This window comes from Azoarcus sp. PA01, from assembly GCA_001274695.2.
In the GTDB taxonomy this organism is placed as follows: domain Bacteria; phylum Pseudomonadota; class Gammaproteobacteria; order Burkholderiales; family Rhodocyclaceae; genus Aromatoleum.
The window spans coordinates 1-56,973 of record LARU01000001.1 but is presented as its reverse complement, the minus strand read 5'-3'; the positions used below and the strand labels follow the sequence as shown (position 1 = coordinate 56,973).

General features: G+C 61.6%; 56 protein-coding genes, 7 pseudogenes, 1 CRISPR repeat array and 1 other annotated feature. Of the genes and pseudogenes, 27 read left to right on the top strand and 36 right to left on the bottom strand.

Translation table 11 applies throughout. The features are described from left to right. The first annotated feature begins 430 nt into the window (after positions 1 to 430). Positions 431 to 1,390: a DNA-binding protein gene (locus PA01_00285; GenBank protein ID KON82523.1), complete on the top strand. Its 960-nt coding sequence runs from the start codon at positions 431 to 433 to the stop codon at positions 1,388 to 1,390. 156 nt (positions 1,391 to 1,546) lie between these two features. Here PA01_00285 and PA01_00280 read toward each other — a convergent pair whose 3' ends face one another. The 10 genes and pseudogenes from PA01_00280 to PA01_00240 form a co-directional block, all read right to left on the bottom strand. Further along, a complete protein-coding gene (locus tag PA01_00280; GenBank protein ID KON82522.1) occupies positions 1,547 to 1,927 on the bottom strand; it encodes a hypothetical protein in 381 nt (126 codons plus the stop codon). 188 nt (positions 1,928 to 2,115) lie between these two features. Continuing rightward, a pseudogene (locus PA01_00275) lies at positions 2,116 to 4,928 on the bottom strand (aconitate hydratase). A gap of 45 nt (positions 4,929 to 4,973) precedes the next feature. Further along, a complete protein-coding gene (locus PA01_00270) occupies positions 4,974 to 5,312 on the bottom strand; it encodes a hypothetical protein (GenBank protein ID KON82521.2) in 339 nt (112 codons plus the stop codon). A gap of 93 nt (positions 5,313 to 5,405) precedes the next feature. Further along, positions 5,406 to 5,729, bottom strand: coding sequence for an FAD-dependent oxidoreductase (locus PA01_00265; GenBank protein ID KAI5913740.1), 324 nt, complete (start codon positions 5,727 to 5,729; stop codon positions 5,406 to 5,408). Further along, positions 5,689 to 6,771: an IS630 family transposase gene (locus PA01_00260; GenBank protein KON82520.1), complete on the bottom strand. Its 1,083-nt coding sequence runs from the start codon at positions 6,769 to 6,771 to the stop codon at positions 5,689 to 5,691. Before PA01_00260 ends, PA01_00265 begins: the two co-directional genes overlap by 41 nt. 67 nt (positions 6,772 to 6,838) lie before the next feature. After that, positions 6,839 to 7,279, bottom strand: coding sequence for an FAD-dependent oxidoreductase (locus PA01_00255; protein ID KAI5913739.1), 441 nt, complete (start codon positions 7,277 to 7,279; stop codon positions 6,839 to 6,841). Continuing rightward, positions 7,251 to 7,487 (bottom strand): hypothetical protein, encoded by a 237-nt coding sequence (locus PA01_18315; protein KAI5913738.1) that lies wholly within the window; start codon positions 7,485 to 7,487, stop codon positions 7,251 to 7,253. The genes PA01_00255 and PA01_18315 overlap by 29 nt, the downstream gene beginning before the upstream one ends. 44 nt (positions 7,488 to 7,531) lie before the next feature. Beyond that, complete coding sequence (locus PA01_00250; GenBank protein ID KON82519.1) at positions 7,532 to 7,888, bottom strand: DUF488 family protein; 357 nt, start codon at positions 7,886 to 7,888, stop codon at positions 7,532 to 7,534. 78 nt (positions 7,889 to 7,966) lie between these two features. Continuing rightward, entirely contained in the window at positions 7,967 to 8,545 is a 579-nt protein-coding gene (locus PA01_00245; protein KON82656.2) for a plastocyanin/azurin family copper-binding protein, read from the bottom strand. A gap of 27 nt (positions 8,546 to 8,572) precedes the next feature. Next, a complete protein-coding gene (locus tag PA01_00240) occupies positions 8,573 to 9,028 on the bottom strand; it encodes a hypothetical protein (protein KON82655.2) in 456 nt (151 codons plus the stop codon). A gap of 500 nt (positions 9,029 to 9,528) precedes the next feature. On the opposite strand from PA01_00240, the gene PA01_00235 reads away from it, so the two are divergent. Together PA01_00235 and PA01_00230 are read left to right on the top strand one after the other, a co-directional pair. After that, positions 9,529 to 9,876 carry a carboxymuconolactone decarboxylase family protein gene (locus PA01_00235; GenBank protein KON82518.1) on the top strand — a complete coding sequence of 116 codons (348 nt, stop codon included), beginning with the start codon at positions 9,529 to 9,531 and terminating at the stop codon, positions 9,874 to 9,876. Positions 9,877 to 9,931: 55 nt separating this feature from the next. Then, entirely contained in the window at positions 9,932 to 10,711 is a 780-nt protein-coding gene (locus tag PA01_00230) for a 3-hydroxybutyrate dehydrogenase (GenBank protein ID KON82517.1), read from the top strand. On the opposite strand, the gene PA01_00225 is transcribed toward PA01_00230, so the two are convergent. Genes PA01_00225 through PA01_00215 form a run of 3 tightly spaced genes read right to left on the bottom strand, consistent with a single transcriptional unit; the run spans position 10,701 to position 13,528 of the window. Then, positions 10,701 to 11,837: a patatin-like phospholipase family protein gene (locus PA01_00225; protein ID KON82516.1), complete on the bottom strand. Its 1,137-nt coding sequence runs from the start codon at positions 11,835 to 11,837 to the stop codon at positions 10,701 to 10,703. The genes PA01_00230 and PA01_00225 overlap by 11 nt on opposite strands. Before the next feature lie 49 nt (positions 11,838 to 11,886). Continuing rightward, positions 11,887 to 12,528, bottom strand: a complete 642-nt coding sequence (locus PA01_00220; GenBank protein ID KON82654.2) for a response regulator transcription factor — start codon at positions 12,526 to 12,528, stop codon at positions 11,887 to 11,889. Beyond that, the gene (locus PA01_00215; protein KAI5913737.1) at positions 12,503 to 13,528 is read right to left on the bottom strand and encodes a sensor histidine kinase; all 1,026 of its coding nucleotides are present in this window, start codon (positions 13,526 to 13,528) and stop codon (positions 12,503 to 12,505) included. Before PA01_00215 ends, PA01_00220 begins: the two co-directional genes overlap by 26 nt. Positions 13,529 to 14,370: 842 nt before the next feature. Between PA01_00215 and PA01_00210 the strand changes: the two genes are divergently transcribed. The 7 genes from PA01_00210 to PA01_00185 all read left to right on the top strand — a co-directional run bounded on the left by PA01_00210 (position 14,371) and on the right by PA01_00185 (position 18,136). Next, positions 14,371 to 14,691, top strand: a complete 321-nt coding sequence (locus PA01_00210) for a transcriptional regulator KorA (GenBank protein KON82653.2) — start codon at positions 14,371 to 14,373, stop codon at positions 14,689 to 14,691. Further along, positions 14,688 to 15,455: a ParA family protein gene (locus PA01_00205; GenBank protein ID KON82515.1), complete on the top strand. Its 768-nt coding sequence runs from the start codon at positions 14,688 to 14,690 to the stop codon at positions 15,453 to 15,455. Before PA01_00210 ends, PA01_00205 begins: the two co-directional genes overlap by 4 nt. After that, a complete protein-coding gene (locus tag PA01_00200; protein KON82514.1) occupies positions 15,455 to 16,489 on the top strand; it encodes a ParB/RepB/Spo0J family partition protein in 1,035 nt (344 codons plus the stop codon). Before PA01_00205 ends, PA01_00200 begins: the two co-directional genes overlap by 1 nt. A 4-nt stretch (positions 16,490 to 16,493) precedes the next feature. Continuing rightward, positions 16,494 to 16,712, top strand: coding sequence for a hypothetical protein (locus tag PA01_18310; GenBank protein ID KAI5913736.1), 219 nt, complete (start codon positions 16,494 to 16,496; stop codon positions 16,710 to 16,712). 238 nt (positions 16,713 to 16,950) lie between these two features. Beyond that, a complete protein-coding gene (locus PA01_18305; protein ID KAI5913735.1) occupies positions 16,951 to 17,127 on the top strand; it encodes a hypothetical protein in 177 nt (58 codons plus the stop codon). 283 nt (positions 17,128 to 17,410) lie between these two features. After that, positions 17,411 to 17,758 (top strand): conjugal transfer protein TraO, encoded by a 348-nt coding sequence (locus PA01_00190; GenBank protein ID KON82513.1) that lies wholly within the window; start codon positions 17,411 to 17,413, stop codon positions 17,756 to 17,758. Positions 17,759 to 17,944: 186 nt separating this feature from the next. After that, positions 17,945 to 18,136 carry a hypothetical protein gene (locus tag PA01_00185; GenBank protein KON82512.2) on the top strand — a complete coding sequence of 64 codons (192 nt, stop codon included), beginning with the start codon at positions 17,945 to 17,947 and terminating at the stop codon, positions 18,134 to 18,136. A 421-nt stretch (positions 18,137 to 18,557) separates the two neighbouring features. On the opposite strand, the gene PA01_00180 is transcribed toward PA01_00185, so the two are convergent. After that, entirely contained in the window at positions 18,558 to 19,823 is a 1,266-nt protein-coding gene (locus PA01_00180) for an IS256 family transposase (protein ID KON82511.1), read from the bottom strand. A gap of 138 nt (positions 19,824 to 19,961) precedes the next feature. Between PA01_00180 and PA01_18300 the strand changes: the two are divergent. The 6 genes and pseudogenes from PA01_18300 (at position 19,962) to istB (ending at position 24,724) form a co-directional block, all read left to right on the top strand. Beyond that, positions 19,962 to 20,827, top strand: a pseudogene (locus PA01_18300) (IS5 family transposase). A gap of 106 nt (positions 20,828 to 20,933) precedes the next feature. After that, on the top strand, positions 20,934 to 21,650 hold the full coding sequence (locus PA01_18295; protein KAI5913734.1) for a hypothetical protein: 717 nt from the start codon (positions 20,934 to 20,936) through the stop codon (positions 21,648 to 21,650). Positions 21,651 to 21,737: 87 nt separating this feature from the next. Then, positions 21,738 to 21,845, top strand: a pseudogene (locus PA01_18290) (IS630 family transposase). Beyond that, positions 21,846 to 22,010 (top strand): annotated as a pseudogene (locus tag PA01_18285) (ATP-binding protein). 360 nt (positions 22,011 to 22,370) lie between these two features. Continuing rightward, complete coding sequence (gene istA, locus PA01_00160; GenBank protein ID KON82508.1) at positions 22,371 to 23,897, top strand: IS21 family transposase; 1,527 nt, start codon at positions 22,371 to 22,373, stop codon at positions 23,895 to 23,897. 38 nt (positions 23,898 to 23,935) lie between these two features. Then, the gene (gene istB / locus PA01_00155) at positions 23,936 to 24,724 is read left to right on the top strand and encodes an IS21-like element helper ATPase IstB (GenBank protein KON82507.1); all 789 of its coding nucleotides are present in this window, start codon (positions 23,936 to 23,938) and stop codon (positions 24,722 to 24,724) included. Between the two features lie 75 nt (positions 24,725 to 24,799). Here the strand turns inward: istB and PA01_00150 are convergent. Continuing rightward, a protein-coding gene (locus PA01_00150) for an IS3 family transposase (GenBank protein ID KON82506.2) occupies positions 24,800 to 25,935 on the bottom strand; the annotation gives its coding sequence in 2 pieces (ribosomal slippage) (positions 24,800 to 25,653 and positions 25,653 to 25,935; 1,137 coding nt in all). After that, positions 25,541 to 25,657 (bottom strand) — a sequence feature (AL1L pseudoknot). (Overlaps the previous gene by 117 nt.) A gap of 129 nt (positions 25,936 to 26,064) precedes the next feature. On the opposite strand from PA01_00150, the gene PA01_18280 reads away from it, so the two are divergent. The 4 genes from PA01_18280 (at position 26,065) to PA01_00130 (ending at position 30,754) form a co-directional block, all read left to right on the top strand. After that, entirely contained in the window at positions 26,065 to 27,198 is a 1,134-nt protein-coding gene (locus tag PA01_18280) for a hypothetical protein (protein KON82505.2), read from the top strand. Between the two features lie 243 nt (positions 27,199 to 27,441). Next, positions 27,442 to 29,124 carry a hypothetical protein gene (locus tag PA01_00135; GenBank protein KON82504.1) on the top strand — a complete coding sequence of 561 codons (1,683 nt, stop codon included), beginning with the start codon at positions 27,442 to 27,444 and terminating at the stop codon, positions 29,122 to 29,124. Positions 29,125 to 29,254: 130 nt separating this feature from the next. Continuing rightward, on the top strand, positions 29,255 to 30,409 hold the full coding sequence (locus tag PA01_18275) for an alpha-amylase family glycosyl hydrolase (GenBank protein ID KAI5913733.1): 1,155 nt from the start codon (positions 29,255 to 29,257) through the stop codon (positions 30,407 to 30,409). A 24-nt stretch (positions 30,410 to 30,433) separates the two neighbouring features. Then, positions 30,434 to 30,754 (top strand): hypothetical protein, encoded by a 321-nt coding sequence (locus PA01_00130; protein KON82503.2) that lies wholly within the window; start codon positions 30,434 to 30,436, stop codon positions 30,752 to 30,754. A 50-nt stretch (positions 30,755 to 30,804) separates the two neighbouring features. Here PA01_00130 and PA01_00125 read toward each other — a convergent pair. From PA01_00125 to csm6, 12 genes and pseudogenes are all read right to left on the bottom strand, one after another. After that, a pseudogene (locus PA01_00125) lies at positions 30,805 to 31,029 on the bottom strand (transposase). Between the two features lie 121 nt (positions 31,030 to 31,150). Next, positions 31,151 to 31,769 (bottom strand): annotated as a pseudogene (locus tag PA01_00120) (IS5 family transposase). Between the two features lie 64 nt (positions 31,770 to 31,833). Continuing rightward, on the bottom strand, positions 31,834 to 32,862 hold the full coding sequence (locus PA01_00115; protein ID KON82501.1) for an RES family NAD+ phosphorylase: 1,029 nt from the start codon (positions 32,860 to 32,862) through the stop codon (positions 31,834 to 31,836). A 487-nt stretch (positions 32,863 to 33,349) separates the two neighbouring features. Beyond that, positions 33,350 to 33,895, bottom strand: a complete 546-nt coding sequence (csx16, locus tag PA01_18270) for a CRISPR-associated protein Csx16 (GenBank protein ID KON82651.2) — start codon at positions 33,893 to 33,895, stop codon at positions 33,350 to 33,352. Positions 33,896 to 34,187: 292 nt separating this feature from the next. After that, positions 34,188 to 36,377 (bottom strand): TIGR03986 family CRISPR-associated RAMP protein, encoded by a 2,190-nt coding sequence (locus PA01_00105; protein ID KON82500.1) that lies wholly within the window; start codon positions 36,375 to 36,377, stop codon positions 34,188 to 34,190. Continuing rightward, complete coding sequence (locus tag PA01_00100) at positions 36,374 to 36,856, bottom strand: hypothetical protein (GenBank protein KON82499.1); 483 nt, start codon at positions 36,854 to 36,856, stop codon at positions 36,374 to 36,376. Before PA01_00100 ends, PA01_00105 begins: the two co-directional genes overlap by 4 nt. Beyond that, a complete protein-coding gene (locus tag PA01_00095; GenBank protein ID KON82498.1) occupies positions 36,853 to 38,262 on the bottom strand; it encodes an RAMP superfamily CRISPR-associated protein in 1,410 nt (469 codons plus the stop codon). Before PA01_00095 ends, PA01_00100 begins: the two co-directional genes overlap by 4 nt. Further along, positions 38,259 to 39,152, bottom strand: a complete 894-nt coding sequence (locus PA01_00090) for a hypothetical protein (protein ID KON82497.1) — start codon at positions 39,150 to 39,152, stop codon at positions 38,259 to 38,261. The genes PA01_00095 and PA01_00090 overlap by 4 nt, the downstream gene beginning before the upstream one ends. Further along, positions 39,146 to 39,868 carry a hypothetical protein gene (locus PA01_00085; GenBank protein ID KON82496.1) on the bottom strand — a complete coding sequence of 241 codons (723 nt, stop codon included), beginning with the start codon at positions 39,866 to 39,868 and terminating at the stop codon, positions 39,146 to 39,148. The genes PA01_00090 and PA01_00085 overlap by 7 nt, the downstream gene beginning before the upstream one ends. Positions 39,869 to 39,870: 2 nt before the next feature. Beyond that, positions 39,871 to 40,569 (bottom strand): RAMP superfamily CRISPR-associated protein, encoded by a 699-nt coding sequence (locus tag PA01_00080; protein ID KON82650.2) that lies wholly within the window; start codon positions 40,567 to 40,569, stop codon positions 39,871 to 39,873. After that, on the bottom strand, positions 40,566 to 42,212 hold the full coding sequence (locus tag PA01_00075; protein KON82495.1) for a hypothetical protein: 1,647 nt from the start codon (positions 42,210 to 42,212) through the stop codon (positions 40,566 to 40,568). The genes PA01_00080 and PA01_00075 overlap by 4 nt, the downstream gene beginning before the upstream one ends. A 139-nt stretch (positions 42,213 to 42,351) precedes the next feature. Beyond that, on the bottom strand, positions 42,352 to 43,608 hold the full coding sequence (csm6, locus tag PA01_00070; GenBank protein KON82494.2) for a CRISPR-associated ring nuclease Csm6: 1,257 nt from the start codon (positions 43,606 to 43,608) through the stop codon (positions 42,352 to 42,354). Positions 43,609 to 43,637: 29 nt separating this feature from the next. On the opposite strand from csm6, the gene PA01_00065 reads away from it, so the two are divergent. The 7 genes from PA01_00065 to cas6 all read left to right on the top strand — a co-directional run bounded on the left by PA01_00065 (position 43,638) and on the right by cas6 (position 50,452). After that, positions 43,638 to 43,922, top strand: coding sequence for a CRISPR-associated endonuclease Cas2 (locus PA01_00065; GenBank protein KON82493.1), 285 nt, complete (start codon positions 43,638 to 43,640; stop codon positions 43,920 to 43,922). Positions 43,923 to 43,931: 9 nt separating this feature from the next. After that, complete coding sequence (cas1, locus tag PA01_00060) at positions 43,932 to 44,915, top strand: CRISPR-associated endonuclease Cas1 (GenBank protein ID KON82492.2); 984 nt, start codon at positions 43,932 to 43,934, stop codon at positions 44,913 to 44,915. Between the two features lie 35 nt (positions 44,916 to 44,950). Beyond that, complete coding sequence (locus tag PA01_00055) at positions 44,951 to 45,121, top strand: hypothetical protein (GenBank protein ID KON82491.2); 171 nt, start codon at positions 44,951 to 44,953, stop codon at positions 45,119 to 45,121. After that, the gene (gene cas2 / locus PA01_00050) at positions 45,112 to 45,441 is read left to right on the top strand and encodes a CRISPR-associated endonuclease Cas2 (GenBank protein KON82490.1); all 330 of its coding nucleotides are present in this window, start codon (positions 45,112 to 45,114) and stop codon (positions 45,439 to 45,441) included. The genes PA01_00055 and cas2 overlap by 10 nt, the downstream gene beginning before the upstream one ends. 118 nt (positions 45,442 to 45,559) lie before the next feature. Further along, a CRISPR array of direct repeats spans positions 45,560 to 47,143; the repeat unit is 37 nt; unit sequence GTCCGAATACAGGCCCTGAATACAAAGGGATTAAGAC. 667 nt (positions 47,144 to 47,810) lie between these two features. Continuing rightward, positions 47,811 to 48,215: a PcfJ domain-containing protein gene (locus PA01_18265; protein ID KAI5913732.1), complete on the top strand. Its 405-nt coding sequence runs from the start codon at positions 47,811 to 47,813 to the stop codon at positions 48,213 to 48,215. Positions 48,216 to 48,368: 153 nt separating this feature from the next. After that, positions 48,369 to 49,499, top strand: coding sequence for a DUF1887 family CARF protein (locus PA01_00045; GenBank protein ID KON82489.1), 1,131 nt, complete (start codon positions 48,369 to 48,371; stop codon positions 49,497 to 49,499). After that, positions 49,496 to 50,452 carry a CRISPR system precrRNA processing endoribonuclease RAMP protein Cas6 gene (gene cas6, locus PA01_00040; GenBank protein ID KON82649.2) on the top strand — a complete coding sequence of 319 codons (957 nt, stop codon included), beginning with the start codon at positions 49,496 to 49,498 and terminating at the stop codon, positions 50,450 to 50,452. Before PA01_00045 ends, cas6 begins: the two co-directional genes overlap by 4 nt. Before the next feature lie 57 nt (positions 50,453 to 50,509). Here the strand turns inward: cas6 and PA01_00035 are convergent. From PA01_00035 to PA01_18245, 9 genes and pseudogenes are all read right to left on the bottom strand, one after another. Continuing rightward, positions 50,510 to 51,681 (bottom strand): IS3 family transposase gene (locus PA01_00035; protein KON82648.2). Its coding sequence is split into 2 segments (ribosomal slippage): positions 50,510 to 51,414 and positions 51,414 to 51,681, totalling 1,173 coding nucleotides; the frame shifts between segments, so codons are not numbered across the junction. Positions 51,682 to 51,750: 69 nt separating this feature from the next. Then, positions 51,751 to 52,194 carry a DUF488 domain-containing protein gene (locus tag PA01_00025; protein KON82487.1) on the bottom strand — a complete coding sequence of 148 codons (444 nt, stop codon included), beginning with the start codon at positions 52,192 to 52,194 and terminating at the stop codon, positions 51,751 to 51,753. Next, positions 52,191 to 52,787: a DUF488 domain-containing protein gene (locus tag PA01_00020; GenBank protein ID KON82486.1), complete on the bottom strand. Its 597-nt coding sequence runs from the start codon at positions 52,785 to 52,787 to the stop codon at positions 52,191 to 52,193. Before PA01_00020 ends, PA01_00025 begins: the two co-directional genes overlap by 4 nt. Positions 52,788 to 52,790: 3 nt before the next feature. After that, positions 52,791 to 53,246: a hypothetical protein gene (locus PA01_00015; GenBank protein ID KON82485.2), complete on the bottom strand. Its 456-nt coding sequence runs from the start codon at positions 53,244 to 53,246 to the stop codon at positions 52,791 to 52,793. Between the two features lie 493 nt (positions 53,247 to 53,739). Continuing rightward, entirely contained in the window at positions 53,740 to 53,913 is a 174-nt protein-coding gene (locus tag PA01_18260; GenBank protein KAI5913758.1) for a VOC family protein, read from the bottom strand. A gap of 122 nt (positions 53,914 to 54,035) precedes the next feature. Beyond that, entirely contained in the window at positions 54,036 to 54,599 is a 564-nt protein-coding gene (locus PA01_18255; GenBank protein KAI5913731.1) for a cytochrome P450, read from the bottom strand. Further along, complete coding sequence (locus tag PA01_18250; protein KAI5913730.1) at positions 54,599 to 54,793, bottom strand: hypothetical protein; 195 nt, start codon at positions 54,791 to 54,793, stop codon at positions 54,599 to 54,601. The genes PA01_18255 and PA01_18250 overlap by 1 nt, the downstream gene beginning before the upstream one ends. 473 nt (positions 54,794 to 55,266) lie before the next feature. Beyond that, a pseudogene (locus tag PA01_00005) lies at positions 55,267 to 56,785 on the bottom strand (dihydroxy-acid dehydratase). After that, a partial coding sequence (locus PA01_18245; GenBank protein KAI5913729.1) for a dihydroxy-acid dehydratase occupies positions 56,742 to 56,973 on the bottom strand: 232 nt, incomplete at its 5' end. The gene PA01_18245 and the pseudogene PA01_00005, both read right to left, overlap by 44 nt.

Here is a 56,973-nt window from a genome sequence, read left to right as displayed (position 1 = left end):
CTCCTTTCTAGGGACGCGTGGAACAACGAAGAAAGAAAAAACACCTCCCCTTGGAGCGGCTCAATGTCCAGCAACGGTGCGGTTTTTATGCGCCCACCAACTTGATTTCTCCGTGGAACATTTAGGGTATTCGAAGGGTGTTTTGAGTTCGCCAGCGGAGGTTAACAGAAACTGGTCATAATGAGAATAAAGACCAGAATTAAAAGTAAAACGACTCATATAGAACGCTATACGTGCGTATTAGAACGCATCTCTGTATATTTGCCACGCCCCATCGTATTGGACGTTCAGATCCCGGAGGCGACGCGCTCCCGGCAAGATTCAATACCCACCTGAGCGCAGCCGTTGCAGTGGGCCGCGGCGTACCGCGAGATGGGGGATATTGAGACTGCCCGAGAACTTGAAGTACAGATCGAACAGGAAACCGAGAATGGTCCGCGTCACTGAAGTCCAATACGACCAGGTTGAGAAGGCGTGCACGGAACTGTTTCGAGCGGGTGAAACCGTGTCCTTTGCAAAGGTCTATTCTGCTATCGGCAATCGGGGGGGGCAGCAGGTAGTCAGCGACATGATCCGGCGCTGGCGCCAGGAAACCGCCGCGGCCATCACAGCAAAGCGCGAAAACACCGCCCTGCCAGAAGAACTGGTAGCCGAATCCGACAACCTGGTGGCAGCCGTCTGGAAGCTGGCACTGGCCGGGGCCGAGGAAAGCTACCAGCAGAAGCTTGGCGACCTGGCAATGAAAGAGGCTGAGTGGCAGGTGCGACTCGCAGCGGCCGATGAGAAGGTGGCTGCGGTCGAACGTGAGAACCTCATCGTGAATGGAGAGCTCAAGGAGGCAAAGGCAACGCTAAAGGCTCGAGAACACAGCCTGGCCAAACTGGAAACACGCCTTCGGGAGCAGCAGGCTGCCCTCGCCGCCCGCGACCACCAGATAACGGCATTGCGGGAAGACCTGGCAAGGGCGATGACGACGCTCGAGTCCGAGCGCACCCGCCACGACGAGGTGCTCCGGGCTGCACGGCATCAACACGATGAGTCCATGCGCCAGGAGCGAGAGCGTCATGCGGCAGAACTTGCCCAGGTGCATAGCCAGGCCGAGGCCGACCGCCGGCACTTCATGCAGCAGACCGACGACCTGCGCCAGGCGCATAAGCTGCAGGCGGAGCCTTTGCGGGAGCAACTCGAGGGACAGAAAGTGGCAGCGGAGTCTTATCGGAAGCAGGCCTACACGGCCCGGGATGAGGCAGCACGCTGGCAGGGACGCGCGGAGGTCGCCCAGGAGGAACTGGCCGCAGTGAAGAAGATCTTGGCCAAGGTACAACGGCATCGAGAGAAGCATGTGGCATCACCGATCACGCCACCCGGAGCCCGCGGAGACGCGCCATGAGTCTCCTGATCCTCGACGGAGGTGGGTCGGCAAGCGTGGAGCCCAAGCGTTCTAGCCACCCTCTGCTGGGTGTAGTACTGCTGCCGGAAGGAAGCGGGTGACAGGTCGCCCAGTCGAGCCTGCTTTCGCTGATGGTTGTAGAAGGGGCCCGCTTACTTAGATTGCGTAACCGTACCTGAGCGAAGCCAGAGCTTTGAACCGCTGGACGTAACGTGCGAACAGCGCTTTCGCCGTCTGCTCGACGGCCTCGGGCACCATAAGGGGCGTGCCGCACCCGCCACCGCTGCGGCCCGTCTCCGAATACCTGGCGAGTGCACTCGAGGCGCGAGACTTCCCAAATACCGCCTTTTGCCACGCACACCCGTGCTCTCTGCCGTGCCGTTGCGGGCCAAGGATGGCTTTGGTAAGTGCGGCGATCACGAACCCGCTCCCGCGCTTCATAAGCCCGCCCAACTCCGTGAGCAAGGCATCGACGCCAACGATTACCAGGCGCGAACGTGCAACGTCTCCTATGCTGCTGACCAGCTTCGTATTCATGACCCGTACTTCTCCTATTCAGGGCAAATCCTATTAAATTGCTTGCGTCTTCGGCAAGGAGACCCCGACCGCCGCGCAGGATGCACTGGCTGCGAGGGACTGCAGGCATGCCCGAAGAGTGCGATCGCATGCGCGACGCGGTGAAGCCACGGCAGCCCGGGCTGGGAACGGGTTCCCGGCCCTGCCCCCTACCGCAGCAGGTTGCGCAGCACGTACTGCATGATTCCGCCGTGGCGATAGTAGTCCGCCTCGCTGGGCGTTTCGATGCGGACGATTGCGTCGAATTCGACGTCTCCGGCTTTCACTTTCACCGTTGCCGGGGTGCGGTCCTCGTTAAGTGCCGTGATGCCGACGATGTCGAAGGTTTCCTCTCCGGTCAGGCCGAGCGACGCCGCGTTCTCGCCCTCGGGGAACTGCAGCGGCATAACGCCCATGCCGAGCAGATTCGAGCGATGGATGCGCTCGTAGGACTCGGCGATCACCGCGTGCACGCCCAGCAGCAACGTGCCCTTGGCGGCCCAGTCGCGCGAGGATCCGGAACCGTATTCCTTGCCGGCCAGGATGACCAGCGGGGTGCCGGCGGCGATATAGGATCGCGAGGCGTCGAAGATGGTGGTGACCGGCGCATCGCTCTTCGTGAAGTCGCACGTGTAGCCGCCCTCGGTGCCTGGCGCGAGTTGGTTGCGCAGGCGCACGTTGGCGAAGGTGCCGCGGATCATCACCTCGTGATTGCCTCGGCGTGAACCGTAGGAGTTGAAGTCGTGTTGCGCCACGCCGTGAGAGAGCAGGTAGACCGCGGCCGGGGAATTCTTCGCGATGGAGCCGGCGGGGCTGATGTGGTCGGTGGTCACCGAGTCGCCCAGAAGAGCCAGCACCCGGGCACCGATGATGTCGGCGACCGGCAATGGCGTGCGGGGCATGTTCTCGAAATACGGCGGCTTGCGGACGTAGGTCGAGGCCGCATTCCAGGCGAAGAGGTCGCCGTGCGGCGTGGGCAGCGACTTCCAGCGCTCGTCGCCCTCGAACACGTCAGCGTAGCCGGTCTTGAACATCTCCGAGACGATGGACGTGTCGACCACCGCCTCGACCTCACTCGCGGACGGCCAGACGTCTTTCAGGAACACGTCCTGGCCGTCGCGGCCTTTGCCGAGAGGCTCTCGGAACAGGTCGATGTCCATGGTGCCCGCCAGGGCGTACGCGACCACCAGCGGCGGCGACATCAGGTAATTCATCTTGACTTCGGGGTGGATCCGGCCCTCGAAGTTGCGGTTGCCGGAGAGCACCGACACGACGGACAGGTCGTGCTCCCTGACCGCCTCGCTCACCTCCGGAATCAGCGGTCCCGAGTTGCCGATGCAGGTCATGCAGCCGTAGCCGACGAGGTTGAAGCCGAGCGCATCGAGGTAGCGAGTGAGGCCGGCACGCTCGTAGTAGTCCGTGACGACCCTGGAGCCGGGCGCGAGGCTGGTCTTCACCCACGGCTTGCGGGTCAGCCCCTTCTCGATCGCCTTCTTTGCCAGCAGCGCGGCGGCGAGCATCACCGTGGGATTCGAGGTGTTGGTGCAGGAGGTGATCGCGGCGATGACCACCGACCCGTGATCGATCTCGCACCCGGTGCCGTCGGCCAGCGCGACCGGCACGGGGTCGCGCAAGCGATAGCCTCCGGCGGGCGCCTCGGCGAGATGATCGCTCGGGGACGGAGAGTGGACCGTCGAGCTTTTATAGGCCGGCGGATCCGAAGCCGGAAACGATTCGGCGACCGCGTTATCGTATCCCCGCTGCTTCTGCTCGGGCTTGTGGATGAATGTCGCCAGCGCGCCGTGGAACGCTTCCTTCGCTTGCAAGAGGGGGACGCGATCCTGCGGCCGTTTGGGACCGGCGATCGAGGGAACCACAGTGGAGAGATCGAGTTCGAGCACCTCGGAGTAGCGCGGCTCGGCCTGCGGATCGTGCCAGAGCCCTTGCGCCTTGGCGTAGGCCTGCACGAGATCGATCTGCTCGGATGAGCGCCCGGTCAGCTCGAGATAGCGCAGGGTTTCGTCGTCGATCGGAAAGATCGAGATCGTGGAGCCGTACTCGGGACTCATGTTGCCGATCGTCGCGCGATTGGCCAGCGGGACGGCGCTTACGCCGGGGCCGTAGAACTCGACGAACTTGCCGACCACGCGGTGGCGGCGAAGCATCTCGGTAATGGTGAGCACCAAGTCGGTAGCGGTGGAGCCTTCGGGCAGTTTGCCGGTCAGCTTGAAGCCGAGCACCTGCGGAATCAGCATCGACACCGGCTGGCCGAGCATCGCGGCCTCCGCCTCGATGCCGCCCACGCCCCACGCCACGACCCCGAGTCCGTTGACCATCGGCGTGTGAGAGTCGGTTCCGACGCAGGTGTCGGGATAGGCGACGGCGGCCCGTTCTCCTCGCGCGTGAAAACCACCCGGGCGAGGTGCTCGAGGTTCACCTGGTGGACGATGCCGGTGTCGGGGGGCACGACCTTGAAGTCGTTAAAGGCGTCCTGCCCCCAGCGCAGGAACTGATACCGCTCCAGGTTGCGCTGGTACTCGATCTCGACGTTGCGCTCGAATGCCTCCGGCTTGCCGAATACATCGACGATCACCGAGTGGTCGATGACGAGCTCGACCGGTGCAAGCGGATTGATCAACGTCGGGTCGCCGCCGAGCGAGCCCATGGCTTCCCGCATCGCAGCCAGATCGACGACGGCGGGCACGCCGGTGAAGTCCTGCAGGATCACCCGGGCGGGTGTGAACGCGATCTCCCGGTCGGGCCTGGCGCCCGGATCCCACGCGGCTAGCGCCCCGATGTCGTCGGCGGTGACGTCGCCCTCGTTCTCGGTGCGCAGCAGGTTCTCGAGCAGGATCTTCAGCGCGTATGGAAGGCTTGCGACGTCGGCCCCCTCGCCGGTTACCGCGTCGAGCCGGTAGATTTCGTAGGCCTTCGCCCCGACCTCCAAGGTTCCACGGGCTCCGAAGCTGTTCTTGCTTGCCATGACGCGATCTCCTCCCGATAGGGTTGTGCCGGCCCTGCCTGATGTTTACACCGTACGGTTGACGAGCATCTGCTTGATCTCGGCGATTGCCTTGGCAGGATTCAGGCTCTTCGGGCAGGTGTTGGTGCAGTTCATGATGGTGTGACAGCGGTACAGGCGGAACGGATCGTGGAGATAATCCAGTCGCTCGCCGGTGGCTTCGTCGCGCGAATTCTTCTCCCAATCGCCGTAACGTATCGGATCGAGGTCGTCGCCCTCGGGCGTGGGTCGCTCGCGACGTTTGGAGTCGGGCGGGTTAATGTGCGCTGGCGCTGGCGCTGGCGGCGGAGCAGGTGCAGGTGCAGATCGATCGGCGGGTTGTTCGGGTGTCGGATCGGAGCGCATGCACTTCATCGCATCATCGCCGATCGGCTGCCCGATACGCGACGCGGATAAGCATTTCCGGACTTGCGCGAGGTCATCACACACCTGGCGCAATCAATAACCGGTAAATTCTTCCGTGCGGATATTGTCCTCGCTGACATCGAGACTCACCAGCAGTGCCCGCATGGCCTTGACCATGCTGTCCGGACCGGACAGGTAGTAAATGGGCCTATGCAAATCCGGTACGTATTTCCTCACCATCGCGGCATCGACGCGCCCGTGCTCTCCGGGCCACTCGTCGGGTGCCTCGGTGACGGTCGGGACATAACGGAAATTCGGATTCTCCTTGGCCAGTTGCTCGAAGTCACTTTTCAGCGGCAGATCGGCCGGCGTGCGGCTAGTGTGCTGAGTTAGAAATTCGCATACAAAATCGTTCAAGGCTGGCGAGGATGTCGTCAGTTGATTTGGTCCATGCGAAGGGTTTGGGATCATCGTTGTAGCGAGCAAGGTAGTCGCGGATGGCCTGCTCGAGTTGGCGGGTGGAACGGTGGGTGCCGCGACGAATCTGTTTTTCGGTGAGCTCGGCAAACCAGCGTTCGACCTGGTTGATCCAGGAGGCCGAGGTCGGGGTGAAATGGACGTGGAAACGCGGATGACGGGCAAACCAACTCCTGACCTTTGGCGTCTTGTGCGTGCCGTAGTTGTCCATCACCAGATGGATGTCCAGACCGGCTGGGACGTTGGCTTCGATGGTGCGCAGAAAGGCCAGAAACTCGCGGCTGCGGTGGCGTCGGTGCAGTTCCCCGATGACTTCTCCGGTGGCGACATCGAGCGCCGCAAACAAAGTCGTTGTGCCGTGGCGCATATAGTCATGCGTTCGCCGTTCGGGAAGTCCCGGCGCCAGCGGCAGGATCGGCTGGGTGCGGTCGAGCGCCTGGATCTGGCTCTTCTCATCGACGCACAACACCATCGCCTTGACCGGGGGATCCAGATACAACCCGACGATGTCGCGGACCTTGTCGACGAACAGCGGATCGGTCGAGAGCTTGAATGTTTCCTGCCGGTGCGGTTGCAGGCCGAAGGCGCGCCAGATGCGGCTGACCGCCGTCTGCGACATCCCCATCTCGCGCGCCATGCTGCGCGTACTCCAATGGGTGGCATTCTTCGGCACCGTTTCGAGCGTCTTGGCAATCACCGCATCGACACGGGTATCGTCGATCGTACGCGGCGCCCCCGAGCGCGGGGCATCGAGCAGGCCATCGAGCCGATTCGCGTCAAAGCGGTTGCGCCATTTCGATACCATCTGCTGCGACACCGACAAGCGTTGCGCGACAACCTTGCTGTCGACACCCGTCGCACACTCGAGAACGATCCGCGAGCGCAATGCGAGCGCCTGCGCGGTCTTACGCCGACGCGTCCAGGCTTCAAGCTGCTCGCGCTCGCTCTCGTTCAGCACGATCTCCACCTTCGGTCTGCCCATCGCTGCCTCCTGTCGCCAATCGTACGGCATGAGAGACCAGCGGATGAGCTAGTTGTTCAACAAATTTTTAACTCAGGACACTAGCGTGCAGCAAGGTGATCTGATGCGTGGTCCTGTCATGAGTGGCCTGGGCAATCATGCTGCGCACCGGGGTGACGCCGATGCCGCCGATGATGAAAACTGCCGGAGTGGATTCGGTCTTATGCAGCGTGAAGTCACCGTACGGCGCATCGAGCTTGACCTCGGTGCCGATCGGCAGATTCTTCAGCACCCGCTTGAAGGCGGTATCGCGCATGCGGGTCGCGGCGACCAGATCCGGCTCGTAGGGTGCCTGCATCAGTGAAAACCCGCGGGTATTGCCTTCGTCGTCGGTCTCGGGCGGGTCGATTAGCGTGAAGTCGGCAAATTGTCCGGCGCGAAACTCGAATCCTTCCGGCTTGGCGAAGTGAAATGCCATGGTGCCGTCAGCAATCATCTCTTTACGAATCAGTTTGACGTTGGTCTGCATGATGCAAAACCTCCTTCAGGCTTGTTGCACACTGTCCTGGTTGCCGCCAGCGAAAACCCAGGAGAAGACCGTATATCGCAACGCCATCGAGTTCGATCGGCGTGGCGGCATTGATGAACACTTCCACCAGTGCGAGCAGTGCTGCGACCGCCGCACGATCTTGCTCGCCGGATAACGGACCTTCGTATGCTTCCATATTGGTCGACATGCCGCTCGGCGGCCACGCTGTGGCACGCGATGGTCGACTTCCACTTACACGCCTTGGCCGAGCTTCTCGTTGAGATAGTCGCGCAATACCACCGCGTTGTTGTGCTCGGTATCGTGCGAGCTGTACAGAAGAACGACGTCGCCCGCGCGAGCCGCCTCGACGATCGAGGCCCACGCCTCGGGATGCGTGTCGAGCTCGATCCTGTAGCGGCGCTGGAACTCCGGCCATTTGGTCACGTCGTGCTGGAACCAGCGACGCAATGCGCCGCTCGGCGCAGCCTCCTTGAGCCAGTCGCTGAATTGCAGGGATTCCTTCCTGATTCCGCGTGGCCAGAGCCGCTCCACCAGGAACCGGGTTCCGTGGGCGTTGTGATGCTCGTAGACTCGCTGAAGCTCGATCATGGACGGACCTCCGGCCGCGGCGCAGCGAGCCGATCATCCGACCGCTCCGCTCGGTCTGCTTTATTGTCAATCGGTATGTCATTGCAACGCGGCGGCACCCGCCCCGCGCACCGTCCCTTTCTGCAGAATCTCGTCGATCGGGGGAAACGCGGCGCGCGCGACTTCCGGAACCGGCTTCCAGCGCTCGCCCGGTGCATAGCCGACAGGTTTCGTCCCCGGGCCGTCGCCGGGAGCGCCGACCACGATGCGTCCGACCATGCCGGCCATTTCATGCGGCTTGCAAAAATAATCGTAGACGCCTTGCACGGTGAATACGTGCTCGAATGCCGCGGCGCGCTTGGGATTCTCGGCGAGCAGAACTCCGGAATCCCACGCCTTGGCCGATACGGGAATCCGCAGCTCATGATTGTCGTTGCTCGGATGGTAGGCGGCGATCGAATGGAACCCGCTGAGCTGCACCCACCGAACCGTGTCGCCGGGGGCGATGTGAACGCCGGCCGGATCGAAATACGTGTCGCCCGCCGGCGTCTGCACCAGCTTGACTTCCACTGTCGCGGCGGTCGCGGGCGCCGCTTCGCCGAGTGCTGCGGCGACCGTAAGGCACGCCACCAGGAGAGCTTTGCGGCCAGCCGCTGCCTTCATTCGCCTCAGTTTCATGTCCAAGCGCCTCTGCACGATCGATATTTACTTCATCTGTGCCTGGACGTCGGCAGGGCTGATCAGCCATTGAACGATGTGGTAGTGCGGCTCTTCCACGCCGGGATGCCCCGGGTTGTACTGAATGTCAGTATGGTTGAGCTTGATGCCCGCGGCGACCTCGCCCAGCGTCTCGAAATTCTTGTGAGCGTCGAGGTCCTTGAGCGGAACCATGTACGTGATGTTGACCAGCTTGCCCTGGTGGTTGTAGCCGAGGAACGGCCCGATCGGCAACGTCGCCGGATCGACATACAGCGTTCCCAATCCCGGCACGAAGTCCGGCAGCTTGACCAGCGAGCTGACTTTCTTGAAGCTCGTAGGCGGCGACGTCGTGATGTCCGCGGCGGGGGCGGGCGACGCGACCATTGCCAAGGGCAGCGCCAGTGCGAGTCCGGCAATCGTGCCGCGGCACCGCACAAAAAGGGAGTTGCCGTTTCTCATCATGTCGAATCTCCTCGAGTAAGAAAGACGTTCAATAAGGATCGAAACGCCGTCGATGCGCAGAGTCTCCGTTTTGGCAAGTCGCGGCTTCGATTTGTGCGTGGCGATGATGCTTTGACACTAGCGCGGGCTTGAAGGCGCGAATGTAGGCGGATCTTGACGCTTCGCGTGCGGATTTCTCGATGCCGGACGGGTCGGTGCAGCGCCCCTCTCGGATGATCCAAATCTCCCTACACAAATCATCAAGCATTCCTGATGGTCGTTCGCGTCGAACCCAGACACAGTTCGTTCAACCGGAGTTGCACAAGAAATGTCGTGATGTCGGCTTGAGGGAGGCAACGCTGAAGTCATTCGGCGGCATGCCCGCTGATCCGCGGTGTGCACAATGTCGAATACCGGCAGCGGCACCGAAGAAGCTGCGTATCGAGCTGCCGGCGTGAGGATCAGGTAATCCCCCGGCAACTCAGGATGGGGAGCGTAGTTCCTTGAATGGAGCGTTCAAAATGGAACAGCAGATGTATCCGAATGCCACGCAAAATCTAGCGCAAAAGCGAAGGGAACTGGCGCCGGAGATCCACACCGCGTTTCGCGAATTCGGGAAGCGGGTTTTTTCCGACGGCGCCTTGCCGGAGAAGACCAAGCAGCTCATCGCGGTGGCGGTCGCGCATGTCACGCAGTGCCCCTACTGCATCCGCGGCCACACAGAGCTCGCAATGCAAAAAGGCGCGACCGAGCAGGAACTCATGGAAGCGATATGGGTTGCCGCCGAGATGCGTGCCGGGGCAGCGTACGCACACTCGGTTATCGCCATCGACGCGATGCATAAAGGGGAAGCCAAGGCAAGTGCGTGAACGATGTCTATCGTGCAATACGTCCCGTTGATGCTTATGGCTGGAAGGACTACCGATGAAACTCGAAGGCAAAATCGCGATCGTCACCGGGGCAGCAAGCGGCATCGGCAAGGCCATCGCGCAGCGCTACGCCCGTGAAGGCGCGAAGGTCGCCATCGCCGACCTCGATCTCGATGCCGCGCAGGCGGCCGCCACGGAGATCAAGAGCGCTGGCGGGGAAGCATCCGGCGTGGCGATGGACGTGACCTGCGAAGACGCGGTCAATGACGGCGTGGCAGCGGTGGCCGCCGTCTATGGCGGGATTGACATCCTGGTCAGCAACGCCGGCATCCAAATCGTCCACCCGGTCGAGGAGTTCAGCTACGCCGACTGGAGAAAGCTGATCGCCATCCACGTCGATGGCGCGTTCCTCACCACCCGTGCGTGCTTGCCCCACATGTACCGTGCTGGTCGCGGAAGTGTCATCTACATGGGCTCGGTACACTCCAAGGAAGGTTCAGTACTGAAGGCGCCTTACGTTACCGCAAAACACGGGCTGATCGGACTCGCCAAGGTGGTCGCGAAGGAAGGCGCCGCCCACGGAGTTCGCGCGAACGTCATTTGTCCCGGTTTCGTGCGCACCCCGCTTGTGGATCGTCAAATTCCCGAACAAGCCCAGGAACTCGGTATTTCCGAGGATGACGTCATCAAGAAGGTCATGTTGAAGGAAACGGTCGACGGCGAATTCACCACTGTCGACGATGTCGCCGAGGTAGCGCTCCTGTTCGCCGCGTTCCCCAGCAAGGCACTCACTGGGCAATCGCTGGTGGTGAGTCACGGATGGTTCATGCAGTGAGGGTCGGCATCCGGTGCACGACCACGCCGACCAGCGGATCGACCGGATCCATCCACGCCGCCCGATCCAGCACCCTCGTCGCGTCGGCGTAGCCGAGTTGCCAGCGCTCGTCGATGGCGGTGCGGGAGAAATCGATGTCCTTGCTCGCGAGCTCCCAGCCCCGGTCCCGGTTGCCCAGATGCACGATGTCCATGGTCGTGTGGCACCCCCGTTCCGCGAGCTTTCGCATTTTCGGATCCTTGCGCTTTGCCTCCGACAACTGGCCATAAAGCTCGCGAATCACTCGACGCAGATTGTGCATCGCCTCGTAAGTCTCTACGTTGCGGTCGGAACGACTCGCGTACATGATGTCCTTCTGTCGGTCCAGGGTCTGGCTGATCGAATGAGGCTCGTGACCGCACGCGCTCCACAGGTCAACCATGAAGCACAGCGTATTGACTCGCGGATAATCGTCGAGCACCACATCGAGCGGCGTGTTTGAGTAGACCCCGCCGTCCCAGTACAGCTCGCCATCGACCAGTACGGGAGGAAAGGCCGGGGGTAACGCGCTGCTGGCCAGGATGTGCTCGATGCCGATGCGCTGGAGTGAATTATCGAAATAGCGTAGTCGGCCGCTCGCGACATGCACCGCTCCGAGGCTGAAACGTATGGATCCGTTGTTCAGATACTCGAAATCGAGGCTCTCCAGCAAGGATTCACGCAACGGACCGGTATCGTAGAAGCTTGCGGTATCTGCCGATCCTGCATTGCCGACGCCGAACGGCAGGAATGGGTGAGGTGAGAAGAAATGCGGTCTTCCGCCGATCATGGAGGCTATCGCCGTCCAGTAGCTGTAGGTCTGGCGCACGACGTCTGGCAGTCTGCGCAAGTCGACTGGATCCTCATGCACCACGGCATTCCAGAAACGCTTCAGAGATTCGAGGCGTTGGCCAGGGGGGTTGCCGGCGATGATCGCCCCGTTGATCGCGCCGATCGACGTGCCGCCCACCCAATCCGGTGTGAATCCATGCTCGTCGAGCGCCTGAAACACCCCCACCTGGTATGCACCCAAGGCGCCGCCTCCTTGTAACACCAGGGCGACGCGCCGGGTACCGGGCCGCACCGGAAAATCGAGACTCCCTGCCACGGCGTTGCTCCTTCTTGTGCTTCCACCGATTTGAATGGGCAACTCGCGCTCAGTCGAGTTGCGTGATCCCGTGCTGGATCGCGAATTTGACGAGATTGGGAAGATCGCTGATACCCAGCTTGTGCATCATTCGACTGCGATAGGTATCGATCGTCTTCGGCGACAGAAAAAGCATGGTTCCAACCTCGGCACTCGTTTTCCCCTCCACAATCAGCTGCAGAATTTGCCGTTCGCGACGACTCAGGCTGTCCAGTGGGCTCGTCCGGTGGCGCTCGGCAATGTAGTCGTCAATCACGGTCGCGGCGATCTTCTGACTGAGATAGCGCCGCCCTGCGTGGACGACACGCACCGCCTCGACCACCTCGACTCCAGCAGAGTCCTTCAGCAGGTACCCGCGCGCACCCGCCCGAAGGGCCCGGAAAATATGTTCCGTCGTTGAATGCATGGACAGAATCAGGATCTGCGTTGATGGACAAGCATCTTGCATTTGCAGCGTCGCCTCGATTCCATTCAGGTCGGGCATCGCAATGTCCATGATCGCCACATCCGGCTGAAGTCTTTGCGCTTCGCGCACAGCCTCGCGTCCATTCGCGACGTCCCCGACCACGTCGATTCCAGGCTGCGCTTCGAGCAAGGCACGCAGGCCGTCACGCACCACGGCGTGATCATCCGCGAGCAGGACTTTGATCACGTGCATCCCCATTTATTGTCACGATAACTCTGGTTCCATGCCCCGGCGCCGAGTCGACCTTCAAGTGCGCGCCGACCGCAGCCGCGCGCTCGCGCATGATCATCAAGCCCCAGCCGTGGTCACGGGCCGGTTGATGAACTGTCGTCGGATCAAAGCCGTCGCCGTTGTCGGCGACGGTCATGCAGATCGACTGAGGCGTCGTGCGAAGGGTCAGCACAGCCTTGTCCGCCCGTGCGTGCTTGGCCACGTTCGCGAGCGCGTTCTGGGCCATGCGAAAGAGCGCGTGCTCCGCCGTTGGCGTCAACCGACGAACTCGTCCCTCTTCAACAACTGAGGTCGCCACTCCGGTTCGCTTGGTGAACTCCTCTGCGTACCAGCGCAAAACGGGTGCGAGTCCGAAGTCGTCGAGGACAGCCGGCCTCAGTTCGGCCATGACGTCTCGAATACTCTGCGCAGTCTCTTCGACCATCTTTAGCGAATCGTCCAATCGGGCCCCGATCTGCACCGCCTGACCCGGCGCCAGCTGACTCTTGGCAATCGTCAAATTGATACTGAGCGCAGTCAGCTTCTGCCCAACCAGATCGTGCAGCTGACTGGCCAGTGCCCGTCGCTCCGCTTCCTGAACTTCAACCATTCGGCGCGATGCCTTGGCAGCTTGCAACTTCTCGTTTTGCTCTTTGATGAGTTCCGCTTGCGCTTCGCCGATCGCGGCGGATCTCATCCATAGGTGCAGCAGGCCTGCCAGAAGCAGCAATGAAACCGCGTTGAGCACGCGATTGACGAAGAAGGTCTCCGCCAAGCTGAATGAACCCTCCGGGACCTGCAGTGCATATACAACGAACGTCACTGCGATAAGCAATCCTGTCAGGGTCCACAGCAGAACTCGACTACGTGTCGCGCCGCCGAGGACCAGAGGCAGTCCGTAGATTGTGGCGACGTCGAGCTCGATCCATGTCGTGAAGTCCGCGACGATGACCGCGATCGCAACCGCGAAGATCACCGCAAAACGTACGGCACGATTCTCGCGTAAGCCCGACCCGAAGAATACAGAGCTGATGGCTATGTCTTTCTCCTACACGGACACTGCCGCAAGTACCCGCAGCCCTCGTGGGCGGATGCTCAGATCCGGCGGGCCGACCGCGTCATTTTGCCAAAACGGCAACACACCGACGTGACGGCGTCATCGCGCGCTCATTGCAGCTCTGACTTCGTTCACCAATCAGCTGGAGTGTAGCTTTCATGGAGCTGCACGTCTGTCAGGAAGATTTGATGGACTGACTCGGAACGATTCGATCTTGGAAGGGTTGTTACGTTCGGCAGCCTGCGAGACTCAGAGCGTGTTATGAACTTGCTTCCAGCGCCAGCCGGAACGCGGCCACGAAATGCCATTCCCCTTCAGTGACATCGCTCGGGTAGGGTTTTCTGCTCACAACGATCAAAAAACATCAACTATATCGGCTGCATAAGTTCATAACACGCTCTAACCGCAGGGCTCCGGCGCACGAGCGCCGAACAAGACCGATTGGGGAAAGAAAGTCTTTTCTGCCCTTGTCCATCGCCAAGCCCGCAGGCGAGAACCGATCACGCCAGCGCGGGATCGCCAGGGGTAACGATGAACGCATGACCAATGGCAGGTTCGGCCTGCGGACGGTCTGTAGGGACGGGGTTGACAGAAAGCCCACTGGAGCCGCGTTAGGGCGGAAACGACTGCTCTGACGCAGCGCTTAAGGAGGAATTTTAGCCGCTAAAATATTTGACAGGCTGGTAAAAGTATAGCTATACTTTTACCAGCCTGATTGGCGGCTGGCGTCGCTGATTTCAATCATCTGCGGAATGTTATGAGTGCAGTCCATCATCATGAAGAAGAGGTTAACCGAAGCGCAGTTTCTGGAGGCCATTAAGGGCCTCGAAATCGGGAAGCAGACCCGCGAAATCGCCTGGGGTGTGCTGGTCGAGGGGAAGAAACAGGCCGAGTACGTGACAGTCTTGGGCGTGACCAAGGGAGCAGTCTGGCAAGCGGTAGAACGAGTATGGGGGGCGCACATAACCAAGGCCGTACCGGATGGATTTGAGCGAGTCACGGCAGTACTACCCGAGCATCAGGCGTTCATCGTGAAGAAGTGGGCCGAGGACGCCAAGAAAAAACAGGAACCCAAAGCATGAAAACGATGGTCACGGCAAACCAAAAGGGCGGCGTCGGGAAGACTTCGACGGTGGTGCATGTCGCCTTCGATTTCCTCGAGCGCGGCTTGCGGGTTGCCGTGATCGACCTGGACACCCAAGCCAATGCGTCCTTCACCTTGCAGGGCCACCAAAGTGGCTATCTGGCGAGCCAGATGTTCGACCTAGACGCTGACAGCCTGCGACAGTGGTTCACTTGCCGCGTGGACGGGCCCGCTATTCACTTGATCGCGTCCGATGCCCGTTTGGCGGACATGGAGAAGCGCGGAGTGTCCGAGGCGAGCGCGAGCTTCAAGGCTAATGTGGTGGCCCTGGCCGATTGCGGCTTTGATGTAGTGCTGGTGGATACCGCCCCTTCGCTTGGCGTCGGAATGGCGGCCGCACTCTTCGCGGCTGACTATGTGCTGTCGCCCATCGAGCTGGAGGCATACAGCATCCAAGGCATCAAGAGGATGGTCACGACCATTGCGAACGTCCGCAAGGTCAATACCAAGCTGAAATTCCTCGGGATGATGCCGAGTAAGGTGGACGCCAGAAACCCCCGCCATGTGCGGCACTTGGACGAGCTACACAAGGCGTATCCGCAATTGATGATTCCGGCCAGCGTCGGCCTTCGCAGCAGCATCGCCGACGCTCTGGCGAGCGGCGTACCTGTCTGGAAGATCAAGAAAACCGCAGCGCGTAAGGCGGCGAAGGAAGTCCGCGACGTTGCCGACTATGTATTCACGAAGATGGAGATTGCGTAATGACCGCCGTTAAGAACGCCAAGAAAAAGGTCGTCGAGCAGCCTCAGGCGTCCGGGCTGGGCCTGGATAGCATCGGTGACCTGTCGGGCCTCCTGAATGAACCCGAGCCCCTTGCCCGCGGCGCGGGCCCCTTGGAGTTGCCCTTGGAGCTGATCGACGAAGATCCGAACCAGCCCCGCACCGCAGACAACCCCGGCTTCTCGCGCGAAAGCATCGCGGAGATTGGGCAGACGATCAAAGACCGGGGCGTGAAGTCACCGATTTCAGTGCGCGAGAACCCGGAGGCTGAGGGGCGCTACATCATCAACCACGGCGCCCGTCGCTACCGTGGGTCGCAGTGGGCCGAGAGAGCGACCATTCCGGCCTTTATCGACAACGATTACAACCACGCCGACCAGGTTATCGAGAACCTCCAACGCAACGAACTCACCCCGCGCGAGATCGCGGACTTCATCGGCCGCGAGCTGGCGACTGGCAAGAAGAAAAGTGAGATCGCCCGCGAGATTGGCAAGTCTCCGGCGTTCGTGACCCAGCACGTGACGCTGCTCGATCTACCCGACCCGATCGCCAAGGCGTTCAACACCGGCCGGGCCAACGATGTGACCGTGGTCAACGAACTGGTGACGGCGTTCAAGAAGAACCCGGAAGAGGTTGGCGTCTGGTTGGCCGACGACAGCCAGGAGCTGACGCGGGGATCGGTCAAACTGCTGCGCGAGTTCCTGGAGGACAAGCGCCGGCATGGTGACGAGGACGAGCCCAATCCGAATACGGTGGACGCCATGAGCAGCAAGACTGACGTTGCTGCCGAGGAAGGGGAGCAAGGGTCGGATTCCAAGAAGGGGAAGAAGGAGGCTGACTCAGATAAATTCAAGAAGGCGATCATCCAGGTCGAGCACGATGGCCGCCTTGCCCGGATGATCCTCAACAAGCGCCCGCCAGCCGAGGGCTGGGCCTGGTTGAAGTATGAGGATGACGGAATGGAGTTCGAGGCCGACTTGATCCAGGTGAAACTCGTCGCGCTGATCGAGGGCTGACGGGATGGACGCGGCTCGGATAAGGCGGGCTGAGGCCGTCAAAGCTGCTCAGCGCCGCCTTGCCGAGGTGGTGCGGGCCGCGGGCGAGCAGCGCGATCAGGCCGAGCGCGAGCTCGCCGATGCGGCGCAAACCGTCGATGACCTCGAGGCGCAGCACGAGCAGGTCAAGGCGGAACGCGAAACCCTGCAACAACGTCTGGAAGAGGCCCTCGCCAAATCCTAAAAGCAGACCGTCGAGATTCCGCAGTAGCATGAACGATGGGGGCGGCTGAGAAAGCCGTTCAGGCTGCAGCCGAACAACACGCGGTCGAAATGGCGAGGGCGAGCGCGCTCCTGGATCAGGAGCGCGCTCATCACCTGAAAGAGCCCGAGCAGCTTCGAAGCGAGCTGAAGCAGGCGGGAACGGACCTCGAAGGCTGTATATAGCGCGGCCGAGGATTTGCCAGGAACACCGCAAGGAAGTGGCGAAAGAGGCGCAGCGCTGCGCCGACAAGCTGATAGGGGCGCAGAAGGACCGTGACGCGGTCACAAAGGACGCCGCGGCGCGCGAAAGTGCCGCGGGTCTTACCGGTCAGGTCAAGACACTCCAAGCCCAGAACGCAAAGCTGATGGAAGCGATCGGTGGCAAGGGGCGCTGACGATACTTGAGCAGGCCCTCGCCGGTGTGGCGGTTCGACGCAAACGCGCTGATCCTCGACACTGAACGACTGAGCTTGGCGATGGCATGGAGAGCGTCGATCGGAAGGTTTGCCTCGACCTCGTCGAGTGCGATCCGGCAGATCGAGCGGTCCTAGTGATCAGATAGACAGCTCCGACCCGCTTTCTATACACGAGTCAGGTGAGAGCGCAGTCGCGAACCGTTTTCGTTAACAAGACCGATAAAACATAGAATTGTCGACCTAACTCAAAGGGGGGCTCTTAGTGAAACAAAGACTTCTTGTGATGAATGGTTCGCGGATCGTTCAGAACGAGCGAGAAGGCCAGTGGTACACCGACAAAGTCGATAAGGCCGGGGCTTTGAGGCCCGGTATATACAACTTGTATCTTGCTAGCCGAGCAGACAAGGCCGCCGCCCACAGCGGCGTAATCCTTCATGCCGACAAGGAGCACGTATACCAGCAAGTAGGCAAGAACTACGTCATGCACGATCGCTCAGACTTCGATAAAACACCGGAAATTGGGAGCGCCAGAAGTATCAGCTACGACGCGCAAGGCAAGGCCAGCGTGTCCGCCGAAACGGTCCAGCTCAGTCGAGGGCGCTCTCGGTAGCTTTTAGCGGCTAAAACGGGAGGTCGGCGTGAGTGGGTTGGGAATGGGCGAGCGTGCACCGTGGGGAAATTTTCCCAAGGTCATCCGCAACGGAGGCTTGGGCGCGTTGAAGGATGAACCCGATACAGGGCTGCCAAGTCCGGCGACCCCGAAGCCGCGTTGATTCTCGCGGACCGGTTTTTGATCGTGAGCGAGATCAAGGCCGTGGTTGGGGAGGACTGGCCAGTGCTGATGCCGGTCTTGGCTGCAGAAGACGCCAGTAACAACAAGATCCCCCAGACGATGGCGGAAGTTCTTGCGGATCGGTTTGGGCTCGATATCGAGCTGGATATCATCCAGCGGAAAAAGGCTGAGTATCCCCAAGTCCGGCGCTGCTAGCGGTCGGCACAAGAAAGCTGGTTTATGCATAGTGCAGATTCTGAACCATCCCGGCCTTCAGCGACTGCCTAGATTCAATGCAGGTAACTGATCTGTGCTGTCATCCCAGCAATCTTGCCCCGGACAGCACCTCGGCCCTTGCCCACCTTGGGCCTCAGGCCCGCTTCGGGCGGCAATGCGTGGATCATCTGCCGCTCAAGTTGTGTGCGTCAAGTTGTGCAAATTGGGTGAGCACGGCTTGGTTGATGTCATTTCGCTTTCGGCGCCGCGCAGGGCGTAGCCCGAAGCGGCGCTGAAAGCGGGCGGCCAGTTCATGCGGCCAGCCGCAGCGCCTCCTTCTTCTGCTCGGCGAGCAGAGTCATGTTCAGATAGCGGGAGCTATCGTCAAGTCTGGTGTATGAAATCCACTCGGCATGACCGATCAGGCGGCGAGCCGCTGCTGTTCCTGCTCGTGCTCTTTCACCGGCACCCCGTCTGCAAAGACGACTCCCTGCATCAGTTCGGCAATGCGTTCGGCCTTCTTGATACGGCGCCACGACTTCTCGGCTTCCTGCACGAGCTTCAAGGACAGGCCCAGGAACGTCGAGCGCGTCACGCAGTTCTTCGTGCGGGTCGTGCGGTGACGCACGGTGGCGAAGGTCGACTCGATTGGATTGGTCGTGCGCAGATGAACCCAGTGTTCGGCAGGAAAGTCGTAGAAGGCGAGCAACGCGTCCCGGTCCTTGATGAGTTTTTCGGCCGCCTTCGGGTATTTCGCCTGGTAGCTCTCGACGAACTGCTTGAACGCCTGCTCGGCCAGCGCGCGGGTGGGCGCCATCCAGATCTCGTGGAGGGCCGCTTTGGCTTTCGCCTGGAGCGACTTCGGCAACGCGTTCAGGACGTTGGCGGTCTTGTGCACCCAGCAACGCTGGCGTCGCGTCTCGGGATAGGTCTCGTCGAGCGCGCCCCAGAAACCCAACGCGCCATCGCCTACGGCCAGCCGAGGACCCCGTTCGAGCCCACGGTTCTTCAGGTCGCGCAGCAGTTCGAGCCAGGATGCCTTGGATTCACGCAGTCCATCACCGACCGTGACCAACTCCTTGGTGCCGTCGAGCTTGACGCCGATGATCACGAGCAGGCACTGACGGGCATCGTCTTCGGCTCGCAGACTGGTGTGCACGCCGTCAGCCCACCAATAGACGTAGCGAGCATCGGACAGATCCCGTTTCATCCAGTCGGTGTAGTCGCTCGCCCACTCGGCCTTCAGGCGGCTGACCACGTTGGGCGACAGCCCGCGTGCCTCCTCGCCGAGCAGCACCGTGAGCGCCTCGCGCATGTCGCCGGTCGAAATGCCCTTCAGGTACAACCAGGGCAGCGCGGCCGACACCCGCGCCGAGCGGCGAACATACGGCGGCACCAGGGTCGAATTGAACTTCACGCCGCTGCCCGAGCGATCACGGACCTTGGGCACACACACTTCCACATTGCCGACTGCCGTGAGCACTTCGCGGGCCGGCAGATAGCCGTTCCTGACCACCGCCTTCTGCCCGCCCAGCATCTTCACGTTCTCGTAGTCGGCCAACAATTGCCGCACCTCGACCTCGATCGCCTTCTGGATCAGATCGCGCGCACCCCGTCGGATCAGTTCCTCCAGCGACAGACCCACCTCCGATTGCTCAACCGACTGCCTACTCGTATCCTTCTTCATGGCGTGACCTCCGTGGTTGCTGAAAATCGTTCTCGACAAACCATTCTCAGCAGAGGCACGCCGCCTCATCAAGTCTTCATATCAAGATCTGCTCATACACCAGTCCTGACGATAGCTCCACGGCGTCGGAGAGAGAGGATGGCGACGCGAGTCGAATCGTGGGTGGTAACGGATGCGTTCTGGCAGCGGGTGGAACCGCTGGTACCGCAGCGCGTGCCGTCGCCAGACAAGCAGTACTTGCGCAAGCCCGGCGCCGGTCGTCCCCCGAAGCCGGCGCGACAGGTGTTCGAGGCCATCGTGTACGTGCTTCGCACGGGTTGCCAATGGAAGGCCTTGCCCAAGGAGCGCTTTGGCAGCGCCAGCGCCATCCACAAGCGCTTCCTTGAATGGGAAGAAGCGGGCTTCTTCGAGGCAGTGTGGAAAGCGGGGCTGGCCGAGTACGACGAGATGGAGGGCATCGCCTGGCGCTGGCAAAGCGTCGATGGAGCCATGATGAAGGCCCCCTTGGCGCAGGAAGCCGTCGGCCCCAACCCGACGGATCGGGGGAAAAAAGGGCAGCAAACGCCATTTGCTGGTGGACGGCCGTGGCGTCCCGTTGTCGTTCATCGTGACCGGGGCCAACGTCAATGACGGCAAGCGGCTCAATGAGGTGCTCAAGGCCATCGTCGTCAAGCGCAGATGCCCGCCGGTTCGACGCAGCAAGCACCTTTGCGCCGACGCCGCGCTACCGCAGCGCCGAGAATCTTCGCACGATCGAGACGCACCGCTATATCCCTCACGTCGTTAGCCGCCGCCAGGAAGCAGACATCAAGGGAGGCGACCCCAGCAAGAAGGCAAAACGACGATGGGTCGTTGAGGTCGCCCACAGCTGGTTCAATCGCTTCCGCAAGTTGCTTGTGCGATATGAGAAGCTGGAACGAAGCTTCCTCGCCCTCAACCCCCTTGCCGCTGCCATCATCGCCTTTCGCAACGTGCCCCTCAGCATCAACATAATTTACGGATAAGTTCTTAGTCAGAGGCGCGTTTCTGTACGGTAATTAGCGTATTTTCATGATTAATGCTTATGTGATACGATAAACCTGTAATTAAAAAAAGATCAGGAAAATGCGAATGACAATGAGAACCGTTGTTGGCATGGCGCAGACGCAATCACGCCTCCTTACAGTACGTATAGCCGTCGCTTTGACGCTCGCGTTGCTTATATCCCCCACGGCAAATGCTTTAGTCATCGACGGTAGGGATTGGCGGCAGGTAAGTGAGACGGTGGGCGTTTCCTGGAGTCAAGTAGCTGGCGCATGCAAAGAAAATACTGGCGTCTGCAAAGGTAGTATCGGCAACGTACTATTCGATGGATGGACCTGGGCGTCAGTGGACGACATAAGAGTACTATTCGATCGCCTGATATTTCCCCAAACGGTCGAATTTCCAACACTTGATAGTAGCTGGGGTGAATTCTTTGGCGGCAACATTGATGCGTTGATAGATGAATCGATGTTTGTCAACACCTACCATCACTCGCCCGGAATTGCCGAGGGTGTATACGGATTGAGTAGATCCCTGTATCTCGATGGCGATGGAACAGCCCATCCGCTTCGCCCGTATCTCGAAAACTATTTTCTTGAGGGAGCAGGAGATTCCGCCAGTCTTTTGAGTTTCGCGGGGAAAGAGGCGACAGCCGACTGGATGGGAGTGTGGCTGTATAAATCCGCCTTCCTTGTTCCAGAGCCGAACTCCTTCTCCTTGATACTGGCGTCCTTTGCGGCACTCCTCATTGTTGCTCGAAACCGTCGCCGGGGATCCCTTCTGAGCGTAGCAAGCGCACGTTGAGCAGGGCCGACGGCGAAGCAGGCATAGTTCTCATGATGTTTTACTAACCTTCTCGTAAGTATTGTCATGCTATGAGACAATACGCGGGTGAAATGCAAACGGAACTCGGACGGTCGCGCGATCGACCACCACTCGCTGCAGGTGATGCGCCAACAGGCGATCAAGGCGGTTTGCGAGGGGCAGACGGCGAAAGCTTGGCCGGACCAGGCGTTCCCCGACAATCGGCTCCTCGCCTCGGCCACCGTCGATCGGCTGCGTCACAACGCCTATTGCCTGACGCTCGACGGGGTCTCGTACCGCGCCCCGCGACACGCTCCAAACCGGGCCAAAACAGCCCTTGCCGGTATCTCGAAAAACTGAATCGCACCGGGTTTCGCGGAGGCCGTTTTGTTTGAGTCAGGCGGCGATCGTCCTCGTTCAGGTTGCGGTAATAGTTTGCCTCGGCTTCGGCGGGAGGAATGTACCCGATTGGCTCAAGCAAGCGGTGGTGGTTGATGTCATCGACCGGCACATTGAAGCCAGTTGATGATCGGCACATTGAGGCCAGGGCGTGATCGGCATATTGGAGCCAGTCACGGATCGGCACATAGGCGCCAGCGCCGGATCGGCGTAATGGAGCCAGCGTTGTTCTGACGGACGTCTCGACCTTGAGCGGTCCATCGCTACCCTGCCGGGTTTTGGTTTGGCAGGAGGGAGCCGGTGGCCCGCAGGAGCATCGAGATGTACGAGTACCGCCAGGCCCTGATGCGCATGCGTCAGGGCGACTCCGAGCGCGAGATCGCGCGCGCGAAACTGATGGGACGGGCGAAGGCGGCCCGTTTCCGGGAGTTGGCCGCCGCCCGCGGCTGGCTCGATCCGGCGCAGCCGGTGCCGGAGGACGCCGAGATCGCCGCGGCGATCGGCCGGCCGCGCCTGCCGGTGACCGCGCAGTCGTCGATTGGCGCCTACCGGCCGCTCATCGAGCAGTGGTTGGCGCAGGGCGTGTCGGGCGTGGTGATCCACGCCACCCTCAAACGCGAGCACGGTTTCACCGGGCACTATTCCAGCGTGCGCCGGCTCATTGCCGCGATCGAGCGCGAGCGCCCGCCGGAAGCGACCGTGCGCTTGTCGTTCGCGCCGGGCGAAGCGGCGCAGGTCGATTTCGGCGCCGGCCCGCAGCTCGTGGATCCGGCCACGGGCGAGCTGCGCCGCACGTGGGCCTTCGTGATGACGCTGTGTTTCTCGCGGCACCAGTACGTCGAGTTCGTGTGGGATCAGAGCGTGCGCACCTGGCTCGGCTGCCATCGGCGCGCCTTCGAGTGGTTCGGCGCGGTGCCCGCTCGCCTCATCATCGACAACGCCAAGTGCGCGATCACCAAGGCGTGCGCGCACGACCCCGAGGTGCAGCGCGCCTACGCCGAATGCGCCGAAGGCTACGGCTTTCGGATCGACGCCTGCCCGCCCCAGGATCCGCAGAAGAAGGGGATCGTGGAGGCGGGCGTCAAATACGTGAAGGGCAACTTCCTGCCCACGCGCAGCTTCCGCGATCTGGCCGATCTGAACGCCCAGGCGCGCGATTGGGTGTTGCAGGAAGCGGGGCTGCGCATTCACGGCACGACGCGGGTGCAGCCGCTCGCGAGCTTCGCCGTCGAGCGCAGCGTGCTGCGGCCGCTGCCGGCGGTGCCGCCGGATCTGGGCACCTGGCACCAGGTGGCGGTGCATCGCGACTGTCACGTCAGCTTCGAGCGCGCGCTGTACTCCGTGCCGTTCGCCCTGGTCGGCAAACGCCTGTGGCTGCGGGCGACCGACACCGTCGTCACGGTCTATCAGGACTTCAAACCGGTCGCCACCCACGCCCGCGCCCGTCGTCCCGGCGAGCGGCGCACCGTCACCGACCATCTGCCGCCCGCCGCCCAGCGCTTCTTCGCGCACGACCGCAGCTGGTGTCTGCAGCAGGCCGCGGAGATCGGCGAGGCGTGCGCCCGGCTCATCGGGCGGCTGCTCACCGACCGCATCAGTGAGCGGCTACGCGCCGCCCAAGGCGTGCTGCAGTTGAAGAGCCGCTACGGCGCGGCGCGCCTGGAGGCCGCCTGCGCGCGTGCGCTCGACCACGACAGCCCGCATTACCGCACCGTCAAGACCATCCTCGCCGGCGGCCACGACCTGCAGCCGCTCACCGCGGTCAGCACCGAACCCTATGCCGACCGCGCCCGCTTCGCTCGTGCCACCGCGGCGCTCTTCGCTGACGAATCCCCCTCGCTTCACTGACCGGGCGCACGCCCATCTCACCCAAGGAGTCTCTCACCATGAATCCCGCCACCGAACTGGCGCCGCAGCTCAAGCAGTTACGCCTTTCCGGCATCCTCGACTCGCTCGAGGCCCGCAACCGCCAGGCCATTGACGCGAAGCTCGCCTACACGGAATTTCTCGCGCTACTGATCCAGGACGAGGTCGCGCGGCGCGAGCAGAAGAAGTTCGCCACGCGGCTGCGCCGCGCGGCGTTTCGCGCGACCAAGACCCTCGAAGGCTTCGAGTTCGACCGGCTGCCCTCGACCAACCGCGCGCTGGTGCATGATCTGGCCACGGGGCGCTACATCGACGAGCGCGCCCCGGTGCTCATCGTCGGCCCCTGCGGCACCGGCAAGAGCCATCTCGCGCAGGCGCTCGGCCACTGCGCGGTGCGCCAGGGTCACGACGTCGTCTTCGCGTCCTGCTCGCAGTTGCTCGCGAGCCTCAATGCGGCGCGGGCTACCGGAGCCTATGAACGGAAGCTCCAGCAACTGGCGCGCGTGCCGGTCCTCATCATCGATGACTTCGGGCTGAAACCGCTGCGTTCGCCCGCCGACGAAGACCTGCATGACCTGATCGCCGAACGTTACGAGCAGGCCGCCACCGTCGTCACCAGCAACCTCGACTTCACCGAGTGGGACCAGGCCTTCCCGGGTAACCGCCTACTTGCTTCCGCCACCGTCGATCGCCTGCGTCACAACGCCTACTGCCTGACGCTCGACGGGGCTTCCTACCGCTCGCCCCGACACGGTCCAAACAAGGCCAAAACAGCCCTTGCCAGCACCCCGAAAAACAACGAATCTTGAACCCCCGCAGACGTTCGTCAGAGCCCCTTCCAGCTGGCTCCTATATGCCGATCATCGGTGGCTCTATTGTGCCGGTCAGTGACAGTTGAACCATGAGACCCATTCGAGGGTGGCCAACTCGACCGCTTCAACGCTTTTCCATGGGCCACGCCGATGAATGACTTCTGCCTTGTACAGCCCGTTGATCGTCTCGGGCAGGGCATTGTCGTAGCTGTCCCCGCGGCTGCCGACCGACGGCTCGATGTCCGCCTCACTCAGTCGCTCACTGTAGCGGATCGACACGTACTGCGAGCCGGGATCGCTATGATGAATCAAAGCGTTGCGCTCGGGTTGGCGCGCCCACAGAGCCTGCTCCAGAGCGTCGAGCACGAATTCGGTGTGCATGGATCGGCTGACGCGCCAGCCCACGATGAAGCGGGCGAAGACGTCGATGACGAAGGCCACGTACACAAAACCCTGCCAACTCGAGACATACGTGAAGTCAGAGACCCAGAGCTGGTTCGGGCGCGGCGCAGCGAACTGCCGATTGACGCGATCGAGCGGACAAGGTGCAGCAGGATCGGGCCGGGTGGTCCGAACCGCCTTGCCACGCCTGGCACCGCGCAGCCCTTGGGCACGCATCAGCCGCTCCACGGTGCAGCGCGCGACCTCGAGGCCTTCGCGCTGCAGCTGCCGCCACACTTTGCGCGCTTCATACACCTGCAGATTCGCCTGCCAGACCCGCTCGATGTGGCCCGCCAGCACCTCGTCACGACGGGTTCGCGACGAGCGCAAGGCCGGATCGCGCCGGCGCGCCACGGCGCGTCGATAAGCGGACGGGGCAACCTGCAGTACCCTGCAGATCGGCTCGATCCCGAAGCGCTCGCGGTGCGTGTCGAGGAAGCCGTTCATCACTTGTTGCGGCGGTCGAGCTCCGCCTGCGCGAAATACGCGCTGGCCAGGCGCAGGATCTCGTTGGCTTTCTTCAGCTCGCGCACCTCGCGCTCGAGCTCCTTGAGGCGGGCCGCCTCCGCGGTCGTGACCCCGTCACGCTGCACAGTGTCCCGCTCATGCTGGCGAACCCAACGGCGCAGCGTTTCCGCCGTGCAGCCAATCTTTGCTGCGATCGAGACGATCGCCGCCCACTGGGATTCGTACTGGTCTTTGGCCTCGAACACCATGCGCACGGCGCGCTCGACCACCTCGGAGGAGAACTTCGTTGATCTCTTCATGGCTCCCTCTTCTCAAGAGTTGGAGCCTCCGCGAAACCCGGGGCGATTCAGACAGATTTCGCGAAGTGAGTTTTTTACAGTTTCAAAATGATTCCAACGCTGGAGCCCACTATCTAGAAGGGAGACGCCTTGACCAACATTGACGAAGAAAAAAGAACACAGCTCGCGGAACTCGCGACCAAATATTCGGCGTCAGGATTGTTCCACGTTGCAAGAGGGATTGCATCTGGTTTTGAGGCGCGCTCGTACAAAGACATTTTTGACACAAACGAAGCAAAAGACTACAAAAATCTGGCTACTCGCATTGAAAATCTAACCAATCTCCACAACCACTACACATCCGAGGCAAAACTAGGTCGCTCCATCATTAGCTTAAACAAAGAGATAGTCCTTGGGTCAATCGCAATCGGCGCCGCGGCCGGCGGACCCGTAGGAGCTACGGCAGCGATTGCACTGGTAACGGTTACGGCTGCGACCGAAGCGCTGTTTGATTACACTTTATCTGCGATAGATCAAGATTCAAAAGCGAAGTGTGAGAAGTTTGTTGGTCTACAATTCAGATTACTTCGAGACCAGTACAACGCTGATCTTAATGCCCTTGAACAGCGATTCAAAAACGGCTCAAGAAATGAAAAGGTCGCGGTGATTGGCGAGATTCTCGATAAAGACCGAGGGATCTTTGCCAATGTGGATTTGGCGAAAATCCCAGACGAGGCGAGGCCCCAGTTTCAGCACTACATGTCCAGTTTGCTCGAAGACAAGCTCAATTCACATATCCGCTTCTCCCAGCTTGCTGACGACGCGCTACAAACGCAAATCGACGACGTAAAGGGTGACGTCGAGAATATTAGTGCTAACGTCCAAATCATCCAACGCCTAGCTCTAAAAAACCACCAAGATATTCGGCAAATACAAGGCGACCTGGTCGCCATAAAGGACGATCTTAAAGAGATAACGATAGATTTCGGTGGCAGGCTCGGCAATCTAGAAAACGACGTCACATTCATCAATCAGTATCTATTTTCAACGATGAACCCCGAGGACCAGCTTGCGTTCCTCAAGCGTCAGCAGCTAATGGGGATGGACGAAGAGGAGCGGGTCGCGCTCACGAAGCGCTTAGAAGCTGTTCAGAACAAAAAGAACTTCCTCGATAATACAAAAAAATACCTGAACGCTGCTGCGACTACTATGCAGATCGTCAACGATCTGAGCACCGTGGTCAAGATCGACCCGAAACTTTTGAATGACCTAAGGAAGCGCTGATTAAATCGAAACCGTTCGGGCTGAGCCTGTCGAAGCCCTTGTTGTTGCAGGGAATGCCCTTCGACAAGCTCAGGGCGAACGGAATAAATCAGCGCTTCCCTAAACTCCGCGGTAAAAATAGGTCAAACCGCGTTCACTGCGTTCACCGCATTTTCTACAGGCGACTTTCTTGGCGGTATAGCGGCAATTACCGGAGCGCTATTCGAAGGCAAAGATATCGCTACTCAACGTCACGAACAAATCATGGAGCGCCTCGATATGGTGCTCCAAAACCAACAGATCATTATTGATCAGTTAACCGAAATACGTAAGGAGCTCCGCGAAATGCAGCGGATGCAAATCCAAACGCTCGAGGTGCTCGTGGAGTTCGTTAAGCAGTTTCAGTCCGCTCACCTGCAGAATCTACGCGAACTCCACGAAATTCAGTTGTTGGTGACCGTTGCTGTTAACTGGTCAAGCGAGCAATCCATGAGACCGATTGAAAATCTCGCCGAATTTTTGGAACTCAGAAGGAACTATGGTTTTGCAAACAATCGTTTTAATGACTTTGCCCACTTTCGCGCGCACTTTAACGAGCTAAATGAGTATTATCATTTAGGGATGCAGAACTCCGTCAACGTATTGATGGATTACTCGTTGAATCAAGTTTTTAAAGCTTACAACTACGCTCACCAGAACCAGTCGCCGTATTTGGATCTACTGAGGCCGGACTTCCTTGAGACGGACGGGCCGAAAGACGAGAAGGTAGACCTAACAAAAGATGCGGGGATGTACTTCTGGACGATAATGTTGAAGGATCAATGTGCACGCCGTTGGAAGCAGGCCCATCCTGAATCAGTTCCAGCTAAAGTGCACATTGGATTGCTGCAAGCAATGCATCCATGTGCGTTGGTAAGAGACACAAACATCAGAGCTACTACCTATTCCTACAATGAGGCGACGATTTCATCTGCCGATGCGGCAGAGCTGCAATGGGTATATCGAAACCTGGAAAATGTGGTCGAATGGAACGCGGCGAAGAAGATCGCTGAACCCATTATCGACTCTCACTTTTATTCTCAGCTCGTGGTTGATCGCAAGATCCCCCCGCTCGATGAGATCCTAAATCAAAGAAACGGCGAAGTGCCGGGACGAATAGGTCGTGTCGCCCTAGGCTATTGCCGCCGCCTTCTTAACTTGTGTATCACACAGGAGTCGATTTTCGCTGGGGAAGGAATTGTTCCTCTCCTCCTACATGACTTCGTAAATAGCTCACGACGTGGGCCGTATCACATCACTTTTCACCTTCTTCAATTCAACGCATTGCTTGCGTCAAACTGGTCAAGGTATGCCGTTCGGCAGTGTCTGGCTGCAGCGGCAATCAACCCTCGGATCTACGAAATCGCCGTTCGCGACTGGAAAAACCCTTCCATTCTTCGTCGATTTCTATCGAAAGCTCTGATTCTTGATTATTCATCAGCGCAAGGCGCGCAACCGAACTTCGTCGAGAAGGCTATGCCTTGGCGCATTGATTGGGCGTACGAAGGAGAGTACGTTGTTCGGGCACCGGGATTTGCCGAAACACGCAAGAAGCTGAAGGACATAACACCGAACGAACTCCGATATACTGTTTTACCAGATAATGTCTTGCAAACGATTCACGACCATTGGCAAATCGTCATTGACATCGATGGCGACGTGAACAGTCTTGGCCGTTCCTTAACCCTCCCCCTTCCATCGGCGGCTGAGGCGGTCGACGACCTCGGATATTACAGACCGTCATCCAATTTGCAGGAGATGATCGCTCTTCGTGATCGCATTGACCTTGAACTCGCCGATTATGATCTTTGTGATGCCCTTGCGCGCGAGTCAAGCAGAAAGCGGGTCGAATATTCTAAGACAATGGGGGAATGTGTTATTTTCAATAGCGCATTTAGTCCCGCATAAGGCTCCGATATAGAAAAACAGAATGCGCTCCTGTCTTGCGCCGACCGACATCATACTCCAGGCGTTTCATTGGAATTTGGTAAAGACTTCCGGGACCGGAACGCTTCGAGGTTCAGATAAATCATGGTACATGATACTGACTGGCTTTGCGCAGCATATAGCCGAGTTGGGGTTTACGGTTATCTATCTTCCTCCTCCATGGATAGACCGTTCCACTTGGGAGAACGGAGACGACTATGGTGGAGGCGAAGGCTACTTCTGGTCTGACTTTGACCTGAACAGCTTTTATGGAACCGAAGAAGAACTTCGAACGTTGGTTGAACAGTGTCACCAAGTCGGTATTAAGGTGATTGTAGATATAGTCACGAATCATCGTGACTATAAGCGAATGACCAGAGACATCTGGGATTACCCCGGGGAATCTTGGAGAGCTTGTCCTCAAAAGCAATCAAGAGCAAAGATTTTTCTTGCTGGCGACGCGGATATCGATCATAGCTGTTTTCGCGTTCAATCATGCTTTATCCACAACTTGAATAGGCTCGTGGTTGAATGCAACGTTGATGGTTTTCGTTGGGACCAGATCTACGGAATGGATCCAGATCTTTTTAATCAATGGATTACAAACCTTCAAAAGGCCGAAATAATTTCGATTGGTGAATACTGGCCCCGACTTGAAAAAGATATTCGATGCGGTCCACTTGAAGATTTTGACCCTTTAGTCGAGCGCTATGGGGTCGATCCTATCGACCGAGTTATCGGCTGGGCTTCAGATACTAGTTCACACGTGCTGGACTATCGGTTTAAGGAAATGGTTCAACGTCATGACGTTCAATATCTTGACTACGGACTAAATACGGTTAACGTCGAGTGGATTCGGAAGTCGATGGTAACGTTTGTGGAGAACCACGATACAGGAATGTCCCCCCTTTGTCGTGTTGGGCGCATGGGGCAGATGCGTTGGCCATGTTCCGAACAACACAAGCCTTTTGCTTACACGTTTATGTTATGCGGACCTGGCGTGCCAATGGTTTATTGGCCGGACCTTTTCGATTTCGGGCATTATCACTTAATCGCCCAACTCTTAAGAATAAGAAAAAACTACGGAGTTGCGGCGGACTGTAAATGGTGCGCCTCATCTAGAGGCCCCAACAGGTTATCGGGGACCATTCTTGATTCAGACGATCACCCAATTTTTGAATTGGGTTTTGGAGAATTGGCGAGCTCAAATTTAGAGCGGAAGAATATTCTTGATTCGGCCAGCCTAATCAGGATTGCAACATTTTGACAGTCTTCTAAGAGGAAAAAATCAATGCCAATGACCGTGCCTAAGTTTCGATATCATACAACTACTCGAGAAGTTCAACTTCCTTCAGGAGGAGGGGTGAGAACTGAGACAACATCTCAGGCTATTCCAGATGGTGAGTACGTTATCTACGTGGCTGGAGAAATCGATGCTCTGCTGCGCGACGTTGCGACCGACTTGACGGAGGCGGTGGCAGAGTCGAAGAAAGATATGGTGGTTTTGAAATCAGAACTCCTCGCTGAGTTCAACACCGCACTAAAGGATGCACAGGCGGACATTCTTCGGAAAGTTGAGGAAATGATCAAGAAACATTCAGCCGGTACATAGCACGGGGGAACATCGCTTATAACCGGGCAAGTCGCGTTCCTCTTAAGAATCTATCCGTAAATTATATTGACGTTGAGCGGCACCTTGCGAAAGGCGATGATGGCAGTGGCCAGATGATTGAGGGCGAGGAAGCTGCGTTCGAGTTTCTCGTAGCGCACGAGCAGTTTGCGAAAGCGGTTGAACCAGCTGTGGCAGACCTCGACCACCCAGCGCCTGGCCTTCTTTTTCGGATTGCGACGTTTCATGTCGGCTTCCTTGCGGCGATTGACCATATGAGGGTGCCTCGAAAAACCTCATTTTTCGAAATTGCAGGCACGATAAATCAACGACTTACAAAGGCGATTTCGACGAAATCGCTGGTTATTCGAGGCGCCCATGAGGGATATAGCCGTGCGCCTCGATGGTTTGACGGTTCTCCGCACCTGCGATATCCAGCATCGGCACACAGGTGCTTGTGTCGCCGCCGCGGCGGGTTCTTGCGCTTGATCATGATGGCGCTGAGCACCTCTACGAGCCGCTTGCCATCATTGACGTTGGCCCCGGTCACGATGAGCGACAACGGGACGCCACGGCCGTCGACGAGCAGATGACGTTTGCTCCCCTTTTTTCCCCCGATCCGTCGGGTTGGGCCCGACGGCTTATTGTGCAGAGGCGCTTTCATCATCGCCCCATCCACGCTTTGCCAGCGCCAGGCAATGCCTTCCATCTCGTCGTACTCGGCCAGCCCAGCCTGCCACAGCGCTTCGAACAGCCCCGCCTTCTCCTATTCGAGAAAGCGCTTGTGCACCGCGCTGGCGCTGCCGAATCGCTCCTTGGGCAAGGCCTTCCATTGGCAGCCCGTGCGCAGCACATACACAATGGCTTCGAACACCAGTCGTGGCGGCTTGGGCGGGCGCCCAGCCCCCGGTCTGCGCACGTACCGCTTGCCCGGAGGGGGCGCGCGTGGCGGAATCAGTGGCTCCACACGCGCCCAGAACGCATCGGTCACCTCCCACGATTGAACTCGCCCGGTCATACCCTCTCCCCAACACCGCGGCAACTGCGGCTTCAGGGAGAGTATATCTATTTACGGATAAGTTCTAAGCTGAAGGACGTAGGCTCACCTTCTCGATCGCGATGCGTCGTGCATCAGGATGTTGAAGATTGATGATGACGGTCCGCGAATCCGATAAACTGCGAGACGGAACGAGAAGCAATGCGGACTCCGTCTCACTGAACCAACGATGAGCCAGTTTGTGGATGCCGCCGTGTGCGCCTGCCTCGACAGAAGTCGCAACGCGCACTTTCACGGAGTCGAGTGACGCGCGAAGCAGGACGTGACGAGTCCAATCTCGTGCGTGTACCTGGTCGTGAAACGACGGCGCGATGAAGCCCTCGAGGATCGCCTGCAGCAGATGTTCGGCCGCCAATGCCACGGGCGTGCCTTGCGGCAGCCAGAAGGTGTCGTGCGAAAGCGGTCCCTGGAAGGGTCGCGCAAGATGGCGTGTCGGCACGATTCGCCAGAACACCGCCTTTCCGACGGTCAGCCACGCACTTGCTGACGGCCCAAAACTCGAGCCGTCATAAGGCGCCAGGACAAGGCGGCCGCGCTCTTCTGTCGTCGAACCGGGTGAGCCGCCAAACGCGATGAGATCCTCAGACAGTCTGACGCCAGACTGGGCGACCGCGTCAAGATAAGGCGCCGCATACTCGTAGGCAGCATCAATTTTCGGCGCCCAATACTGGATCACGCCATCGATGGCGGGCACGATCACAGCAACGCCGATCAGCATGCCGCCGACGGACCTCCACATCCATTCCTCGTAGCCAAACGCCTGTGCGGTGCGCAGCAGAAACGACGAGGTCTCGGCGAGCTCCTGTGGGTTCGGCAGCTCATGGCGTATCGGCACGCTGTCTGGCAATCGGTACTTGTTACGGATCTCTTGATCGGAGGGTGGCACCGGTTCCCCAAGCACGCACAGACAGATCACGTTATAGCCCTGATCTCGGCAATTGTCGTGGAGCAGGGCCGGCAACAAAAAGGGGTCTCGGATCGGAGCGGCGGGCAACCCCTGGGGATTATTGGGTTCCTCCTGACAGATGTCCGACTCGAAAATTTCTTCTGCCAAGCAACTCCTCGATGCCGGCCGACCTGCTCAGGAGGTGGCCGAGCATCTGGGTGTCACGCTGCTTCTTCATAGCGCGGGCTTTCGGGAGGCAGAGCCCTTTCATCTGTACATCGGCGATGTGTTTCCAGACCCGAAGGACTCGTCTCGTGCCAAAGTGCATATCCGTCATCCGAGTCAGGGAGCCGCACCGGCTGACTGGGTGCGCGAGGCGCCCCGACGTTCGAACGCGAGAACCGTGCAACCTATCTGGCACACTCGTTCGGATTGCCTCCCCGCACCGATATACTCGACGTGCGCTCGGCCGGGTGGAAAGGCTGGTGCTTGCGTCGGTAGTCCTTGATGACGTCGGGGGTGTTGAACTTGAGGATAGGGCCGCGGGGCAGCTCAAACGTACGGCAAAATAAATGGTACTGCATCCACCACAGGAACCTGCAGCGGTGGAGAGGATTGGCGGAACCGTCGAGCAATGGAATGCGGGCCCGATTAATCATGCGGTTTCAACCGCTCTCGCCACTACCCGGATGTCGATTTCCTGGACGATCTCCAGCCGGGCACCGCATTCGCGCATGCGCGCCACCGTCAGCTCGCGGCCCCGATCTTTCCACATGGCATCGATGGACAGGTTGATACAACGTACGCCCCGCCGATGCAGGCTGGCGGCGAGCGACAGAGGCAGGATGCCGGCCACCACGTCGCCCGGGGCGGGCTGCGTGGGGTCGAGATGCGCGACCACACGCTGCGGGCGGATTCCCTGGCTGTGCAGCCAGACGAGTGCGGCTGGGTGACGAGTGACCGCCCACGTGATGCCAGCGGTGTCGTCAGCTGTGGGAACGGCAAAGGCTGCAACGAAGTGCTCCCGCAGAACGAGGCGCGCGCCGTGACATAACGCAGGTAGTTCATCCGGCATCGGTTCGAGCAGCCATTCGGCGAACACCTCGGCCGTGAGCGCAGGCCGTGGACGGCCTTGGCAAGCGAGTGCGAGCAGTTGTGGTTCATGACCGGTCAACTCGATTCGATCCTCCCAAAGCTTCATGGCCTTCTCCGTTCAAGTCTCATACGGGCTGCAGTATCGCCCTGAGAGACTGGTACGGAGGCCAGCGGCAAGCTTGTCGTTCGTGGTGCAGGTGCGCGTCTTGCGAGGTGCCCCTGCCCTGTAAAGCCAATTCACGCGGCATTGGCTGCCGGGTGATCGCGAGATTGATCGGGTTGGCATTGGGGTTGCCCACTGAGGGGCAGTGCCAGACCCTGGAAGCAGTGCGCGATTGCCGTCGAAACGGCTCTTTACCCCCAGTCAGGTCCGGAATCCCCCTGAAGGATCACTCCCGCTACTCTGCCGATTCAGCGGGCGCCAGATCCCGCAGTATTTTCTTTACTGTTTTGCTGGTGACCTTGTCGTCGATCGTTTCGGCACGCTGCGCCAGCGCGATGAGCAGGCACTTCTGGTCGTTGTCCATATCGACCGAAATGCGCTGTGCCTCGTTGAGCTGCGTGGGCAGCTTCTTTTTCTGTGTACCGGTGGCGTGCCCCGATTCGATGGCGTCGACCAATTCCTCGATTTCGAGCAGCACTTTGGCTTCTGGCGTGGCGGCCGCTTTTCTCTCGGCCTGCTCGGCTTTTGCCTGCGCCCGTTCGCGCGCGATCGCCTGTTCGGCCAAAAGGTCGGCTGCACGGGTCAGGTTCTCGCCAATCCGGCCCGCATGGTCGCGGCGGGCTTCCGCTTCGAAGCCTTTCTCCGGGATGACCGGACTGTGACCGTGGAGGGTCGCCTTCACCTCGCTCAGCGCGTTGTTGCGACGCAGCTCCACGAATGCCTTGGGCTCGGGCAGGTAGTCGAAGCGATGCGGCTCTTTCGCGGGCAGCGCGTGTTCGAGCAAGGCCTGCACGGGGGCGCTGCCTTCCCACCCCTCGGTCTGTCCGGCATCGCGCAGCACCCCGTCCATGAAATCGATGAAATCGAGCCGGCAGGCCTGCAACAGCAAGGATTCGTCCTCGGTGGCGATGCGTGCCGGGTGGTTCGAGCGGATGCGGTGGGCGACGACCTGGAGTGACACCTGTCCGAGCCCGAAGGGTTTGCCCATCCCTAGCCCGTGGCGCCGGTCGATGCGTCCGCCGAAGTCCACCGCCCACAATAGCGCGCCCAGCTCGACCGGACGCAGATTGTGAAAGCGCAGCCGGGTGCTAAAGCGTGTGCCTTCCGGTACCGTTTCGAGCCGCACCTGCACCTTCGCATTCTCGGCCGCCTTGCTGTTGATCGTGGGGAATGCGGGCGGCTTGAGCGGATAGCGCTTCCAGCCGGACACTTCGGCGGTCGAATCCATCAGGGTGCGGAAGCCGTTGCCGCGACCGTCCTGGCGGATGTAGGCGGGGTAGAACGTGGCCTTGGGGCCGTTAAGAATGCATGCCCGATTGAGTGTGGGCTCCGGCGTCTTTCCGTCCTCGTCAGCCTCGACAACGCCAAGGCCGATATTGACCCGGCCGCGCAAGCCGCCGCCGTTGTCGTCGCCCAGATAACCGAAGACGAGATCGGCAAGATCCGGCGCATCGCCATGCAGATGGCCCGGATGGGTATGCGCGATGGCCTCGTGAATGCTGTGACGGTAGGGCAGCTTGTACATCATTGCGAGGCCGAGCGAGACCACCGCGCCAGCGTCGTCGTCATGGTAGAAGACCGGGATGCCATGCGGTAGCTGGCCGGCATCGAGCTTGTGACTCCAGAACTTCCACTCGTCGGCTTCTTCATGAATCTGGCGAAAACCGTTCATGACCGCCGGCGCTACCTCGACCGCCTCGGCGTCGGTGTCGTGGAAGATGAACTCGAACTTCTTCGCCTTCGGTTTGGTGTAGTCGGGTCCGGGCTGGCCGGTGACGACGACGCGGCCGCTCAGGCTGCCTTGCGGGCTGGGCTTGGCGCGCCACTGCTGGCTGTTGTGGGGCATGGTGCCGTCACGCTCGAATCGCAGTGCCGGGCAAAGCCCGATGAGCTCGTAGCGTCTCGGCGCGCTGGCACAGCGCTTCCACCTCGCCTCGTCGATCCGCAGCGCCGAAATCAGCTCCTGCTGGTGCAGACGGGAAAATGGGCACGGCTGGATCTGCCAGCGTCCGTCCAGGAACCGGAGCCATCCGGCACGCACCTGCCGGCGCACGATCGCCTGGCAATAGAAATTTTTCGCATCCGACAAATCCCGCACCCCAAGCTGCTGATCCTCGACCTGCCGAAAACGCCCGAAGCTAGCGATCTCGAGGACGTTGCGCAGCATGCCCTTGAGGCTGGTGCCGGGGATAGCCGGCCTGCCGTCCGGGCTGCGGAAGAAATGCACCCGACCGGGTTCGCGTTCGGTTGCCGAATCCTGCTCGCCGCCCACGCACAGCGGCGTGTGCGTGGTCACACGCAGCGTCAATTCGCCGCACAGTCCGTCTGCCAGCGGGTGGTCGTGGCTGACCTGGTTCGCCCACGCGGGTAGCACGATCAGGCGCGACAAGGGAATGAAGCGGTAGGGAGTGGTCACGTCCGTCATGAGCGGGAGTCCTCGATGCCGGCCAGTACGGCCAGGGGGCAATGGGGGGCGTTGTCGGGGCCGGCAGTCCACAGCCGCCAGTACTGCAGTCTCGCGCCGGGTCGTCCGGCGAGCAGGTGACTTGTCGGCTCGCCAAGATGGGTGGCGTCGGCTGCGCTGCACGGCTGCACGCGGTGTGCGTTCAGTTGCCAGCGACCGCGCGGCAGGCGGGACAGTTGCCAGTGCACTGTGTCACGGAAGAATTCGCCATCCAGCGCGAACCCCGTGAGCGCAATGGTTTCATCGTGCAAGCGCCTGACGCAGCCGGCTTCGGTGAGCCAACCGGTCACCGGCCCGAGCGCCGCCAGCGCGTCGGCCAGTTCGCCGGCTTGCAGCAGCACGCAGGTGTGATCGTAGATGAACGGCTGCCACGCTTCGACGTCGATATCCGGCAGCAAGGCGAGATCGGACAGCCATCGGGAGATCGTTCCTTCGGTCATGCTGCAAGCTCCATGTCGGCGGCGCCGTGAATCCAGTGGCCACCGTCGGACCACCGCACCGCGCTGTCTCCGTCGCCCACGAAAACGCCCAGCCCGCGGCTGCCATTGGCGCCCAGCGGCAGCCAGCCGCAGGCGAGATCATCGAGGGCACGTGCCAGCGCCTGTCGCGAAACCCGGTCGACGCCTGCGGCATCGGGCCACAGCTCGATGCGCAGCTCGAGCGGTGTTTGCCATAGCACTTCCTCGCTGAACAGGGCACCGTTGATCACGCCGCCGGTGTAGCGGTCGATGCGGTTGTGCATCAGGCGGACACACTGGGCGTCGTGGATGACCACATCGTGAAACGCCAGCACGCCGGCGCGACCTTCGTCGTCCTGCGCGTGGCCGAACAGCGCCGACACTGCCGGGCAATGCTCAGGGGCATGGCGGGCGTCGGGTTGCGCGAAGTCCTCGGTCAGGCAACGGTAGTGGTAGGCGACGCGATGGCGCAGGGCGCCCTTGATCGCGCTGGCCGGCAGCAGGTGGTGCTGGGTGCCGAGGCGCCCCTCGTCGCCGTTCCAGTGCACCCGGATTTCGTGCTGCGGGAGCAGATCCGGCTGCTTGTCGTAGCGCGCGGCGTTGAGGGATTGTTCGCCGCCCCCTACGCGCCAACCGGCTTCGGCACGTAGCTTGAGGGTGGCTTCCAGTCTCGCCGGCGCTTGGCCGCTGGGGGTGAATGGCGCGAGCGTGCCGCGTTGTGCGCGCGATCGCGGCCGTGCCACGAATGCCTCACGACCGACCGGTTCGGCGACATTCCATTCTGCATGGAGCAGTTCGACGACCTCGAAATGGCCGTTGCCGCTGCGTGTACCGTGGCCCAGATGCAGCACCGACCCGTTGAGCAGCTCGAGCAGTTGCCACCACAGCATGCGTGACGCATCGCTGCCATCGCCCCAAAAGCTCAGCCAGCCGGTGTAGCGCACCCCGGCCGGGATCAAGGTGACGTCGAACTTGCCGGCAGAACTGGCGGTGCCCGTGTGATCGAGCCGTACGCGCTGCCGCACCAGCGGCTTGTCGTCCAACAGGCGAGCGAGCAAGGGGTCGGTGCCGAGATCGGTGCGCAAGCCCTCGACCGGCCGGTTGGCGCTGTCGTGAACCAGCGCCCAGGCAACGTTGAGTGATGAGGCCTGCGCCTGCTCGCCGCCGACACCGAACAAGGCGTGGGTGGCGCGTTCGCCGTGACGGCGCTGGTAGGCATGGCGCAGCACGCCTGCGAGGCTTGTCCCGGGAAGGGCTGGCAGGTGGTTGGCGTCGCGCACCAGCAACACATCATGGGTGGCGTCGCCCTGGCCACTGTGAATGCCGTGGGCGCTGAGCGCCTCGAGCGTGACGCGGGCCAGACAGAAATGGCTACGTGCGACAGTCATGCCACGTTCTCCCGTGATGAATGGCTTTGCGGAGACTGTTCGGTGCCATCGACGCAGCGCCCCCAGGGCGCCTGCAGGCCCAACACGGCGAGATGGCCCACGACTGCCGCCAGATCGATACTGCCTTGTCCAGTCAATGCCGCGAGTTCGGCTCGCATCCACTGATCCAGTTGCTGATCGGGGGCCGGGCCGAAGCGGGCATCCCAACCGCTGCGTGCGCGTACGATGCCGTCGCCCGGATCGGCCAGTACGCGCCACAGCGCATCCTGCTGGTCAGGGCGTCGCCAGTCGCTGGCCGCCTCCTTCAGCCGACCCCATTGGCTGCGCCCGGGGGCGTCGGCGAGTGCCACGCCCGGTGCCACCGCCTTGTAGCGTCTCGCCTCGCGGATGCGTTGGCACAAGTCCTCGTACAGGCGGCGTGCCGTCTGCTCGGCCAGCGGGCCGCCATTGCGCCGGGCTAGTCGGCGCTCCAGCACGTCGATCAGCACACTGGCCGGGCGTGGCGCGGTGACTTTGCCTGTGCCAGTGCGGAGGGCCTGCGGCCGGGCGGCGGCCGGCGAGAACCGGGGCTGGCCGGTGGCGAGCAGCGGCGGATCGATCCAGACATGTCCGAGCCCAGCTTCGACATACAGGCCCAGGCCGTCGGCGAGCGTGCGCGTCTCCTCAGCGCTCAGCGGACGCGGCAGGCGGTAGCGCAGCACGCTGCCACGGCTGATAAGCTGGCGTTCGCTATCGTAGCCGCGACGATAGGCGTTGTAGGGGCTGAAGCGACGCGTGCGCAGGAAACTGCCGGACACCAACCATTGCGCGTCGTCGGGCAAGCCGAGCAGATCGGCCTCGGGTTGGAGGCAGGGCTGTCCGTCGCGTTCGAGCGCGAGATCGCTCAGCAACCACAGCGTGAGGGTCGTCGCGCCGGTCGTGCCGGTCGCGCCGGGGGGCGCGCCGCCATCGGCGGGGCAGCGTCGGCCGCGGCGAAGCGCACGGCGCCGAACTGGGCGCTGCGCGAGCGGCCGAGTCTGGCCGGGCCGGCCAAGTGTGTGAGCAGCGTCTGCCACAGCGTGGCGTCGATGTCCTCGTCCGCCCGGATCGTGGTACGAAACCATTGGCCGGCGCTCAGCGCCTGATAGCCGAACAACTGGCTCTCGGCTGCCATGCCGGTGTCCGGATCGATGGCGGTCTTCAGCGTCGATTCGTGTGCCGGCTGCAGGAACTGGCCAGCCACTGTGGCGTACCCGCCGCGCAACTGCACCGGCTGTCGTTCGGTCGATGTCGCGTGCAGGGTGGGGTCGAACAGTGCTTCCGCGCGCAGCGTGTCACCCGCACTGCGTGCGGACTCCCCCTTGTAGGTGTGCCAGCTGAGCGGCACCGGGTAGGCGAGCTCACCGCTGGCGGTGACGGGCAAACCATCGCCGAAGCGGACCCGGCCGCTGTGGAAGAACGTCCAGGCTGCCGCGGCCGGGAGTGTGGCATACAGACGCGCCGCGGCAAGCCCAAGCACGGCCGAGCCCGGAATGTAATCGAGGCTTTGATGCGCGCCGGCCGTGGCCGATTGCTGGCTGATGATGACGGGTTGTTCGAGGACGATGTCGAAAGCGGCGGAGGGCATGGTCAGACTCCTTGCTCGGCAGGCATGAGCGTGAGGTGCACTTCGCCGAGTCCGCGGGTGCGATGGGCGCCCAAGGCGTCGACCAGCGGCAGTGCCGCACGCAGCGCGGACCAGCCCGTGGCCGAGGTCAGATAGGCGTTCTGCTGAGCGCGGTGATCGGTATGGGCGGCGGTGAGTGCGAGTCCCAGCCCGGCGTGCAGCGTCACCGGCAGGCACACCTCGATGCCGCGCAGACTGTAGCGTTGTGCGCTGCCGTACTCGTTGATAGCGGTCGAGAACAACTCCCCGAAAAGCTCTCCGCGCAGGGCCTCCCGGCCGGGCGCAGCGAGCCACTCACGCTCCGCGCGGGGCAGGTGGGCGCTCTCGACCCGCAACATGCCGGGCAGGGTGGCGCTGCGGTGTTCGCTCTGGCTGCGCGAGCCGAACAGCAGGGTCTCATGGCAGTCGGCGGGTCCGTCGGGCAGTGGCAGCTCGGCCAGCCAGCCCCACGCCTGTGCGCGCCGCAGCGCATGGCGCAGCACGCCCTTCAACTGCCGGCCCGGCAACAGGGGCAGGTCGTCGGCGTCGCGCAGGCAAAGCGCATCCAGGTGGTATCCGCTGCCGGTACCGCTGCCGGCGTGCCAGTAGTGGGCAAAGTGCAGCTGCAACGCCGCACGCTCCGTCTCGCTGGCGTGCATCGGGGTGTCGAGGGTCGTCGTCATCGGGCGAGGCGCTCCGCTTCGGTGCTGGTGCTCGGGCGCACCGTGAGCAGGGACAGAAGATCGGAAATCGGGCTGTGCGTGAGCGCCGTATCCGGCTCAGGGCGGGAGCACGGCAGATCAGGGGCGGTTTCCCCCACGAGGGCACCGAGCGCGGCATCGAACCGGCCAAGCGCAGCCTTGTGCTCGCGTGTGGCCAGATCGCGCCAGCGCACATAGGCATGGCGGGCCAGCGGCAGATTGGCGTGCATCATCGTGGCCAGCTCGCGCAGCGGGCGGTCGTTGAGTGCGCCGGCCGAGGTGCTCCGGTCGAACACCGTCGTCAGCGCGAGCAGATCGTCGAGCGCCGGCAAGCCGGCCGTGGGATGCAAGGCATAGGCCGGCAGCGCCAGATGCAGCTCGGGTGCACGCGCAGTTGCGTCGGCTGCGACCTCGTGCCGCGCCACATGATTCTGACGGAACTGGCTTTCGGCGTCCTCGAGCAAGCTGTCCTGTACCTTGTGGAGCGCGAGCGTGGCAGGCATTGGGTCGCCGGCCTGCCGCACCTTGCGCGACGCACCCTTGGCGCGTTTGCACAGGGATTCGGCCAGCTCGTGCCCGGCATGAAACGGCTGGCTGCATTTCATGTAGCACAGGCCGGCGCAGGCAGTGAGATGCGCCGGCAGCGCCCTGGCATGCTCCGCGAGTCCTTCATCCACAAAGATCTGCCGGAGCCCGTCCATGGCCTCTCGGGTTTCAGCCTCGAAGGCGGCGAGAAACACACGTGCGAAGCCCAGTGCGAGGTCGGCACGCAGCACGATGGTGAGATCGTCGCCGCCGAGCACCAGCGGCCGCGCCGGCAGCACGCCATTTTCCGCCGCCGGCACCAGCACCTCGCGGCTGGCGGTTTGCGCGGCGCGCAGCGTGGCGCGCCCGAGTCCGTCGGAAAACTTGCGGTACAGCCGAATGTAGGACTTGTCTTCGGCCCGCTCGCAGGCGTGGTTGAGGGTGCGCAGCAACTCGCCCAGACCGTTGCCATCAGCATGAAGCAGACCCACCAGACGGCGTTCGCCGAGAGGAAAGCGGCTGCGGGCCGGTGCCGTTTCCTCGAAGTTCACCGGCCAGATGAAGCCGTTACCATCGAGAAAGCGCGACGCCAGCGGCAGGCTGTCGGCTGGGCGGTTGAAGCTGCGCTGCCGTGCCGTGGCCGCGTCCATCGCTTCGTCCCGCTCCCGCTTCACGGCCGCGAACCCGGTGCGGGCGCTGCGCTCGGCGAGCGGGCCGGGGCGGGGCAGATCCGCCCGCATGCGGTTTCTCTCTTCGCGTAACAGCTCCAAGCCGTTCGCGATGGCTTCGCGTGCGCTTTTACCCGACGCCAGCACGTCTACCTTCTCTACGCCCGGCAGCCAGTGCGCGCAGGCCAGCCGCCAGGCTGCGCGCAGGCGCTCGGCCTCTTCACGCGTGATGAACAACAAGTAGAACGCGCCGCCCGCCTTGCGCACAACGTCGGGCGTGAGTTCCAGCCGCCTCAGGGTCTGATCGAGCAGGCCACCGTCGGCGCACAGGTAGTCGACCAGCTCACTGCCGCCGAGCATGTCGCGCAATCTGCCGCTTGCGAACAGAAAACGCTGGATGCCTCGGGTTTCGAACATATAGACGTAACGCATAAGCCGCTATCCTCTCCCTCTGCTCACTCTGCGCTGCCAGCCCAGCAGCCGGCTCGTAGTGCCATTCACGTCCAGAAGTGCCGATCGACGTGTGCTGAAATGCATAACAAATACATAAGCATATCATCTGCCAAGGTAGTCACGATTCAAAGACGACCTCGTCGACACTCAGCGGCAGGTAGTAGCCCATGCCCATACGGCTGCGTAGCGCGGCGATCTGATAGCGGGCGGCAGGGCGTGCCCCGAGGCATCGTTCCAGCGATTTGTTGATGCGCGACTTGTGCGGCTGGAAGTACCGGCCCACATCTTCCTTGCAGCCCTCGCAGCGCCGGATCGCGGTTTCGATTTTCTCGTAGCGGGCGCTCATGCTGCCCAGTACCCGCCTGGCCACGTCGAGAAACTCGGCCGCTTCTTCGCCCGCAGTGTTTGCATCCGGCCCGCCGCCGCCCTGCAGCCGTTCGGCCAGCCACAATGCCACCAGGAATTCGGTCTCGCTCAAATCGATTGCCGTCTCATCGGCGTAAACCTCCCGCGCACCGATGCACAAGCGCAGCAGGGGCGGCTCGAGGCCACGGTTGGCGCGGGAGATGGCCTCACTGAAACCGGTGACGCCGTTCACAAGGCGCGCGGGCAGACCCTCGCGCAGGCGCACGAAGGGTATCTCGGCCAGGTCCACGCGGGCGTTGCGCGCATCGACGGTGATCTCGCGCTCCCCCCTTCGCACATGGATCGGAAAGTCGTAAGGCGTGGGGTAGTAGAACTGGCGGTTGGTCTCGTAAGGATCGGAAACCAGCACATGCGACAGCCTGTCCTGCGCGCGGCCGTACAGCGACAGCGCATAGCCCAGGTAGTAGCCCATGGTCTTCCGCCCCCCGGCGATGGAGACGTGCAGTTCGGACGCTGGATCGGTGGTGAAGCGTCTCACCAGTTCGGTGATGAAATCGGACGCGCAGGTGTTATGCGCCTGTGTGCGGATGTCTTCCAGCGGCTGACCCTGCCCGTTCTGGAGTACATGGATGTGATCGGCGTCGAATTCGATCGGCGGCAGGTCGTAATCCGCGCGCAACCGATGAAACCAGCCCTCGCCCTGCAGCAGGTTGAGCCGTGCGTTTTCGGCGCCGGTGGCGGTGGTGACGAGATGGATTTCGTCCGGCAACCATGCTGCACCGCCCGTGTGTGGCGGGCAGGCGAGCGCGTAGAGCGTTTCGGTGACCACCTGCGGCGTCAGACCGGTGACGGCAAGCAGGATGCGGCGGGCAGTACTTCGTGGCTTCGGATCTGACATGACGTGGTAATTCTGATGATTGAGCGACGGCCAAAGACTAACGCATAAATCGTCTCCGGCAACTGTCGCAAGCTTGCGCCAACCCGGCAATTGGGCGATACCGTTCATCATGCCTGCGTTCTGTAAACGGAGTCGGGACGATGACCGAGCGTAGCCTCTTTCTTGCCGCTTACGACGTTGCCTCGCCACGCAGACTGGCGACCGCACTGGCGCGTGTGCGCGCCTACCGCACCGGAGGACAGAAATCGGTGCACGAAATCTTTCTCACACCTGCCGAGCGGCACGAATTGCTGCGTGACATGTCGCGGCTGCTAGAAGCGTCCGAGGACCGCTTTCTGCTGCTCCGGCTCGACCCCAGGGCCCGGGTCTGGTCGCTCGGGCTTGCCCAGGCGCCCGCCGACGACAACTACTTCTACGTGGGCTGAAACATGGGCATGCTGCTGCTCGACCGCGCCGGCCTCGAGGTTCGCTACGCCGACGGCGCGCTCGCCATGTACGAGGAGGGCATGCGCCGGAGTACCGTTCCCGTCAAGCTGATCGATCGTCTCGTCATCCAGGGTGCGCGCACGCGGATCGAGAGCGGCGCACTCATGCATCTTGCCGAGGCCGGCGTGCCCACGCTTTTTCTGAGTCCGCGCATGAGCCGGCAGGTGGCGGTCGTCCTCGGACCGGCCCACAATGATGCCGCGATTCGCCTGGCGCAGGGCCGGTTCGCGTTCGACCACGCCTTTTGCGACCAATGGGCTCGCGGCATCGTTGTTGCCAAGCTCAGGCGTCAGCACAGGCTGATCCGCGAAGCCGAAGCCAGCCGCCCGCAGCGCCGCAAGGCTTTGCACGATGCGCGCATAGGCATTGCGTGCGCGTTGCATGCCATTGATGAAACGCCGGATTGTGCCTGCGCGTGCCTGCGTGGTCTGGAGGGCAGCGCCGCGCGCGCCTACTTCGGCGGGCTGGTCGCACTCTTTGCACCGGAGCTCGGCTTTGGTGGCCGCAACCGCAGGCCGCCCCGCGATCCGGTGAATGTCTGTTTGTCGCTGGGGTATACCCTGCTTCATTTCGAAGCCGTGCGCGCCGCTCACAAGGCCGGCATCGATCCGCTCATCGGCTTCTACCATCGTCCGGCATTCGGTCGCGAATCGTTGGCCTGCGACCTCATCGAACCCTTGCGACCTGCGGTCGATCGCTGGTTGATCGGACTGTTTCGTACCGAAACGCTGCGCGCCGCGCACTTCAGCCAGGACCGCGAAGCCTGTCTGCTCGGCAAGGCCGGACGCAGCCATTTTTACGAGGCCTGGGCAGCCTTCACCCCGGTGCTTCAGCGCTGGCTGCGCGCCGTCTGCATGCGGCTTATCCGCCGGTTGCGGCAGGCGGGCGAACCGCTGCTCGAGCGCTTCGAGGATCTGGAGGACTATCTGTGACGAACACCCTGCCGAGGAATCGGATCAGTCGATTCTTGCTGCACGAAGCCGGCACCGAAGCAGACCGCCTCGCCGCCGGCGAGACGCCGATCGGGATCCTCGCACACGCCGTCGGAGCGCGGGCCAATCCGCGCCCCAGCCATTGTCCGGAGCTGCTGGCCGATCTGCATCGCCATCTCGTCAGGGAAGTCGACGCGTGGCCCTGAGCAACCGGCACGACTGGCTGATCGCCTACGACATCGCTGACTCCAAACGGCTGCAGCGCCTGCACCGGTTTCTGGTCCATGAGGCGGTGCCGGTCCAGTATTCCGTTTTCTATTTCGAGGGCAGCGTCGTTGCCATGAGCCAGCTCATGGGCGCGGTCGAAAAGCGTATCGACTCCGGCCAGGACGACGTGCGTGCCTACCAACTTCCTGCCCACCCGCAGATCGACACCATCGGCCGAGGCTCGACCCTCGAGGAAATCACACTTCTCTCCGCGACCACCCCGCAACTGAAGGCTTTGCTCGCGCCTCAGGCGAAGTGATACAGTTCTGCTCATGCAAGTGCGCGCAACGCGCAGGACCATCCGCTCGACGACAGCGGAAAATCTTGCGAAACCCCTCTGCAGCCTGTTGTTCCATATGGCGTTTTTTGAGGGAGCAGTCCGAATACAGGCCCTGAATACAAAGGGATTAAGACGAGCCTTTGCGATGCCAGGTGCCGATGATGTGTCCGAATACAGGCCCTGAATACAAAGGGATTAAGACTGAATCGAGCGCAGCACATACGCGTCGCAACTGGTCCGAATACAGGCCCTGAATACAAAGGGATTAAGACTGACACCGGACGGCATCGCCAGCGCGCTTGCGCGTCCGAATACAGGCCCTGAATACAAAGGGATTAAGACGCCGATCCGCACGAGGATCGCGGTCACGTTGCCGTCCGAATACAGGCCCTGAATACAAAGGGATTAAGACTCCAGTCACGCACCACCTGGCGCCAACCGCCAGTCCGATACAGGCCCTGAATACAAAGGGATTAAGACTGCAGTCGCGCATCCAGCAGCGCAGCGTCGCCAGTCCGAATACAGGCCCTGAATACAAAGGGATTAAGACACGGGCCTCCTAGCGGCCTTGCCGCCCTAGTGGGTCCGAATACAGGCCCTGAATACAAAGGGATTAAGACAGTTCATAGAGCGCGAGACCGACACGAGTATCGGTGCGTCCGAATACAGGCCCTGAATACAAAGGGATTAAGACAACACAACCAGAACGTTTGTCAAGATTCTTCGTCGTGTCCGAATACAGGCCCTGAATACAAAGGGATTAAGACCGCACGCTCGGAACCTTGTGCACGCTGTAAGTCTGTCCGAATACAGGCCCTGAATACAAAGGGATTAAGACGGAAAGTTTTGATACATATCTTCAGGTGTAGGTCCGAATACAGGCCCTGAATACAAAGGGATTAAGACTCATAGACCGTGGGGGTGGCGATGCGCCAGTTTCCGTCCGAATACAGGCCCTGAATACAAAGGGATTAAGACACCAGCGGGTTGTGCTCGCTGCCGTTCATCGTCCGAATACAGGCCCTGAATACAAAGGGATTAAGACGCGACCGTGAAGGGGCGTTCAGTGAATCCGAGGATCGTCCGAATACAGGCCCTGAATACAAAGGGATTAAGACGTCCACTGGATGCGTTCTTCGAACAGCAGCTTGGTCAGAATACAGTCCAGGAATACAAAGGGATTAAGACCCAACATCGGGCAGCGTCACCGTCGAACTTCTGCGTCCGAATACAGGCCCTGAATACAAAGGGATTAAGACTTCGTTTCCGCTTTCGTCTCTACCGTTGCGGCCGGCGTCCGAGTACAGGCCCTGAATACAAAGGGATTAAGACTGAAATTCACCACGTTTGTGCGCCTTGCGCTCCAGTCCGAATACAGGCCCTGAATACAAAGGGATTAAGACCTTTCCGCCTTCACCTTAAGGGGGAGGGCAGCGTCCGAATACAGGCGATGAATACAGAGGGATTAAGACGTCCTGCTGCGAGTCTGTATTTAGGCATGGTTAAGTCCGAATACAGGCCCTGAATACAAAGGGATTAAGACGCGTCCAGCGTGAACGCCACCATGCCCGGCTTCTGTCCGAAGACATGTCCTGAATATAAAGCGATTAAGACAGCCCCGGGGCGCCGCCCATGACGACCCGTTACGTCCGACATGCCCTGAATACGAAGGGATTAAGACGCCCAACGGCGCGATGAGTGGTGCGGGCGACTGGTCCGAAGACATGCCCTGAATATGCACTCCTCTTTTCGCCTGGCGACACCACCCGTGCGCAGGCGGCATGCCAGATGCGGTAGCGATCTCGTAATTCGCCGACAAGCTTGCAAGCATCAAGAAGCCAGTCGATTCCGGGCATGATTAAGGCTCTCGAAGCTAGCCTCGCTCATATCCATTACGACCAACGACCAACTCTCGCTTGCCGACTTGTTTGCGAATGCGACGAGCACGGAAGGCGCGCAACCCAGTGCGCTACGTCAGGTACTCAAGCGCCTCGATGTGGGCAGTCGTGCCTGGCGCTTGTATGTCGAAATGGGTGACGCGTTGATCGAACCGCTGGCCGACGGCTTGTCTCGAGTTGGCGTTGAACCGCGCGTCGCGAGGTGGTGGCGTTTCTCCGGCCGGTGCAGGCTGGCGAGATGGATGTGGCTCCGCCGTGGCAATTGCTCGAAGCGCTTCAACAGCTTCGCCTGCCCAAGCCGGTGTACGAACTCGTCCCGCCCTGCCTTTTTCGTGCACTCTGGAAGGCATGCGCAGCGACTGTACCCTCGCAAGGCTGTACGAAGCTGGTTGCAGAAGGAAGCCATCCCGCTGGTGGAATGGCTCGTCCGATCAGGGGCAGGACGCAACAATGGATGCCAACCGTCGCCGTGCATCGTGGCGAACCTTCGAGCAGTGTCATGAGAACTGGCGATACGAGCCGGCACGTCCTCACGGCCGGCGACGCGGGCCCGCCGTTTTGCGTCGTTTTGAAACGGGCCCCTTTCTGGTGCACGAGCTGACCACCGAGGCGGCCTTGTATGCCGAAGGGCAGGCGATGATGCATTGTGTCGCCAGCTGGGTCGGGAACTGTCTTGGTGAGGGCGCCCATGTGTTTTCTGTACGGGAACGCCGCACCGGCGCTCGGCTCGCCACACTGGCACTTCAGGCCGATGACGAACGCGGCTGGAAGATCATCGAACTCAAGGGGGCGCAATGCTGCGGTGCCGAGCATGGTGCAGGAACTCGCTATGATGGTGGCAAACTGGCTGGATGAGTTCGTTGCGACCGGCGTCGACGGACAAGGCTGAATCGCTGTGTCTGCAAGGGGACAGCTGGCAGCCCGGCGGATCCATCACGTAACCCAACACGGGTACGGTCGAGTGTATGCTTTGCATGTATGACGATAAGCCAGAGAAGAGATCTACGCATGACGACACCGACTACCCACGTGCTCTTGGTTTCCGATCAGGCGGCGCCGAATCTGTTGCCGACCCTGGACCCCACGCTCAAGCCCGAGCGTGCGCTGCTGTTGGTCAGCGGCAAGATGCAGCGGCGCGCCGAGGCCCTTGCCGCAGTACTGAGGGAGTCTGGCATACGGGTCGAGTCGGTCCACCTTCCGAACGAGCATGACCTCCGCCAGATCGAGGAGATTGTTCTGGGTATCGCCGCCAGTCATGAATCTGACGACATCGCATTCAATCTCACCGGCGGTACGAAGCTCATGGCGCTAGCGGCCCAGGGAGTGGCCGGCACGGCACGATGCGCGACCTTTTACGTGGATGTCGACACCGACGAGGTTATCTGGCTTGACCGCTCGCGGGACAACGTCAAACTCGGCGCATCGTTGCGACTCAAGCACTATCTTCAGAGCTACGGCTTCGGCATCTCCGACAAACAGCACCCGCACATTCCGGCGAGCTACCGGGAACTGCAGAGCACATTAGTGCGCAATTCGCGCACCTTCGAGAAGACCCTGGGTGAGCTCAACTACCTTGCGCAGGCGGCCGAAGACCATAAGACGCTCGTCATCCGGCTTGACGACAGGCAGCTCGACAGCCTTTCCCTCGACGCAATGCTGCGAAACTTCGAGGATGCAGATGTGCTCAGCCGTCAGGACGACACCATCCGGTTCAGCGACGAGAACGCGAGATTCTTTTGCAAGGGCGGCTGGCTGGAGCAGTATGTGTTCCAGACCCTCAGCACGGTTCAGGACCGCATCGGTCTGCGTGACAAGGCATCGAACCTCGTGGTGACCGATCCGGATGGCGTTCGAAACGAACTCGATGTCGCTTTCCTGGCCCGCAACCGGCTGTTTGCCATCGAGTGCAAGACCGCCCGCATGGATCGTGAGCGCAGCACCAAGGCCAACGATACCTTGTTCAAGCTCAGCGAGAACAGCCGACGGATCGGCGGGCTGGGTACGAAGGGGATGCTCGCGAGTTTCCGCAAACTCAACGAACCCGAGCTGAAGCTCGCTGCGGCGCTGAATATTCGGGTGGTTTGTGCCGATCAGCTGGCCCGGCTCGATGAACACCTCGTCCGTTGGAGTACGCATTGAGCACGGACCAGCCGAAACTTCGGCTCGCGCGCTACCGGTTTGGCTTTCGCATGCGAGCCCGGCTCGATCTGCCGGACTATGCGGGTTCGTTGCTGCGCGGGCAGTTCGGCGCCGCGCTTCACCAGGTGAGCTGCCTGGCGCATGCACCGGTGTGCGAGGGTTGCCCGTTGCGCACCACCTGTCCCTATCCGGCGGTGTTCGAGGCGCCGGGCCCGGCTGCCCACAGCCTGCAGAATTTTAGCCATATCCCTAACGCGTATGTGGTGGAGCCGCCGCCGCTCGGCACGCGTCAGGTAGAGGCGGGCGAGATGCTGCACTTTGGGCTGGTGCTATTCGGCCAGGCGCTCAGGCACTTGCCTCTGATCAGCTTCGCCCTGCAGCGGGCCGTCGCCGGCGGCCTGGGGAGAGTGCGGGCGTCAGGTGCCCTCGAAACCATCGAGGTCCAACGAAATGATACCGAACATCTTGAGCGCATCTGGGAGGCGGGCGACACGGCAATCGCCGAGCATGACACCGATTTCGAGGTTGTCAGCCGGCGTGCCGCGCCCGGTCGGCTAACCCTTGCATTCCACACCCCGCTGCGTCTGCAGCATCATGGCAAACCGTTGCGACCGCAGCAACTGACCCCGCGTAAGCTCGTCGCCGACTTGCTTCGCAGAGCCACCTTGCTGGCGGAGTTTCATGCGGACAGCCGCAATCTGGTCGATGACCCGTCGGCGCTGGTGCGCCTGGCCGATACGCTCGAACATCGGGCGACGCTGCGATGGCACGACTGGTCGCGCTTTTCCAGCCGTCAGCAGCGGGAAATGACGCTGGGTGGTGCCTTGGGTACGTGGACACTGGAGGGCACGCTCGAGCCGCTGCTGCCGTGGCTGCACCTCGGCCAGTGGCTGCATGTAGGCAAGAATGCGACGCTCGGAATGGGCGGCTACACCATCGTCGAGTGCGCCTGACCGGTGTTGCCTCTGCAGGCAATCTGAGGTGTCCTGTCTACGGTGGACGCTCCCGCCTCAAGCGGCGGCGGCCTGTCTGCTGAATTGTTGAGCAAACACGGCCGGCGCCAGATAGCCAAGGCGCGAGTGGCGCCGTTGGCGGTTGTAGAAGATTTCCACGTATTCGCGAATTGCCGCCTGCGCCTGGGCCCGCGTGGCGTAGCGCTGGTGATGGATCAATTCGTTCTTCAGGCTGCCCCAGAAGCTCTCCATCGGCGCGTTGTCGTAGCAGTTTCCTTTGCGCGACATCGATGCGCGCATGCCGAACTGATCGAGCAGCTTGCGGTAGTCGTGAGCGCAGTATTGGCTACCGCGGTCCGAGTGGTGAATCAGCCCCGCCGCCGGGCGCTTCTGTTGCACGGCCCGAAACAGCGCCTGCGCCGTCAGCTCCTGCGTCATGCGCGCGCCCATCGCATAACCGACGATCTCGCAGGTGAACACGTCCTTGATCCCGGCCAGATACAGCCAGCCTTCGCCCGTCGGGATGTAGGTCAGATCAGTGACCCACACCTCATTCCGTGCGCTCGGGGCAAAGGTCTGTCCGAGCAGGTTCTCTGCCACCGGCAAGCTGTGATTCGAGTTCGTCGTCGCCTTGAATTTGCGCTTTTGTCGGCAGCGAAGACCCAGCTCGCGCCGCAGGCGGGCGATGCGGTCGCGGCCGGCGGCAAAGCCGCCAGCGGCCAGCTCCGGCTGCAGACGACGTACGCCGTAAGTCTCGCGGCTGCGCTGGTGGGCGGCCTTGATCGCCACCTTCAGCCGCTCGTCCGACTGGCGCTTGCACGACGGCGGCCGTTTCAGCCACGCGTAAAAGCCGCTGCGCGAGACGCCGAACACGCGGCTCATGAGCTCGACCGGAAAGCGGAGTCGCCATTGCTTCATGAACGCGTACCGGGCAGCGACTCCCTGGCAAAGTACGCGGCTGCCTTTTTTATAATGTCGCGCTCGGCACGTGCTTCCGCCAACTCCTTGCGTAACCGGGCATTCTCCGCCTCCAGCTCCGCGACCGACCGTGCCCCCGGCGGCGCCGATCCGCCCCGCGACGATTTCGCCGCCGTGATCCAGTTCGACAGCGTGCCCTTGGGCACGGCCAGCCGCTGCGGGGCCGCCTCGTGCGACAGCCCTTGCTCCAACACCAATTTGACCGCCTCGGCCCGAAACTCCGGCGTGTAATGCTGACATTTTCTTTGCATCTGCTAGCTCCCGTTGGGCAAGTCTACCAACCGGGAGTGTCCATTTTCGTCAGCCTACCTCAATCCCCTTCAGACGAGGTGCTCGATTTCCAGCCCCGGCTGCCGGGCTGCCAGCCACTCTGCCGCCAGACGCCGGTGACATTGGTCGGCAAGCGGCTCGGCGCACAGCAGACATGCCCTGTCCAGCTCCACCCCGATGAGTTGCTTTCGTACCAGGGGTTCGTTCAAGGCGCCAAGATAGCGCCTCTCGTAGCCTGCCCAGTCGAACCTCCCGTCGCGATAGTCGGCCAGCAAGTCGGCCGCCGGCGCGAGCGCGGAGACATGGAGATAGCCGATGCCGGCCACTTTCTGCAGCAACCAGACGAGATCGCGTGCGCGGGCAAAGCCGGCGAGCTGGGAATCGGGGCGCGCGCGGATATCGAGCAGCAAACGCACGCCCGCGTCAGCGAGCAGTTCGAAGAAGCGTTGTGCCCCTTTGCGGGTGAAACCGACCGTGTAGAGGATCGAACTCATACGTGTTCTCCGAGTTCCGCGACACCGGTGAGGCGTTTCTCGCGTTCGACGTAGGCAAGCGCGAGCAAATCGTCGGCCGACGCGAACAGGTCGCCGTCCGGATTCGCGCCCGCCATCTCGAACAGACGGCGCTCGAAGGCCGCATGCGTTTCGGCGTTGCCATCGGCATGCAGGTGGACGGGGGGGGCACCGCATTGAGCCAGCGCTCGTCCGACGAGCAGTGCGCGATGGCAATCGGCCGGGTCGCGCTCGGCACACATGAGGGCCACGCAATGCGTGGCACGGCCGCGCAGCAGGCGATTCAGGCCTTGCCTGAAAGCCCGGGTCGCCGCCATGGCGGCGTAGCCTTCGCCGATCATCTGCTCGCGCACGGTGGGTGATGGGCGACCGCCGAGTTGCTCGCCCATCCAGACATGGCGGATGCCCGCCGGGTGGAGTGCGCTCGCCAGTTGCGCCTTGCAGAAGTGCGGAAAACGCCTGGACCAGGGCGAGCTGCGTACGTCGACCAGCACGCCGACGCCGCGCTCGGCGAGCAGTTCGATGAAATGCTCCAGGCAATGATCCGAATGGCCGATGGTGTAGATCGGTTTCATGACTTAACTGAGCTCCATGACGCCGGCGACAAGCTTGTAGCAATAGCCGTGGAAGGGCAAACCCAGGCTGATGGTCAGCAGTGCGTCGCAGTGACCGGATTCACCGTCCATCAGTCGTGCGTGCCATCGGGCGACCGCGAGTTCGTCGGTGACGCACAGCCGGTATTCGTGCCCGGCCCAGCCGAAAGCGGCGCGGAGGGCGAATGTGGTGTACCTGTTGTAATCCATTTCGAAGCGCAGCCACTGCGGCCTGACCAGCCGCAGCGACGAGCGGATCGACTGCGCGGCGACGCACTCCGGAACGCGATCGTTCCAGCCGTGCACGCTTTGATCGCCGTTCATCCACAAGGGCGATTCGACATCGACCAGATCGAGCAAGGTGTCGGTCGGCATCGTGCCTTTGTGCTGCCACGCTCCCGTACCGACGAGCCAGTTCTCCTGCTGATGGGCTTCGGGCATGGACTGCGCAAGCGGGATGCACACTCGGCTTCCGAGGTGAGGAATGCCCCCCGCGCGGATCCTCAGAACCGATGCCGGCCAAGCCTGGCCTGCGGCGCGGCAGACCGGGCGGATCCAGCTGGGCTGGGTCGCGACAAATCCTTGCCGGCGAGGCAGATGCCACCGAGCTTTCTGGAACTGGCGAGAATGACAATGGAGTCGTGCATCTGTCTCTGACACGCGAATGGGATGTGGAGACAGAACTCTGCCGGGAACCGGCAAGTGAGTCGGGCTATGCAAGCTTGCAATGACGCGCGCGACTGGGCTCGTTCCCTTGTAGACGACCGGCGCGATGGTCAAGTCGTCGGGCGGCAGGGACAAGCAAGTTGTGAGCTCATCCCCGGGCACCTCGAAACCCACCGCATTTTCTCGAATGCTGGCCGTAACGATTGGCCGTTCGTCGCTGGCACGGCTTCGGCGTCAACCGCGCCGAGCGGCCTTGATCGCAGCGATATCAATCTTTCTCATCCCCATCATGGCTTCGAACGCGCTGAGCCGCAGCTGGATCAGGATCGGTGAGGGCGGCTGTCAGGGCGCGTGGCCTGATTTGCCACAACAGTCCCCACTTGTTTTTGCACTCGCCGCATGCGCTTTCCTGTCCGTCATTTTCTACAGTCGCATTCCACAGGCGGTCCGTTTCAGTCTGGTCGTTGGCCCAACCTGAAATCCCACGGCAACAGCATCTGCGGGCGCCGAGTTAATGCTAGGGGGCACGTGCCAGCATCAAACTCATGCGCCAAGGCGAACGGGTTACGCCAGCACGATCGGTACCATGGCCCAGCCGCCAACTGGAGACACTGCCCGCTCGGCTGGCCGCTGCGAGTCGAGTGCAATCGACGACGTCGCGGCGAGGAGTTCTTGCATCGCGATGCGCATTTCCAGCGTCGCCAGCAAGCGTCCGGCGCACGCGTGCCTTCCGATGCCGTACACCAGGTTTCGGTCGGCGTTACGCTCCGGACCCATGGCGTCCGGGTCGCCGAAGACCGCCTCGTCCCGGTTCGCGGACGTCCAGTTCAGTTTCACGCGTGCGCCTTGCGGCAGTTCCGCGCCACCGATCGTGACAGGGCACGTCGTCACGCGGCGATTGGACACGAACGGGTCGTCGATCCGAAGGATCTCATCGATGATGGCATCGATCTCGGCGTCAGGTACGCCCGAGCGCAGATGATCCTGCACAGCTGGGTGCGTCGCCAAGTAATGGACCAGCACACCGATACACTGTGCGATGGAGCCCAGGTCCCCACCCGTCCAGTTACGCAGAGCCGACACGATCTCCGCGTCGGTCAGCGGCCGGCCGTTCACTTCGGTCCGCATCAGCCCGGCGGTGACATCGTCCGCGCCGTCCTCGCGCGCAGCGCCGCGCGCGGCTCGAGCACGGAGCGGATCAGGTCGTCGAACGACTCTGCCACCCGCTGCGTCCACGACCGATCGCCCGAGCGCGTCGCGGCATGGTTCTCGGCAACCCAGTCCACGAGGCGATCTTCGAGATCGGCCGGCAGCCCAGCCACGCGCTTTGCACCCGGACCGCAAACCGGACGCCCACTTGGGACACGGCCGTGGACGGCAACGCCCTGGCAGCGACGCGACCAAGCCGGTCGCCACCCGACGGAATCGCTCACGGAAGGGCGCGAGCGCCTCCGGGGTGAGGAAGCCGTCCAGGGCCTGCCGGTATGCCGTGTGCTCGGCCGAGTTCATGCCGTTCGGGACGTGGAGATGGCTCGACACCGCGCTGGAAAACCGGTCATCGCTCAGCGCAGCCTGCACGACCAGTTCGTGTCTCAGCAACACCCACTCGCCATGGACGTTGCGTACGACGCCGTGCCGGGGACGCAGCTCGTCGGTGTAGGCCCAGGTCCCTGCCAGTGGCAGACAGGTCATCAGGCATGTGGTCGGTCATCCCTATCTCCTCCATGCGTTCCAGGCAGACGGCGGTCGATGCCCGGGTCACCAGAACAAATCGCGGTGCCAACTGGGGGTGGCGCTACCAAAAAGGCGATTCGCCAAGCAGCACCGGCGCGGGCACCCCGTCGGTGACGGTTGCTGTACCGGGCGGGCCTGGACAGGAATCGGCCGGCACCGAGACTGTGTGTGGCTGATAGAAGCGCGCTTCCGGCGTCGATTCCCGACGGCAACAATTCGAGACGCCTGTCACCGACCGGCGTGAGAACGCCTGCTGCGACTTCTCGCGATCTGCGCAAGATGGGCTTCGCCAGGCCCGATCCCGCGCCTCCGGCCGGCTCTGCGGGTCACCACCTACAAGTCCAGATCCGTAACCGCACCCTTGCTGGCGGAACTGGCGAGCTTTCGCAAACTTCGCGAGCACGCCGCGCGTGTAGCGCGGGGACGGCGGCGTCCAGTCGGCGGCTCGGCGCGCGAGCTCTTCCTCGCCGACATTGAGCTGGACGAGCTGCCGGTGCGCATCAATCGTGACCGAATCCCCGTCGCGGACCAGCGCAATCGGGCCGCCGACGAACGCTTCGGGGGAAACGTGGCCGACGACCATGCCCCAGGTGCCTCCCGAGAACCGGCCGTCGGTGATCAGCCCGACCGACTCTCCGAGCCCCTGCCCGACGAGCGCCGACGTCGGGGCGAGCATCTCGCGCATGCCGGGGCCGCCCTTCGGCCCCTCGTACCGGATCACCACCACGTCACCCTCTACGATCTTGCGCGCCATGATCGCCCCCATCGCGTCGTCCTCGGAGTCGAAGACGCGCGCCGGGCCGGTGATGGCGGGATTCTTCAGACCCGAAATCTTCGCCACGCAACCTTCCGGCGATAGATTGCCCCTGAGAATTGCCAGATGGCCCTGCGCGTACAGCGGATCGGACAGCGGATGGATGACGTCCTGATCGGCACGCGCGCCGCCGGAACGTCCGCAAGCAGCTCCGCGATCGTCCGCCCGGTGATCGTGACGCAGTCGCCGTGCAGCAGCCCGGCCTCGAGCAGCAGCTTCATCACCTGCGGAATGCCGCCTGCCCGATGGAGATCGGTCGCGAGGTACTGCCCGGACGGCTTCATGTCGACGATCACCGGCACGCGTCGCCGGATGCGCTCGAAGTCGTCGATCGTCCACGGCACCTCGGCCGCGTGGGCGATCGCCAGAAAGTGCAGCACCGCGTTGGTCGAGCCCCCCGTCGCCATGATCACGCTGACGGCGTTCTCGATCGCCTCCCGGGTGACGATGTCGCGCGGCGAAGGCCACGTTTGATCGCCTCCACCAGCACCCGGGCGGACTCGGCGGCGCTCGCGAGCTTCTCGGCGTCCTCGTTGGCCATAGTCGAGGAATACGGCAGGCTCATGCCGAGCGCTTCGAACGCGGCGCTCATCGTGTTGGCCGTGTACATCCCGCCGCACGAGCCACTGCCGGGGCAGGCACGCTTCTCGATTTCCTTGAAATCGATCGGATCGAGCCGCCCCGCGGTAAATTCCCCACCGCCTCGAAAACCGAGACGATGTTCAGATCCCTGCCCTTGTAATGCCCGGTTTGATCGTGCCGCCATAGACGTAGATTCCCGGCACGTTGGTGCGGACAAGCGCGATCATGCCGCCGGGCATGTTCTTGTCGCATCCGCCGATCACCACGACCCCGTCCTGCCACAGCCCATTGACGCAGGTCTCGATGCTGTCGGCGATCACTTCCCGCGACACCAGCGAATACTTCATGCCCTCGGTGCCCATGCCGATGCCA

Excerpts from the sequence above, each read along its gene's own strand:
- PA01_00285 (KON82523.1), top strand. The coding sequence starts at position 431 with ATGGTCCGCGTCACTGAAGTCCAATACGACCAGGTTGAGAAGGCGTGC.
- PA01_00280 (KON82522.1), bottom strand. The coding sequence starts at position 1,927 with ATGAATACGAAGCTGGTCAGCAGCATAGGAGACGTTGCACGTTCGCGC.
- PA01_00270 (KON82521.2), bottom strand. The coding sequence starts at position 5,312 with ATGCGCTCCGATCCGACACCCGAACAACCCGCCGATCGATCTGCACCT.
- PA01_00260 (KON82520.1), bottom strand. The coding sequence starts at position 6,771 with ATGGGCAGACCGAAGGTGGAGATCGTGCTGAACGAGAGCGAGCGCGAG.
- PA01_00255 (KAI5913739.1), bottom strand. The coding sequence starts at position 7,279 with ATGCAGACCAACGTCAAACTGATTCGTAAAGAGATGATTGCTGACGGC.
- PA01_18315 (KAI5913738.1), bottom strand. The coding sequence starts at position 7,487 with ATGTCGACCAATATGGAAGCATACGAAGGTCCGTTATCCGGCGAGCAA.
- PA01_00250 (KON82519.1), bottom strand. The coding sequence starts at position 7,888 with ATGATCGAGCTTCAGCGAGTCTACGAGCATCACAACGCCCACGGAACC.
- PA01_00245 (KON82656.2), bottom strand. The coding sequence starts at position 8,545 with ATGAAACTGAGGCGAATGAAGGCAGCGGCTGGCCGCAAAGCTCTCCTG.
- PA01_00240 (KON82655.2), bottom strand. The coding sequence starts at position 9,028 with ATGATGAGAAACGGCAACTCCCTTTTTGTGCGGTGCCGCGGCACGATT.
- PA01_00235 (KON82518.1), top strand. The coding sequence starts at position 9,529 with ATGGAACAGCAGATGTATCCGAATGCCACGCAAAATCTAGCGCAAAAG.
- PA01_00230 (KON82517.1), top strand. The coding sequence starts at position 9,932 with ATGAAACTCGAAGGCAAAATCGCGATCGTCACCGGGGCAGCAAGCGGC.
- PA01_00205 (KON82515.1), top strand. The coding sequence starts at position 14,688 with ATGAAAACGATGGTCACGGCAAACCAAAAGGGCGGCGTCGGGAAGACT.
- PA01_00200 (KON82514.1), top strand. The coding sequence starts at position 15,455 with ATGACCGCCGTTAAGAACGCCAAGAAAAAGGTCGTCGAGCAGCCTCAG.
- PA01_18310 (KAI5913736.1), top strand. The coding sequence starts at position 16,494 with ATGGACGCGGCTCGGATAAGGCGGGCTGAGGCCGTCAAAGCTGCTCAG.
- PA01_00180 (KON82511.1), bottom strand. The coding sequence starts at position 19,823 with ATGAAGAAGGATACGAGTAGGCAGTCGGTTGAGCAATCGGAGGTGGGT.
- PA01_18295 (KAI5913734.1), top strand. The coding sequence starts at position 20,934 with ATGACAATGAGAACCGTTGTTGGCATGGCGCAGACGCAATCACGCCTC.
- istA (KON82508.1), top strand. The coding sequence starts at position 22,371 with ATGTACGAGTACCGCCAGGCCCTGATGCGCATGCGTCAGGGCGACTCC.
- istB (KON82507.1), top strand. The coding sequence starts at position 23,936 with ATGAATCCCGCCACCGAACTGGCGCCGCAGCTCAAGCAGTTACGCCTT.
- PA01_00135 (KON82504.1), top strand. The coding sequence starts at position 27,442 with ATGGAGCGCCTCGATATGGTGCTCCAAAACCAACAGATCATTATTGAT.
- PA01_18275 (KAI5913733.1), top strand. The coding sequence starts at position 29,255 with ATGATACTGACTGGCTTTGCGCAGCATATAGCCGAGTTGGGGTTTACG.
- PA01_00130 (KON82503.2), top strand. The coding sequence starts at position 30,434 with ATGCCAATGACCGTGCCTAAGTTTCGATATCATACAACTACTCGAGAA.
- csx16 (KON82651.2), bottom strand. The coding sequence starts at position 33,895 with ATGAAGCTTTGGGAGGATCGAATCGAGTTGACCGGTCATGAACCACAA.
- PA01_00105 (KON82500.1), bottom strand. The coding sequence starts at position 36,377 with ATGACGGACGTGACCACTCCCTACCGCTTCATTCCCTTGTCGCGCCTG.
- PA01_00100 (KON82499.1), bottom strand. The coding sequence starts at position 36,856 with ATGACCGAAGGAACGATCTCCCGATGGCTGTCCGATCTCGCCTTGCTG.
- PA01_00095 (KON82498.1), bottom strand. The coding sequence starts at position 38,262 with ATGACTGTCGCACGTAGCCATTTCTGTCTGGCCCGCGTCACGCTCGAG.
- PA01_00085 (KON82496.1), bottom strand. The coding sequence starts at position 39,868 with ATGCCCTCCGCCGCTTTCGACATCGTCCTCGAACAACCCGTCATCATC.
- PA01_00080 (KON82650.2), bottom strand. The coding sequence starts at position 40,569 with ATGACGACGACCCTCGACACCCCGATGCACGCCAGCGAGACGGAGCGT.
- PA01_00075 (KON82495.1), bottom strand. The coding sequence starts at position 42,212 with ATGCGTTACGTCTATATGTTCGAAACCCGAGGCATCCAGCGTTTTCTG.
- csm6 (KON82494.2), bottom strand. The coding sequence starts at position 43,608 with ATGATGAACGGTATCGCCCAATTGCCGGGTTGGCGCAAGCTTGCGACA.
- PA01_00065 (KON82493.1), top strand. The coding sequence starts at position 43,638 with ATGACCGAGCGTAGCCTCTTTCTTGCCGCTTACGACGTTGCCTCGCCA.
- cas1 (KON82492.2), top strand. The coding sequence starts at position 43,932 with ATGCTGCTGCTCGACCGCGCCGGCCTCGAGGTTCGCTACGCCGACGGC.
- PA01_18265 (KAI5913732.1), top strand. The coding sequence starts at position 47,811 with ATGGATGCCAACCGTCGCCGTGCATCGTGGCGAACCTTCGAGCAGTGT.
- PA01_00045 (KON82489.1), top strand. The coding sequence starts at position 48,369 with ATGACGACACCGACTACCCACGTGCTCTTGGTTTCCGATCAGGCGGCG.
- PA01_00025 (KON82487.1), bottom strand. The coding sequence starts at position 52,194 with ATGAGTTCGATCCTCTACACGGTCGGTTTCACCCGCAAAGGGGCACAA.
- PA01_00020 (KON82486.1), bottom strand. The coding sequence starts at position 52,787 with ATGAAACCGATCTACACCATCGGCCATTCGGATCATTGCCTGGAGCAT.
- PA01_00015 (KON82485.2), bottom strand. The coding sequence starts at position 53,246 with ATGCCCGAAGCCCATCAGCAGGAGAACTGGCTCGTCGGTACGGGAGCG.
- PA01_18255 (KAI5913731.1), bottom strand. The coding sequence starts at position 54,599 with ATGCGGACCGAAGTGAACGGCCGGCCGCTGACCGACGCGGAGATCGTG.